54 protein-coding genes (2 of these 54 running past the window's edge) are annotated in these 56,536 nt (G+C 72.0%); 32 read left to right on the top strand and 22 right to left on the bottom strand.

All coding sequences use genetic code 11. The features are described from left to right. From FLX07_RS31520 to FLX07_RS38080, 4 genes are all read right to left on the bottom strand, one after another. Positions 1-76 carry part of the coding region annotated (locus tag FLX07_RS31520; RefSeq protein WP_142575952.1) for a hypothetical protein on the bottom strand (this coding region is incomplete at its 3' end). The annotated region extends 228 nt beyond the left edge of the window, so 76 of the 304 annotated nt are shown. A gap of 417 nt (positions 77-493) precedes the next feature. Continuing rightward, entirely contained in the window at positions 494-3,100 is a 2,607-nt protein-coding gene (locus tag FLX07_RS31510; RefSeq protein ID WP_142575335.1) for an ATP-binding protein, read from the bottom strand. Positions 3,101-3,500: 400 nt separating this feature from the next. Then, positions 3,501-4,841 carry a cellulose binding domain-containing protein gene (locus FLX07_RS31505; protein WP_244311173.1) on the bottom strand — a complete coding sequence of 447 codons (1,341 nt, stop codon included), beginning with the start codon at positions 4,839-4,841 and terminating at the stop codon, positions 3,501-3,503. A gap of 255 nt (positions 4,842-5,096) precedes the next feature. Then, complete coding sequence (locus tag FLX07_RS38080; protein ID WP_189105085.1) at positions 5,097-7,334, bottom strand: serine/threonine-protein kinase; 2,238 nt, start codon at positions 7,332-7,334, stop codon at positions 5,097-5,099. A 226-nt stretch (positions 7,335-7,560) separates the two neighbouring features. Here FLX07_RS38080 and FLX07_RS31495 point away from each other — a divergent pair, with 226 nt between their 5' ends. Further along, positions 7,561-8,217: a ThuA domain-containing protein gene (locus tag FLX07_RS31495; protein ID WP_142575334.1), complete on the top strand. Its 657-nt coding sequence runs from the start codon at positions 7,561-7,563 to the stop codon at positions 8,215-8,217. An 8-nt stretch (positions 8,218-8,225) separates the two neighbouring features. Here the strand turns inward: FLX07_RS31495 and FLX07_RS31490 are convergent, their stop codons facing one another. Both FLX07_RS31490 and FLX07_RS31485 read right to left on the bottom strand, forming a co-directional pair. Next, on the bottom strand, positions 8,226-8,909 hold the full coding sequence (locus FLX07_RS31490; protein WP_142575333.1) for a DNA alkylation repair protein: 684 nt from the start codon (positions 8,907-8,909) through the stop codon (positions 8,226-8,228). Next, entirely contained in the window at positions 8,906-9,586 is a 681-nt protein-coding gene (locus tag FLX07_RS31485) for a TetR/AcrR family transcriptional regulator (RefSeq protein WP_142575332.1), read from the bottom strand. The genes FLX07_RS31490 and FLX07_RS31485 overlap by 4 nt, the downstream gene beginning before the upstream one ends. Positions 9,587-9,672: 86 nt before the next feature. Between FLX07_RS31485 and FLX07_RS31480 the strand changes: the two genes are divergently transcribed. From FLX07_RS31480 to FLX07_RS31470, 3 genes are all read left to right on the top strand, one after another. Further along, a complete protein-coding gene (locus tag FLX07_RS31480; protein ID WP_142575331.1) occupies positions 9,673-11,049 on the top strand; it encodes an alkaline phosphatase D family protein in 1,377 nt (458 codons plus the stop codon). 96 nt (positions 11,050-11,145) lie between these two features. Then, entirely contained in the window at positions 11,146-12,630 is a 1,485-nt protein-coding gene (locus FLX07_RS31475) for a glycoside hydrolase family 3 protein (RefSeq protein WP_142575330.1), read from the top strand. A gap of 46 nt (positions 12,631-12,676) precedes the next feature. Continuing rightward, positions 12,677-13,513, top strand: a complete 837-nt coding sequence (locus FLX07_RS31470; RefSeq protein WP_142575329.1) for an ATP-grasp domain-containing protein — start codon at positions 12,677-12,679, stop codon at positions 13,511-13,513. A 5-nt stretch (positions 13,514-13,518) separates the two neighbouring features. Here the strand turns inward: FLX07_RS31470 and FLX07_RS31465 are convergent, their stop codons facing one another. The 3 genes from FLX07_RS31465 to FLX07_RS31455 form a co-directional block, all read right to left on the bottom strand. Beyond that, positions 13,519-14,010, bottom strand: coding sequence for a TIGR00725 family protein (locus FLX07_RS31465; RefSeq protein ID WP_142575328.1), 492 nt, complete (start codon positions 14,008-14,010; stop codon positions 13,519-13,521). Positions 14,011-14,019: 9 nt separating this feature from the next. Continuing rightward, positions 14,020-14,781, bottom strand: a complete 762-nt coding sequence (locus FLX07_RS31460; protein WP_142575327.1) for an SDR family oxidoreductase — start codon at positions 14,779-14,781, stop codon at positions 14,020-14,022. An 89-nt stretch (positions 14,782-14,870) separates the two neighbouring features. Continuing rightward, positions 14,871-15,404, bottom strand: coding sequence for a flavin reductase family protein (locus tag FLX07_RS31455; RefSeq protein WP_142575326.1), 534 nt, complete (start codon positions 15,402-15,404; stop codon positions 14,871-14,873). Between the two features lie 534 nt (positions 15,405-15,938). On the opposite strand from FLX07_RS31455, the gene FLX07_RS31450 reads away from it, so the two are divergent. The 3 genes from FLX07_RS31450 (at position 15,939) to FLX07_RS31440 (ending at position 18,301) form a co-directional block, all read left to right on the top strand. Further along, on the top strand, positions 15,939-16,691 hold the full coding sequence (locus tag FLX07_RS31450; RefSeq protein ID WP_142558329.1) for a GntR family transcriptional regulator: 753 nt from the start codon (positions 15,939-15,941) through the stop codon (positions 16,689-16,691). Positions 16,692-16,906: 215 nt separating this feature from the next. Beyond that, a complete protein-coding gene (locus tag FLX07_RS31445; protein ID WP_142575325.1) occupies positions 16,907-17,569 on the top strand; it encodes a GNAT family N-acetyltransferase in 663 nt (220 codons plus the stop codon). Positions 17,570-17,620: 51 nt separating this feature from the next. Next, positions 17,621-18,301, top strand: a complete 681-nt coding sequence (locus FLX07_RS31440; protein ID WP_142575324.1) for a copper homeostasis protein CutC — start codon at positions 17,621-17,623, stop codon at positions 18,299-18,301. A gap of 22 nt (positions 18,302-18,323) precedes the next feature. On the opposite strand, the gene FLX07_RS31435 is transcribed toward FLX07_RS31440, so the two are convergent. Then, a complete protein-coding gene (locus FLX07_RS31435; protein WP_142575323.1) occupies positions 18,324-19,913 on the bottom strand; it encodes an FAD-dependent oxidoreductase in 1,590 nt (529 codons plus the stop codon). A 108-nt stretch (positions 19,914-20,021) separates the two neighbouring features. Continuing rightward, positions 20,022-21,203, bottom strand: coding sequence for a DUF6986 family protein (locus FLX07_RS31430; RefSeq protein WP_142575322.1), 1,182 nt, complete (start codon positions 21,201-21,203; stop codon positions 20,022-20,024). Between the two features lie 198 nt (positions 21,204-21,401). Here FLX07_RS31430 and FLX07_RS31425 point away from each other — a divergent pair, with 198 nt between their 5' ends. Then, positions 21,402-22,046: an NYN domain-containing protein gene (locus FLX07_RS31425; protein WP_167748462.1), complete on the top strand. Its 645-nt coding sequence runs from the start codon at positions 21,402-21,404 to the stop codon at positions 22,044-22,046. Between the two features lie 12 nt (positions 22,047-22,058). Here the strand turns inward: FLX07_RS31425 and FLX07_RS31420 are convergent, their stop codons facing one another. Further along, on the bottom strand, positions 22,059-23,381 hold the full coding sequence (locus FLX07_RS31420; RefSeq protein WP_142575320.1) for an FAD-dependent oxidoreductase: 1,323 nt from the start codon (positions 23,379-23,381) through the stop codon (positions 22,059-22,061). Positions 23,382-23,605: 224 nt separating this feature from the next. On the opposite strand from FLX07_RS31420, the gene FLX07_RS37235 reads away from it, so the two are divergent. Continuing rightward, positions 23,606-24,136: a hypothetical protein gene (locus FLX07_RS37235; RefSeq protein WP_189105086.1), complete on the top strand. Its 531-nt coding sequence runs from the start codon at positions 23,606-23,608 to the stop codon at positions 24,134-24,136. 188 nt (positions 24,137-24,324) lie between these two features. Then, entirely contained in the window at positions 24,325-26,067 is a 1,743-nt protein-coding gene (locus FLX07_RS31410) for a proline--tRNA ligase (protein ID WP_189105087.1), read from the top strand. A gap of 17 nt (positions 26,068-26,084) precedes the next feature. On the opposite strand, the gene FLX07_RS31405 is transcribed toward FLX07_RS31410, so the two are convergent. Further along, entirely contained in the window at positions 26,085-26,711 is a 627-nt protein-coding gene (locus tag FLX07_RS31405) for a ferritin-like domain-containing protein (RefSeq protein WP_208762482.1), read from the bottom strand. Then, positions 26,704-27,255, bottom strand: coding sequence for a hypothetical protein (locus FLX07_RS37230; RefSeq protein WP_208762481.1), 552 nt, complete (start codon positions 27,253-27,255; stop codon positions 26,704-26,706). The genes FLX07_RS31405 and FLX07_RS37230 overlap by 8 nt, the downstream gene beginning before the upstream one ends. Positions 27,256-27,430: 175 nt before the next feature. Here FLX07_RS37230 and rimP point away from each other — a divergent pair, with 175 nt between their 5' ends. The 13 genes from rimP (at position 27,431) to dapB (ending at position 41,762) form a co-directional block, all read left to right on the top strand. Continuing rightward, positions 27,431-27,958 (top strand): ribosome maturation factor RimP, encoded by a 528-nt coding sequence (gene rimP / locus FLX07_RS31400; protein ID WP_142575318.1) that lies wholly within the window; start codon positions 27,431-27,433, stop codon positions 27,956-27,958. 22 nt (positions 27,959-27,980) lie between these two features. Continuing rightward, positions 27,981-28,970: a transcription termination factor NusA gene (gene nusA / locus FLX07_RS31395; protein WP_208762480.1), complete on the top strand. Its 990-nt coding sequence runs from the start codon at positions 27,981-27,983 to the stop codon at positions 28,968-28,970. Beyond that, a complete protein-coding gene (locus FLX07_RS31390; RefSeq protein WP_142575316.1) occupies positions 28,954-29,256 on the top strand; it encodes a YlxR family protein in 303 nt (100 codons plus the stop codon). Before nusA ends, FLX07_RS31390 begins: the two co-directional genes overlap by 17 nt. A gap of 187 nt (positions 29,257-29,443) precedes the next feature. Continuing rightward, the gene (infB, locus tag FLX07_RS31385) at positions 29,444-32,563 is read left to right on the top strand and encodes a translation initiation factor IF-2 (protein WP_142575315.1); all 3,120 of its coding nucleotides are present in this window, start codon (positions 29,444-29,446) and stop codon (positions 32,561-32,563) included. A gap of 68 nt (positions 32,564-32,631) precedes the next feature. Then, positions 32,632-32,931, top strand: coding sequence for a DUF503 domain-containing protein (locus FLX07_RS31380; protein WP_142575314.1), 300 nt, complete (start codon positions 32,632-32,634; stop codon positions 32,929-32,931). Positions 32,932-32,979: 48 nt separating this feature from the next. Next, positions 32,980-33,495: a 30S ribosome-binding factor RbfA gene (gene rbfA, locus FLX07_RS31375; protein WP_142575313.1), complete on the top strand. Its 516-nt coding sequence runs from the start codon at positions 32,980-32,982 to the stop codon at positions 33,493-33,495. Then, positions 33,492-34,505, top strand: a complete 1,014-nt coding sequence (locus tag FLX07_RS31370) for a DHH family phosphoesterase (protein WP_142575312.1) — start codon at positions 33,492-33,494, stop codon at positions 34,503-34,505. Before rbfA ends, FLX07_RS31370 begins: the two co-directional genes overlap by 4 nt. After that, complete coding sequence (gene truB / locus FLX07_RS31365) at positions 34,502-35,416, top strand: tRNA pseudouridine(55) synthase TruB (protein ID WP_142575311.1); 915 nt, start codon at positions 34,502-34,504, stop codon at positions 35,414-35,416. Before FLX07_RS31370 ends, truB begins: the two co-directional genes overlap by 4 nt. 126 nt (positions 35,417-35,542) lie before the next feature. Then, positions 35,543-36,487 (top strand): bifunctional riboflavin kinase/FAD synthetase, encoded by a 945-nt coding sequence (locus tag FLX07_RS31360; RefSeq protein ID WP_142575310.1) that lies wholly within the window; start codon positions 35,543-35,545, stop codon positions 36,485-36,487. A gap of 167 nt (positions 36,488-36,654) precedes the next feature. Further along, the gene (rpsO, locus tag FLX07_RS31355) at positions 36,655-36,924 is read left to right on the top strand and encodes a 30S ribosomal protein S15 (RefSeq protein WP_142575309.1); all 270 of its coding nucleotides are present in this window, start codon (positions 36,655-36,657) and stop codon (positions 36,922-36,924) included. Positions 36,925-37,206: 282 nt separating this feature from the next. Next, entirely contained in the window at positions 37,207-39,540 is a 2,334-nt protein-coding gene (locus tag FLX07_RS31350; protein WP_142575308.1) for a polyribonucleotide nucleotidyltransferase, read from the top strand. Further along, complete coding sequence (locus tag FLX07_RS31345) at positions 39,537-40,847, top strand: M16 family metallopeptidase (RefSeq protein WP_142575307.1); 1,311 nt, start codon at positions 39,537-39,539, stop codon at positions 40,845-40,847. Before FLX07_RS31350 ends, FLX07_RS31345 begins: the two co-directional genes overlap by 4 nt. Positions 40,848-41,021: 174 nt before the next feature. Next, complete coding sequence (gene dapB / locus FLX07_RS31340; protein ID WP_142575306.1) at positions 41,022-41,762, top strand: 4-hydroxy-tetrahydrodipicolinate reductase; 741 nt, start codon at positions 41,022-41,024, stop codon at positions 41,760-41,762. 393 nt (positions 41,763-42,155) lie between these two features. On the opposite strand, the gene FLX07_RS31335 is transcribed toward dapB, so the two are convergent. The 5 genes from FLX07_RS31335 to FLX07_RS31315 form a co-directional block, all read right to left on the bottom strand. Continuing rightward, positions 42,156-43,028 carry a 1,4-dihydroxy-2-naphthoate polyprenyltransferase gene (locus FLX07_RS31335; protein ID WP_142575305.1) on the bottom strand — a complete coding sequence of 291 codons (873 nt, stop codon included), beginning with the start codon at positions 43,026-43,028 and terminating at the stop codon, positions 42,156-42,158. Positions 43,029-43,171: 143 nt separating this feature from the next. Next, complete coding sequence (locus FLX07_RS31330) at positions 43,172-43,774, bottom strand: GNAT family N-acetyltransferase (RefSeq protein WP_142575304.1); 603 nt, start codon at positions 43,772-43,774, stop codon at positions 43,172-43,174. Positions 43,775-43,812: 38 nt separating this feature from the next. Continuing rightward, positions 43,813-44,358 carry a CGNR zinc finger domain-containing protein gene (locus tag FLX07_RS31325; RefSeq protein ID WP_142575303.1) on the bottom strand — a complete coding sequence of 182 codons (546 nt, stop codon included), beginning with the start codon at positions 44,356-44,358 and terminating at the stop codon, positions 43,813-43,815. Positions 44,359-44,470: 112 nt separating this feature from the next. Then, on the bottom strand, positions 44,471-45,223 hold the full coding sequence (locus FLX07_RS31320; RefSeq protein WP_142575302.1) for a hypothetical protein: 753 nt from the start codon (positions 45,221-45,223) through the stop codon (positions 44,471-44,473). Positions 45,224-45,286: 63 nt separating this feature from the next. Continuing rightward, on the bottom strand, positions 45,287-46,702 hold the full coding sequence (locus FLX07_RS31315; protein WP_142575301.1) for an aminotransferase-like domain-containing protein: 1,416 nt from the start codon (positions 46,700-46,702) through the stop codon (positions 45,287-45,289). On the opposite strand from FLX07_RS31315, the gene FLX07_RS31310 reads away from it, so the two are divergent. Together FLX07_RS31310 and FLX07_RS31305 are read left to right on the top strand one after the other, a co-directional pair. Beyond that, positions 46,701-47,654, top strand: coding sequence for a DMT family transporter (locus FLX07_RS31310; RefSeq protein WP_142575300.1), 954 nt, complete (start codon positions 46,701-46,703; stop codon positions 47,652-47,654). The genes FLX07_RS31315 and FLX07_RS31310 overlap by 2 nt on opposite strands. 107 nt (positions 47,655-47,761) lie before the next feature. Then, positions 47,762-48,784, top strand: coding sequence for a hypothetical protein (locus FLX07_RS31305; RefSeq protein WP_142575299.1), 1,023 nt, complete (start codon positions 47,762-47,764; stop codon positions 48,782-48,784). Between the two features lie 26 nt (positions 48,785-48,810). On the opposite strand, the gene FLX07_RS31300 is transcribed toward FLX07_RS31305, so the two are convergent. After that, positions 48,811-49,710 (bottom strand): LysR family transcriptional regulator, encoded by a 900-nt coding sequence (locus FLX07_RS31300; protein ID WP_142575298.1) that lies wholly within the window; start codon positions 49,708-49,710, stop codon positions 48,811-48,813. Between the two features lie 71 nt (positions 49,711-49,781). Between FLX07_RS31300 and FLX07_RS31295 the strand changes: the two genes are divergently transcribed. From FLX07_RS31295 to FLX07_RS31275, 5 genes are all read left to right on the top strand, one after another. Then, entirely contained in the window at positions 49,782-50,648 is an 867-nt protein-coding gene (locus FLX07_RS31295) for a 4-hydroxy-tetrahydrodipicolinate synthase family protein (protein ID WP_142575297.1), read from the top strand. Positions 50,649-50,701: 53 nt separating this feature from the next. Continuing rightward, positions 50,702-51,187 (top strand): MarR family winged helix-turn-helix transcriptional regulator, encoded by a 486-nt coding sequence (locus FLX07_RS31290; protein ID WP_142575296.1) that lies wholly within the window; start codon positions 50,702-50,704, stop codon positions 51,185-51,187. Between the two features lie 77 nt (positions 51,188-51,264). Next, the gene (locus tag FLX07_RS31285; RefSeq protein WP_142575295.1) at positions 51,265-52,710 is read left to right on the top strand and encodes an MFS transporter; all 1,446 of its coding nucleotides are present in this window, start codon (positions 51,265-51,267) and stop codon (positions 52,708-52,710) included. A 284-nt stretch (positions 52,711-52,994) separates the two neighbouring features. Next, positions 52,995-53,201 (top strand): hypothetical protein, encoded by a 207-nt coding sequence (locus FLX07_RS31280; protein WP_142575294.1) that lies wholly within the window; start codon positions 52,995-52,997, stop codon positions 53,199-53,201. Positions 53,202-53,324: 123 nt separating this feature from the next. Next, positions 53,325-53,690: a ClpX C4-type zinc finger protein gene (locus FLX07_RS31275; protein ID WP_142575293.1), complete on the top strand. Its 366-nt coding sequence runs from the start codon at positions 53,325-53,327 to the stop codon at positions 53,688-53,690. Between the two features lie 65 nt (positions 53,691-53,755). Here FLX07_RS31275 and FLX07_RS31270 read toward each other — a convergent pair whose 3' ends face one another. Next, a complete protein-coding gene (locus FLX07_RS31270) occupies positions 53,756-54,190 on the bottom strand; it encodes an ester cyclase (RefSeq protein ID WP_142575292.1) in 435 nt (144 codons plus the stop codon). A 175-nt stretch (positions 54,191-54,365) separates the two neighbouring features. Between FLX07_RS31270 and FLX07_RS31265 the strand changes: the two genes are divergently transcribed. After that, on the top strand, positions 54,366-55,340 hold the full coding sequence (locus tag FLX07_RS31265) for a GlxA family transcriptional regulator (protein ID WP_142575291.1): 975 nt from the start codon (positions 54,366-54,368) through the stop codon (positions 55,338-55,340). Continuing rightward, on the top strand, positions 55,337-55,960 hold the full coding sequence (locus tag FLX07_RS31260) for a DJ-1/PfpI family protein (protein ID WP_142575290.1): 624 nt from the start codon (positions 55,337-55,339) through the stop codon (positions 55,958-55,960). Before FLX07_RS31265 ends, FLX07_RS31260 begins: the two co-directional genes overlap by 4 nt. Here the strand turns inward: FLX07_RS31260 and FLX07_RS31255 are convergent. Further along, positions 55,953-56,536 carry the 3' portion of a DUF2306 domain-containing protein gene (locus tag FLX07_RS31255; protein WP_142575289.1) on the bottom strand. It continues 64 nt past the right edge of the window, so the window shows 584 of its 648 coding nt (coding positions 65-648); its start codon lies off the right edge, out of view; its stop codon occupies positions 55,953-55,955. The genes FLX07_RS31260 and FLX07_RS31255 overlap by 8 nt on opposite strands.

Raw genomic sequence — 56,536 nt, 5'->3', positions numbered from 1 at the left:
CCACATCGATACCCGCCAGCACCCGGGCCAGCCCGGCCCCCGGCGGCATCACCGCCAGCCCTGCGGGAATCGCCACCGGCACCCCGTCCGCCCCACACCAAGACGACCCCGCGGCAGCAGACGACGAACCCGGCCCGCACCCAGACACGCACCCAGACACGCACCCAGGAGCGCACACAGACGCAGACACAGGCCCGGACCCAGGAGCGCACACGGGTGCGGACACCGACGCGGACACGGGTGCGGATGAAGGCGCGGGCGAAGGCGCGGACACGGTGCGGGACCCCCGGGAGCGGAGACGAAGGCGACTGAACGACTCCCGGCCGCCCGGACCGGGACTTCCCTCACACAGACTCGGCTCAACACACGGCGTACGGCCACCAAGGGCCCGCCCACTAGGCTCACCTGTAACGGCTGCCCTCACCCTATCTCGAACGCACTATCGACTCCAACCCCCCACCAGCACAAACGTGGAGTCACAGCCGGTCCCGCGTCACAGTTCGCCGCGTTCGACGGCCAGGGCGAGTTCGACGCGCGACCGCAGGCCGGTCTTTGCGTAGACCCGGGTGAGATAGACCTCCACGGTCTTGCGGCTGTAGTGCAGTTCCTCCGCGATCTGAGGATTGCTCAGCCCGTCGGCGACCAGCTCGATGACGCGGCGCTCCACGGGAGTGAGACGCCCCGCCGGTTCGGGGACCATTCCGGCCTCCCGCAGGCGGCGTTCGGACAGCGCCGCCCAGGGGGCCGCGCCGAGCCGGTTGAAGATCGCGTGCGCCCGAGGGAACTGCGACGTGTCGCCGAGCATGCCGAAGGTCAGCCGGGCCTGGGCCTCCTCGAACGGCAGGCCGTCGGCGCGGGCCTGCTCCAGCGCCGCGCCCGTCCGCGCGCGATCCCGGAACGCCCAGCCCATGGCGAGGTCGGCGGCGAGCCGGGCGCGGGGGGTGCCGTTCGCCGACCGCTCGTCCAGCCGGGAGGCCGCCGTCCGGCAGCCGGCGTCGTCGCCCGCCGCTCCCGTCACCAGCACCTTGATCGCCAGGGCCCGGTGCACCACCTCGGGCACCTCGTACGCGAGGGCGTGGGCGAGTTCGCGCCGCGCGGCGGCGATGTCGCCCCGTCCGAGCGCCAGGCGCGCGCGGAGCACGCATCGCATGCCCTGCTGCAGCGCGGAGCCGGGCGGTGGGTCGGCGAGCACCCGGGCGGCCTGTTCCAGTCTGCCCTGGTCGAGCAGGATGTCCATCTCCATGTTGCGCAGCAGGGCGAGGTTCTCCAGAAGGCCTGCTTCGGCCAGCGCGCGGCCCGCGACCGCGATCTCCTCCAGTGCGCGCGCCCATTCACCGCCCATCCGCCGGATCACCGCCATGGTCCGTACGTGCTGTCCGGCGATGTCGTGCCAGCCGAGGCCGCGGTGGATCTGCTCGGCCTGGTCGAGGACCTCGACGGCACGGGAACGCAGCCCGGCGATCGCCAGCACGTGCGCCGCCGACTCCAGCGACGCGAGCCGGGCGCCCGGCGGCAGAGCGGCGGCGAAGGTGAGCAGGTCGTCGACCGCCCGCTGCGTTTCGGCCCAGTCGCCCCGTACGAGCGCGTGGATGGCCAGATAGCCGACCGTGATCGCGCGGTCCTGCGGGGGGCAGTCGGACAGGCCCTCCCAGGCCCGCCGGGCGGACTCCCGGCTGGGACGGCCCATCTCCGCGCTGACCACCGCCTGCTGCGCGAGCAGAGCCGAGGCGTCGTCGGCCTTGGGGATCTGGCGGCGGGCCACGTCGAGGGCCACCTCGTACCAGCCCATCACGTGGGCCGCGCCGACCGCGGTGTATGCGGCGCGGGTGCGCCGGCGGCCGGCGGGCAGCACGGCGAGGGCCCGCTGCGCCGAGTTGAGCGCCAGCGCGGGCCGCGACCCCTTCCAGTACGCGAGAGCCTGCCTGGCCAGCAGCTCACCGGGCTGCGGAGACAGCTCGGCGGCCTTGCCGTACCAGTGCGCGGCCGACAGCGGCGCGGTCCAGCGGGTCAGCTCGGCGGCGCGCAGCACCGCGGGCAGGGCCTCGGGGGGCGGCCCGGCCTCGGCCATGTGGGTGGCCCACTCCAGGACCCGCCTGGTCCCGGTCAGCCCCTCACGATCGAGCATGTCGGCGATGCGGCGGTGCACCTCGCGCCGGCCGGAGGCGCCGAGGTCGTCGTAGAGCGCCTCGGCCACCAGCGGGTGCGCCAGCGCGTAGCTGTCGCCGTTCCTGGCGACCACGCCGTCCCTGACCAGCGCGTCGAAGGCACGCTCGGCCTGATCCGGGTCGAGCCCGGCCAGTTCGGCGAGCGCGGGGAGATCGGCGGCCTCCCTCGTACGCGACAGCGCGGCCAGCACGCGGGCGAGGTCGCGTCCGCCCCGGTCACGCTGGAACAGCCGGCTGAGGATCGCGCCGCGCCGCGCCCCCGGATCCGTCGAGCGTACGGCGCCGCCCTGCACCAGGGCCAGCACGGCCTCCTGTGCGAACCACGGGTTGCCCCGGCTCGCGACGTGGATCCGCCGCAGGACGGTGTCGCTCGGCCTGCGGCCGAGCAGCGTGGTGACCAGCTCGGCGACCTCGGTCATGGTCAGCGGCTGGAGCCGGATCGACAGGTCCACGTCGAGCGGGGGAGGGTGGCGGGCGGTGCCGAGGATCGCGACGGCGTCGTGGCGGCGTGGCAGGGCCCGCAGCACGCTCAGCGTGTCGGCGTCGGCCAGGTGCAGGTCGTCGATGGCGAGCAGGGTGGGGCCCGGCAGTGACTCCAGCAGCCGGGCGGCCATCGCGCCGGGCGCCGCGGCGGGGTGTCCGAGCGCGGCCTGGTCGACCGCGTCGAGCAGACCGGACAGGACGTCGGCGGCCTCGCCGCCCACCGCCCCGAACGCTTCGACGAGTGGGGCGTAGGCGCGCCCGCCGTCCAGTTCGCGGGCCTGGCCGCGCAGTACGCGAAACCCCTTCAGCCGTGCCGCGGCCTCGCCGAGCAGATGGGTCTTGCCGATGCCCGCCTCGCCGAGGACGAGGACGGTCCGCGGCGTCTTCGACAGGGCCGAGACCACCCGGCCGAGCGCGCCCGCGCGGCCCTCCCCGACGGCCGGTACGTCCACGGCTGGCCGTCACTCCCTTCGCATCCGTCCCGCTGGTCTTAGGTAGGACGCGGCGGAAATGTTGAACGTTCACACGAAATGTGACGCGCTCAGAGAGTGATCGCAAGGGGATCTGTGTATCAAGATTCGAACATGGCCACGGCGGCGACGGTCGGCGTCTCCTGAGGGGCGACGATCTCGGCCGCCGTCTTGGGCGGGCCGACCGCCGCCGTGATGTCGGTCTGTTGACAGTCCACGAGGTCTTCCTGCCGACCTCCGTCCGGCGGGCCCGTTCGCGCAGCGGGGGACCGGGGCGCGGTGGCGGAGGGATCGCGGTCCACCGGCCGCGTCATCACCCCGGCCGCGTCATCACCCCGGGACGCGCCTGCGCCGGACGCGGTCACTCGATCGGCGTACGGGATCAGAAGTTCTTGCTGCGGACCGTCCAGGAGGCCCTGGCCGCCAGGCCCGAGGAGCCCAGGATGTACGACCGCGCCGTGGCGTTGCCGTTGAGAGTCATGTCCAGGAACTGGACCACAGCGGTCATGCCTTCGCTCATCTGGGCGCCGGTGATGAACCCGACGTGACCGGCCTGTGATTGCTCGGCCAGCACGGCCGGCACCTGGGCGAGGTCGTAGTTGGCCCGGGTGTTGTCATAGGCGATGTCGGAGGACCCGCCGTCCATGAACATCACCGGAGTGTGCAGCTTGGACAGCTCCGAGCGTGGATATCCGAACGAACCGTCGGCGAAGAACCCGCTGTCCAGCGAGACGACGCTCTTGACCCGCCGGTCCTGGGCGGCGACCAGCGCTTCCAGCCCCCCGCAGGAGTGGCCGGCGGCGGCGACCCTGGACAGATCGAGGCGCTGGTAGAGCGGCGAGGCGGTGCGGGCGTTCTCCCGCTCGGCCCAACTGATCCCGTCGGTCAGCAGCGACGGAATCGGGGACCCGCTCTGCACCCCGTTCGACGAGCCGTCCACTGATGCGGTGTCCACCACGACGAACCCGCGGGACGCGATGAACGTCAGCGCCTGGATCACCTCGCTCCCGTTGGTGTGCGCGCACGCCCCGTTGCCGAAGACCAGTACGGGCATGGGGCGACCGACGGCGGAGGGGTTCGTCGGCCGGAACACCGTGTAGCGGTTGGTACCGTACGCGCCCTCCCGGGTGACCGGGAAGTTGTTGTCGATGGCCGGCTGGCTCGGCGGCGTGGGACTGGCACTTGGGGAGGGACTGGCGCTTGGCGAGGGCGAAGCCGTGGGGGAGGGCGACGGCGAGGGAGTGAGGGACGGGGTGAGCGACGGGGTGGGAGATGGAGTAGGCGACGGGGAGGTGACGCCGCCGGTGCAGGTCACGCCGTTCAGGGCGAAGTCGGACGGCACCGGATTGGAGCCGTTCCAGCTCCCGTTGAACCCGAAGTCGGCACTGCCTCCGCTGGGGACGGCGTCGTTGTAGGAGGCGTTGGTGACGGTGACCTGCGAGCCGGACTGGGCGGGGGAGCCGTTCCACAGTTGTGTGATGGTCTGCCCGGCCGGGAACGACCAGGTCAGCCTCCAGCCGTTGATCGGGTCGCCGAGGTTGCGAACGCTGACGCTGGCGCCGAAGCCGCCGGGCCACTGGCTGGTCACCGTGTAGCCGACCTCGCATCCGGTCGTGGCCGCCGACGCGACGTGGGCCGCGGTCACCGTGACGCCGGCCGTCAGCAGCGCGGCGGCGGCAGCGGACAGCCTCGGCCGCCGGCGGAAAGAGCTGTCGATTCGCACGGGCTTTTCCCTCTCCGAGACAACGCGTGTTTGCCTTGACGATTCAGGACGCCGATGTCGACGGGTGGTGAGCTCCTGGAGCGCGAGTCAATCCCGGCACAAATGAGCGAGTCAAGTAACTTGATATGAAGGCTACTTCGTCTCGCGACGTAAAGGCTTTGCTGAGCAGGTGCTTCGGGGACGCGTGTGAAAGGCCGGCCGTCAGGACGGCGGTGAATATTTCACGCCTCCTGCTCGACGTCGCCGGTCAGGAAATCATTGGAGGCGCAAGCTGTCCTGGGGATCCGGACTCCGCTGTCCCCGGTCTAGCTGTTCCGAACTCTTCGGTTCAGGGCTGCGCGGTTCGGAGCTGCGCGGTTCAGGACTGCGCGGTTCGGGGCGGCGGGACTCGGGCGGCGCGGGGCTCCTCGTCGGGCTCGTCGCCGGGCTGGGGTCCTTCGCCGGACCCGGACTCTCCTTCGCGGGCCCCGAGGGCGACTCCTGCGACTTTGGGCACCGGGGGCCGGCGACCCGCACCTCGGCCTGGCGCGGCCCGCCGGGATCGGCCGGATCGGTCGTGACGCGTACCCCGAACACGGCCCTCCTGCCGCACTCCACGGCGCCGAGGCCGGCGGGCACCGTGAATGAGTAGGACGTGTGGCCCGAGAGCGTGCGAGTGTCGGACGCCGCCTCGCGGCCGTCGCGCGTGAAGACGCTGGAGACCCCGACCGGGCCCTTGCCCGAGGTCCGCACCGTCACGGCCGCCCTCTTGCCGTCCCAATCATCGATCGCCACACCCTCGACCGCGGGGGCCGGGCAGGCCGGTCCGGTCAGTTTCCGCGTGCGCGTACGGATTCCTCCCCGCGCGGCGGGGACCGTGGACACCTCGACCCGCCGGTAGACGGTGGTTCCGCAGGCAGGGGAGGGGAAAGGCTGCTGCAGCCCGATGTGGTAGGACGTCGCACCCCGCAGCCCGACCGTCTGCGAGGGCGCGGCGGCGAGCGCGTCCGGCGACGGCCCGGAGGCGAAACGCGCGGTGAGCTGGACCCGGGCTGCAGTGCTCGCCCGCACGTCGACCGTGACCGCCTGGCCGTCGAACGCCGCGATGCCGAGATCGGTCACCCGTGCCGGCGCGGGCGACGCGGTCGCCCCCATGTGGGAGGGGGTGGCGCTCCCCTGCGGCCCGGAAGGTCCCGGCGGCGCGGCCGGTCCGGTGGACACCGACGCCACCGGCGTGCCGGACAGGTCGGGCGGCGTCGTCCCGGCGTTCTCGTCCGGCCCCGCACCGGCGGGTCCTGTGGCGGCCTCCGAGGTCTCGTCCGGCACCGTCTCGTCCGGCACCGTCTCGCCGGGCACTGTCTCATTGGGCACAGTCTCGCCCGGCACCGTCTCATCGGGCGCGGCCGGCGCGGCCGTCCCGGCCGAGTCCGGGGCCGGGGGAAGCGCCGCCGGGGCGCTGTGCGGTGGCGGGGTGAGCAGGGTGTCCCGCGCGACCGGGGTCTGCCGGTTGGCCGCGACCACCGCCGCGATCACGACGGCCGACAGCACGGCGGCGCCGATGGCGAACCGGGGCGCGAAGCGCGCGAGCCGCTCGGACAACACGGTCCGGGCGAGGGACGTGGACGCCTCGACCGGCTCGGCCGGAGCGGCCAGGGGAAACGTCAGCGCCAGCAGGGTCGCGAGTTCGGCCAGGTGCCGGCGGCCCCGCTGCTCCCAGTCGGACCCGTACGCGGCGGTCGCGGCGGTCTCCAGGTCGGTGATGAACGCGCGTGCCGTGGGCGGCCGGTCCGCCGGGTTCTTGGCCATGCCGCGCGTCACCAAACCGCGCACCGAGCCCGGCACGTCCGCCGCGGGGATGGGGGCGCTGCGGTGCAGCATGCGCAGCGCCGTCAGGTCGTCGGCCCGGTACGGTCGGCGCCCGGTGAGGCACTCGTAGAAGACGCAGGTGGCGGCGTAGACGTCGGCGGCCGGGCCGGCGGGCCCGCCGTACCACTGCTCGGGGGCCATATAGGGCGGCGTGCCCGCGGAGGTCTCCGGAGAGCCGCTCGGCGTCGCGATGCCGAAGTCCGACAGCTTGCTGTTGCCGTCGGCCTGGATCAGCACGTTCTCCGGTTTGTAGTCCCGGTGGACGATGCCCGTGGCGTGCGCGGCCGACAGGCCCGCCAGCGAGCCCTTCAGCACGACCAGCGCCGCCTCCGGGCTGGTCGAGCCGTGCTCGCCGAGGATCCTGCGAAGCGAGACCCCGTCGACGAGTTCCATGACGATGGCCGCGCCGTCGCGCGCCTCGACGTACTCGTACAGGCGCACGATGTTCGGATCGTTCAGCTCCACCATGATCCGGGCCTCGTGCCGGAACCCGGCGAGGAAACGCCGATCCCGCCGCAGTTCCTCGCGCAGGTACTTGATCGCGACGTAGGCGCCGGTGGTCATGTAGGTCGCCAGCACGACGCGCCCGGCGCCACCCGCGCCGAGTTCGCGCACCTCCCGGTAGCCCGGGACCGACCAGGCGTTCATGACGCCGCCCCCTCGGATCAGGTCGTCTTCGACCAGTTCAGCCGTGCCGCATGTGGCCCTGACTCAAGGTCTCACCCGAAAGGGCGGTTGTCACCGGAGCAAAAAAGTCACCTTGCGGATGTAGTCCCGGCGCGCGTGCTCACGTGCCGGGCCGCGCGTACGGCGAGGTCGCGGGCCCACGGCTCCCGGGCGGAGCCCGGTCCGGCCGGGAGCCTAAGGTGCTCTCATGCCGCGCAATCTCATCCTGTCCGGGGGAGTGGCCCACGACTTCCCGGCCACCTCGGCCGCCCTCGCGGACGTGCTCGCCGGGATCGGCATCAAGTCGGAGATCACCGAGGACGTCGCCGGGGCCCTGGCCGAGCCCGCGCCGACCGGCCTGATCACGGTCAACGCGCTCCGATGGAGGATGGACGGCGGCGACTTCGCGGAGGAGCGGGACCGCTGGCGTTTCGAGACGCCGGACTCCGTCAGGCAGGCGTTGCTCGATCACCTCGCGAGGGGCGGCGGGCTGCTGGCCGTGCACGCCGCCACGCTCTGCTTCGACGACTGGCCCGAGTGGGCCTGGATCCTGGGCGGCGCCTGGAGGTGGGGCACGTCGTACCACCCGCCGATCGGCCCGGCGAAGGTCCGGCTCTGCGCCGGTCATCCGATCGTCGACGGCCTGACCGACTTCGAGGTGACCGACGAGGTCTACACCGACCTCGACGTCCTCCCGGACGTGGAGCCGCTGGCGTACTCCGGAGACCAGCCCCTGCTGTGGGCGAGAACCGTGGCGGGCGGCCGGGTCGTGTACGACGCGCTCGGCCACGACACCCGGTCCTACGAGAACCCGGTGCGCCGCACACTGCTGCGGCGTGCGGCGCGGTGGCTCCTCGGAGACTGACCCGCCGATTACACGTCGCCGGGGATGTTGCGCAGCGCCTCGCGGCGGCTCAGGCCGCTGATGCCCTGGTGCTTCACGTAGCGGAGCACCTCCTGCGGGTTGGTCTTCGCGTACTCCCGCAGCGCCCAGCCGATCGCCTTGCGGGCGAAGAAGTCGGTGTCCGACAGGCTCGGCTCGATGCAGGCGTAGAGCAGGTGGACGTCGGTGCGGTCCTTGAAGGAGTTCTGGCACAGGATGGCGGTGCGTCGCTTCCACAGGTCGGGGTCGTGCGCCCACTCCAGCGCCAGGCGGCGCATGCTCTCCGGATACAGCCGCAGCAGCGTGCCGATCCGGTGCACGGCGATGTCGTCCACCAGGTCCCACCACGCCCCGGTGACGATCATCTCCTCGTACATCGGGATCGTGTAGAGCGTCTGCCAGGACCGGTAGAAGCGGTGCGCGGACAGCTCGATGGCGGCGTAGCGCTCCTCGCGGTATTCCGCCTCGCGCCACAGCGCCAGCACCGCCCTGCGCCATTCTGGGGCGCTGTCCAGCCGGTGCTCGGCGAAGACCCTGCGCAGCGCGGCCCGCCGCGGCACGGCCGTCACCCCGAGGAAGGGCATCTCCGACTTCATGTACGACCGCATGCCCTCGGCGCGCGCGGGGTCGGCCAGCTCGGTCAGCGCGAGCCGTACGGCCTTGAGTAGCGTCATGACGGCCGGCTCGCCCGCTCGCCGGTCGCCAGGCCGTCGAACAGCAGCTTGACGAAGTGGTCGGCCAGGGCGTCGGTGTCGAGCCTGCCGCCGGGGCGGAACCAGCGCACGGTCACCCAGATCGTGTCGCGGATCATCCGATAGGTGAGCTTGGGATCGACGTCGGGGCGGAACTGGCCGGCGGCCTGGCCGCTCGTGATCTGCTCCAGCCACATGCGCTCGGCCTCGTCCTCGGCCCGCACCAGGTAGTCGAACCGGTCGCCGGGCAGTGAGCGCAGGTAGTTCCAGTCGTTCTGCATGACCGTGATGGCCGCCCGGTGGTCCTCCAGCGTGCCGAAGCCGATGCGCACCATCTCCGCCAGCACCGAACGGGGGTCGGCGTGCGTCCCCAGCACCGAGCGGTAGCGGTTGATCAGATCCTCGAGGAAGGTGCGCAGCACCTCGTCGACGATCGACTCCTTGGAGTCGAAGTGATGGTAGAGGCTGCCGGACAGGATCCCGGCCTCCAACGCGATCTCCCGCACGGTGGTGGCCTGGAAGCCCTTGCGCGCGAACAACTCGGCGGCGAGCTTGACGAGGTGGTCGCGCCGTTCGGACGCCGAACCGGCCGCCCCCCGCTTCGCCCTGACCGGCGCGGCCGTGCCGCCGGAGTCCTTACGCTGGTTCACGGCTCCCATTATGGCCGTCGAGCAAGAGCTTGTTCACATTCCCGCCTCGCCCGACCTCCCCGCACGGGCGGGATCGGTAAGGCAGGATCGAACCCATGGCGAAAATGGGCTATCCGTTCACCTTGGGGGTGGCTTCAGGAGAGCCGTTATCCGACGGCGTGATCCTGTGGACCCGTCTGGCCCCCGATCCGCTGCATCCGACACAGCCCGGCGGCATGCCCAACCGGGCGATGACCGTACGGTGGGAGCTCGCCGAGGACGAGGCGTTCACGAAGGTGGTCCAGTCGGGCACCGCGCCCGCGCAGCCGGACTGGGCGCACAGTGTGCACGTGCGGGTGGCCGGGCTGCGACCCGCGGCCGACTACTTCTACCGCTTCTCCATCGAGGGTCACGTCAGCCGGGTGGGCCGCACCAGGACGGCGCCCGGCCCGGATTCGACCGCCCCCATCCGGTTCTGCTTCGTCTCCTGCCAGCGCTACGAGCACGGCCACTTCACGGCGCTGCGCCACCTCGCCGCCGAGCGGCCCGACCTGGTCCTCCACCTCGGCGACTACATCTACGAGTACGGCAAGCCGAAGAACCCCAAGCCGGGCCGCTATGTGCGCCCGCTCGAGTCGACGGCCGAGTGCACGACGCTCGGCGCCTACCGCGACCGCTACGCCCGCTACAAGATGGACCCGGACCTGCAGGCCGCCCACGCCGCCGCGCCGTGGGTCGCGATCCCCGACGACCACGAGGTCCGCGACAACTGGGCGGGCGCGCTGCCCGGTGACGGCGGCAGCCCCGCCGCCTTTCTCAAGCGCAGGGCCGCCGCGTTCAAGGCGTACTACGAGCACCAGCCGCTGCGCGTCCATCCGTCGGGGTCCGCCCTGCAGAACTACCGCTGGCGACCGTGGGGCCGGGTGGCCGACTTCCTGCTCGCCGACACGAGGCAGTATCGCGAGGGGCGCGACATGCTCGGCGCCGAGCAGGAGAAGTGGCTGAAGGACCGGCTGCACGGATCGGCGGCCCGGTGGAAGGTGCTCGCGCAGGCGGTGTTCTTCTCCCAGCGGAGGTTCCCGCTCGAACCCGTCAGCGCCGACGCCTGGGACGGCTATCCCGACTCGCGCGCCCGCGTGCTCGCCGCCGCCCCCGACGGGCTGGTCGTGCTGAGCGGCGACGTGCACAGCGCGTACGCCTGCGACGTGCGCGCCGACTGGGCGGATCCGGCCTCCCGAGCCCTCGGGGTCGAGTTCGTCGGGCCGTCGGTGACGAGCGCGCCGGGCATCACCGACGCGAGCGCGATCCTCGAACTGAACCCGCACATCGCGTTCTTCGACAGCCGCCACGGCTACGTGTCCTGCGTCGCGGACATGGAGAACTTCCGCGCGGACTACCGGGCCGTGGCCTTCGTGGACCGTCCCGGCGCGCCGCTGACGACGATCGCCGGCTTCGAGGTGAAGGAGAACCGGCTCCACCGCACCGACGTGTGATCAGGAAAGGGCGACGACCCAGGCCTGTCCCCTGGCAAATAGGAAACTTTCCTATTAGATTGCGGGCATGTCTGAGCGATGCCCTGCGGGCGCAGCATGAAGCGAAGCCCTGACCTGCTCCGTCTGGCCGACGCGGTCCTGTTGCCCGGCTTCACCGGGACCACCGTCCCCGACTGGGTGCGGCGGCGGCTCGCCGGCGGGCTCGCCGGTGTGGTGCTGTTCTCCCGGAACGTCGACACCCCGGCCCAGCTCGCCGCGCTCACCTCGGCCCTGCGCGCGGACAGTCCCGAGATCCTCATCGGCATCGACGAGGAGGCCGGGGAGGTGACCAGGCTTGAGGCCCGTACAGGCAGCTCGCGGCCGGGCAACTACGCCCTGGGCGTCGTGGACGACGTGGAGCTGACCGAGCGGGTGGCCCGCGACATCGGGCGGGACCTGCGGGCGGCGGGGGTGAACATCGACTTCGCCCCGGCCGCCGACGTCAACTCCAACCCGGACAATCCGGTCATCGGTCTGCGGTCGTTCGGCGCCGATCCGCCGCTCGTCGCGCGGCACACGGCCGCCTGGATCCGCGGCCTGCAGTCCACCGGCGTGGCGGCCTGCGCCAAGCACTTCCCGGGGCACGGCGACACGTCGGTCGACTCCCACCACGGCGTCCCGCGCGTCACGGCCTCCCGAAAGGACCTGGCCGAGGTCGAGCTGGAGCCCTTCCGGGTGGCCATCGACGAGGGCGTGCGCTCGATCATGACCGGTCACCTGCTGGTCACGGCGTACGACGAGGACCTGCCGGCGACGCTCAGCCCCCGCGTCCTCACCGGCCTGCTGCGGGAGGAGCTGGGCTTCGACGGCCTGATCGTCACCGACGGCATCGAGATGGCCGCCGTCTCGGGCCGGTACGGCCTGGGCGGCGCGAGCGCGATGGCCGTGGCGGCGGGGGCCGACGCGGTCTGCGTGGGCGGGGAGAACGCCGACGAGGCGACCCACGAGCACATCCGCGACGCCGTCGCCGACGCGGTCACCGAGGGCAGGCTGCCGGAGGAGCGGCTCGCGGACGCCGCCGCGCGGGTGCGCGCCCTGACCGCCTGGCAGGCGCAGGCCCCGCCCATGGACGACCGCCGGGACGAGATCGGGATGGTCGCCGCCCGCCGGGCCGTGCGCGTGACCCGGCGCGGGGCCAGCGTGCTGCCGCTGGCCGCCGCCCCGCACGTCGTGGAGCTGTCGCCGGAGACCAACCTCGCGATCGACAGGAACATGCCGTGGGGCGCGGGGGAGCCGCTGGGCAAGCTGCTGCCCGGCACCACGGTCGCCCGGCTGCGGCAGGGCGACGTCCACAACGGCGTCGCCGGCGCGGTGCTGGGCCAGGCCGCCGACCGGCCGCTCGTCATCGTGGTGCGCGACGCTCACCGGCACCCCTGGCAGACCGACCTCCTGGAGCGCCTGCTGGCAGCCCGGCCGGACGGCGTCGTGGTCGAGATGGGGCTGCCGGGCCGTACGGACCTGGGGGCGGTGCACATCGCCACGCACGGCGCCGCGCGAGTCTGCGGCCAGGCCGCGGCGGAGGTGCTGGCCGGCCTCGCCTGACACTGCCCATAGCATTGGTCACCGCTGACATGCGGAAGGGAGCGTCATGAGGGTCGCCTACGTCACCACGGACCATCCGGCCGCCGAGCACGACGACGAGCGGGAGATCGCGCTCACCGCCTGGCTCGGGGCCGGCATCGAGGGCTCGCCGGTGAACTGGCACGACCCCCGCGTCGACTGGTCGGAGTTCGACGCGGCGGTCGTGCGGTCTCCGTGGGACTACATCGACCGCCGTGACGAGTTCGTCGCCTGGGCCCACCGGGTGGAGTCGGTGACGCGGCTGTTCAATCCCGCGCCGGTGATCGAGTGGAACACCGACAAGACCTACCTGCGCACGCTCGGCGTGCCCACCGTCCCCACGCACTGGCCCACGCAGGGCGGCGACCCCGGGACGGACCTGCCAGACTGGGACGAGTTCGTGGTCAAGCCCGCCGTCTCGGCGGGGGCCCGCGACACCGTCCGCACCGCCGACCGGGGCGCCGCCGCGGGCCACGCGGCGACGCTGCTCGCCGCGGGCCGCACGGTCATGGTGCAGCCGTACATCCCGTCCGTCGAGCAGGAGGGGGAGCTGTCGCTGCTGTATTTCGGCGGCCGGTTCAGCCACGCCGTACGGCGGCACCCGATGCTCACCGGGGTGGCGGAGACCGCGGAGAACCGCGCCACGCTGCGCGACCCGGACGACGACCAGTTCGCCCTCGCCGAGCGGGTCCTGGCCGCCGTGCCGGAGAACCTGCTGTACGCCCGGGTGGACCTGGTGCGGATGCCGGACGGTGAGCCGGTCCTGATCGAGCTGGAGCTCACCGAGCCCTACCTGTTCCTGCGGGAGGAGTTGGCCGCGCCCGACCTGTTCGCCGAGACCCTCGCCGAGATGCTCAAGGCCTGAGGTGTTCAAGGCCTGAGCGGGCGGGCCCGCTCGGCGGCGGCGAGCGCCAGCCGTACGGCCTCGGCCGGGCCGGCGGCGGCCACCGGACCGGGCACGGGACGGCCCTCGGCGTCGAGGATCCGCCAGCCCCCGAGGGTGATCACGGGCGTGCCGCCCCGCCGGGCGAGCGCCAGCTCCGAGAGCGTGCCCCAGGACCCGCCCACGACGACGACCGCGTCGGCGGCGCGCACGATCAGCACGTTGCGGGCCTCGCCGAGGCCGGTGGGGAGGGCCACGGTGAGGTCGGAGCTCGCCCCGGCGCGGTCCCGGCCGGACAGGACGCCGACCACGACGCCTCCGGCCTCCCTCGCGCCCGCCGCCGCGGCGGCCATCACCCCGCCGTACCCGCCGCACAGCACGACCACGCCGCGCCCCGCCAGCAGGCGGCCCACGTCGCGGGCCGCCTCGGCCTCCTGCGGGGTGCACTCGCCCGGCCCGCACACCGCAACCTGCCACATGCCCGTCCCCTACCCGTGGGTGGAGATCCCGCCGTCCACCGGGATCACCGCGCCGGTCAGGTACGATCCGGCCCGTGAGGCCAGGAAGATGGCCGCGCCCGCCATGTCGTCGGGCCTGCCGATGCGGCCCAGCGGGACGTTGCCCTCGATCGCGCCGCGCATCTGGGGGTCGTCGAGCGCGAAGGCCATCATCTTCGACTCGAACGGCCCGGGCGCGATCGCGTTGACCGTGATTTGCTCCCGGGCGAGCTGATGGGCGAGGTGCCGGGTCAGCATGTGGACGCCCGCCTTGGCCGCCGAATACGCGTAGTTCTCCATGAACGGCACCCGAAGCCCGTCGATCGACCCGATGTTGATCACGCGGGCCGGGTCGCCGGGCGACGCGGCGGCGCGCAGCAGCGGCAGGAAGCGGCGGGTGAGGAAGAAGACGCCCTTGACGTTGATGTTCCAGAGCTTGTCGAAGGCGTGCTCCGGATACTCCTCCAGCGGCGCGCCCCAGCTCGCCCCCGCGTTGTTGACGAGCACGTCGAGCCGGCTCTCCCGCTGCGACACCGCCTGCGCCAGCGCCTCGACGCCGTCGGGAGTGGACAGGTCCGCCTGTACGGCGTGGCAGCCCAGCTCGGCGGCCGTGGCCTCCAGCTCGTCCTTCTTCCGTGAGGAGATGTAGACGGTGGCGCCCGCGTCGAGGAACCCCCGCGCGATCATCTTCCCGATGCCCCGGGACCCGCCCGTGACGACGACCGTCTTGCCTTCCACCGAGAACAGAGTCATGCGGGCAGCATACCGACCGGTCGGTTCCGCGTCAGGCATGTCCTCGGGCATGTCCTCAAGCGTCGTCAGGCATGTCCTCAGGCATGTCCTCAGGTATGGAAGCCCCCGTACGCTCCGCGGAAGAACACCAGCGGGCCGCCGTCGTCGTGCCGGTCGAGCCCCGTGACCCGGGCGACGACGATCACGTGGTCGCCGGCCGGGTGCTCCTGGTCCACCGTGCAGTCGATCCAGGCGAGCGCGCCGTCCAGCACGGGCGCGCCGCCGGGGGACAGGGCCCACGACAGGCCGCCGAACTTGTCCCCGCCCTTCGCGGCGAGCCGATCGCACACCTGCCGCTGGTGGTCGGCGAGCACGTTGACGCACAGGGTCGTCGCGGCCTTCAGGCGCGGCCAGCTCGTGCTGGTCCGCGCGACGCAGAACGACACCAGCGGCGGATCGAGGCTCACGGAGGTGAAGGAGTTGACGGCCAGGCCGCGCGGCTCCCCGGTCTCCGGGTCGATCGCGGTGACGGCCACGACGCCGGTGGCGTACCTGCCGAGGACGTTCCTGAAGTGCTGGGGATTGACGGCCGGAATCCTCCTGGCGCCGTCATGGCCGACCCTCCGGGACACAGGGATGCCCATCGCGCACGTGCCTCCTCGGTCGCCTCCCATGGAGTCAAGGAGGGCCGGAGTCGATGCATTCCCTGTGCGGTGATTAACGGTGGCGCGTCCTGGCGGGCGTGGGGGACCCGCCAGGACGCGCTCCGCCCCGGCGCGAGACCTCGACCCCGGCGAGGGTTGGGGTCGAGGCCTCGTTCATTCGCACGGAGTCCGTGGGGATCGGCCGTTGTCGTCCGGCCGCTCCGGTGTGCGGTGGTACCGCGCGTTCGGGCACGCCACGCCATATCCGCGCAAGGCGGTCATGCCGGTGGATACCGACAGCTCTGACATGTCGTTCCCGTCGCTCTGATAGGTCTGGGCTCCGGTAGGTCTGGGCACGCGCCAGGGCGACTTCGGCGTTCTCGCACCGACCGCCCGCACGGGCCCACCTCCATTGGATGGATTTGTACCAACGTTTGGATAATGCGCGGCTGGGTGGGCTCTGGTCAAGGGGTTGTTTCCCGGTAGACCGAGATCCTCTAGATTTGTTGGAACAAAAGGGTGGATTGAGGAAAGATGGCACGATCGTCGCTCTACCAGCAGGTGGCCGCCGAGGTACGCAGGGCCATCTACGCGGGCGAACTCGCGCCGGGCGACCAGATCCCGACCGAGGCCGACCTCATGGAGGCGCACGGCGTCAGCCGCAACACCGTACGGCTGGCCCTCGGCGAGCTGGAGAACGAGGGTCTCATCCTGCGGATGCGTCGGCGTGGAACGTTCGTACGGGAGCGCCGTCCCCTCCTCATGCGCCCCCAGGACGAGTTCCTCCCGTACGACCACGAGGGGCGGCGGTTCGACACGTTCGTCCACGCGGTCCGCTCCGAGGGCCGTACGGCGGACCAGAGGATCGAGGTCTCGATCGTCGAGCCGCCCGAGGACGTGGCCACCCGTCTCGCCCTCGCCGACGGCGCCCTGGCCGTCGTACGCCGCCGGCTGCGCTTCGTGGACGGCCAGCCGTACAACACGCTGGACTCGTACTTCCCCCTGGAGATCGTGGGGGGCTCCGAGATCGCCCGGCCCGGCGACATCACGCGCGGGGCCAACAGGGTGCTGGAGGAGCTGGGCCATCTCCAGGTCCGCGTGATCGACGACCTGTCGGCCCGCATGCCGACCTCCGACGAGTCGTCACGGCTCCAGCTGGAGCCCGGCACCCCGGTCGTCGTCCACACCCGGGTCGGCTACGACGCCGACGACACGCCCGTCCGCGTCGCCGTGTCCGTGCTGCCGGCCGACAAGCATCTGATCCGATACGAGCTGGAACGTCATTGACGAGGCCCGGACGCCCCCTGGCCTGAGCGGGCGCCCCCGGCCGACGGGCCCTCCTCCGGAGGGCCGCTTCCGTGATTCCCAACCCGACCCCGGCAGGGGGCCGCGCCGCGCCCGCGCGCCCTAGCGGGACCCGCCGTCTACGGACGGACGCTTGCGGCATCCCGCCGTCACTCTCAGTGATCAAATCGCCGCCGTCGGCACGAAAGGAATCAGGCATGCCCGCGAACACCCTGGATCTTGTTACGGAACTCACGCTGCGTCGCGCCACCCCGGCCGATCTGCAGGGGGTCATCGCCCTGCTGGCGCGCACCGCCGGGTGGCTCAACGGTCTCGGCGTACGGCAGTGGCCCGCCGCGGGCTTCCCCGCCGAGCGCATCGAACCGCTGATCGGCGAGGGAGTCATGTACCTCCTGGACGCCGGCGACGAGGCCGGGCGGGGGCCGGCCGCCACGATCGCCGTGGACGGCCATGCCGACCCGGAGTTCTGGACCGCCGCCGACCGCCCTGGGGACGCGCTCTACGTCCACAAGCTCGCCGTGAGCAGGACCTACTCGGGCCGGGGCCTGGGGGAGGTGCTGCTCGACTGGGCCGCCCTGCGGGCCGCCGCCCACGACCGGCCGTACCTGCGGCTGGACTGCGCCAAGGACAACGCCCGCCTGCAGTCGTACTACCGGAAGTCGGGCTTCCGGCACGTCCGCACCGTCGACCTGCCGCACCGCGCCTCCGGCGCGCTGTTCGAGCGGGACGCCAGCGCCGCGATCCCGGCCGCGCTGTCCTATCGCCGCACGCCGGCGGTGCCGGCCCAGCGCTCGGGACATGCGGTGCAAGCCTGGAGAGTTCTTGACATCACTGCACACAACGAGTTGATCGAGTGCTGAACAGGGCGGATGCCGTGAGGCGCCGCAAAGGGACCGGATACTGTTCACATCATGACGGGATCCCTCCTTGAAGTGATCGCGCTCGACCTGCGTGACGCCGTGGCCGCCGAGGAGGGCGGAGCGGACCGCCTGGAGATCGTGTCCGACATGAGCGCGGACGGGCTCACCCCCTCGGCGGACCTCGTCGCCGCGATCGCGCGCGAGTGCGGGCTGCCGCAGATGGCCATGCTCCGCTGCAACGCCGGGTTCACCGCGACCCGGGAGGAGCTCGACCGGCTGCGCGGCCACGTCAAGGAGCTCGCCGAGGCCGGCGCGGCGGGCTTCGTCTTCGGCTTCCTGTCCGAGGACGGGTCGGTCGACAGGGAGGCGACGGAGGCGCTGATCCACGCGGTCTCGCCGCTGCCCTGGACCTTCCACCGCGCCGTGGACCGCGCCGCCGACGTGCGGGCCGCCTGGCGCGCCGTACGGCTGCTGCCGAACCTGGCGACCGTGCTCACGTCCGGTTCGCCCGAGGGCGTCGGCAGCGGCCTCGGCGTGTTACGCGCGCGGGCCGAGGCGGGGGACGCCTCGCTCGTGCTCGCCGGCGGCGGCCTGCGCGAGGAGCACGTGCCGGTCCTGCTCGACTACGGCGTCCGCGCCTTCCACGTGGGCAGCGCCGTACGGGGCTCGTGGCGCGAGCCGGTCGACCCCGACCGCGTCCGGCACTGGCGCCGCATCGTCGACCGGTTGTGACCGCCCGGCTCAGGCGGCCGGTTCAGGTACGGCGGCGGGCGACCAGGACGGCGTCGCGGATGGTGATCTCGCCGCCCTCCGGGTCCACCGCGGTGCGCGGCCGGGCCTCGGCCGCGACGACCTCCCACTCGGCCGGATCGAGCGACGCCGCGACCTCCTCGGCGGTGAACATCATCTGCGGGAAGTGCATCCGCCGGGCCTTGGTCAGCAGGTCCGACGGGTGGTGCCCGACGATCAGCAGCGTGCCTCCGGGAGCCGTCGCGGCGGCCAGCGAGGCGAACAGCGTCCGCCTGGCCTCGCCCGGCAGGTGCATGTACTGCGCCGACACCAGGTCGTAGGCGCCCTCGGGAAGGGTGTGGTCGCGCAGGTCCGCCTGCACCCACTCGGTGCGCGCCGCGACGTCCGCGCCCGCGTCGGCGGCGTGGGCGGCGGCCCGCTCCAGCGCCGTGGCGGAGATGTCGGCTCCCGTCACCCGCCAGCCCCTCGCGGCGAGCCAGACGGCGTCGGCGCCCTCGCCGCTGCCGACGTCGAGGGCCCGGCCCGGGGGCAGCTGCGCGGCCTCGGCGACGAGCTGCGGGTTCGGGCGGCCGCTCCAGACCGTCGGCCGGGAGCGGTAGCGCTCCTCCCAGGCCGCCTCCTCCAACAGCGTGCGCACCTGGGTCCGGTAGGCGTCGACGGCCGCCCGGGTCTCCTCGGCGATGAGATCCATGTTGATCGCCGCACCGGCGGCCAGGCCCGCCGCGGCGGACGCGATCACCACGGCGCGTACGTCCGTCACGTTCCCCGCCACCCAGACACCGGGCACGGCGGTCGCTCCGGTCGGGTCCGCGGCGATGCGCGTGCCCGCCACGTGACCGCCGATCTCCACCTCGACCGGCTTGAGCCCGAGCGACTCCAGCACCCCGGACCGGGCGGCGAGCGGCGCGCCGACGACGAGCGCGTCGAGTGCGACGACCTCGCCGGAGGCCAGCCGCACCCCGGTGAGCGCGTCGCCGGTCACCTCGATCCCCGTGACCGGGCCGTCGGCGACGGGGATCCGGCGCGCGGCGAGCCGTTCGGCGTCCTCCTCGGACGGTGCGGGGCAGTGGTGGGCCAGGAACACCACGTCCTCGCTCCACTGCCGCCACAGCAGGGCCTGCTCGACGGCGAGCGGCCCGGTGGCCAGCACGCCGATGCGCCGGTCGCGGACCTCCCACCCGTGGCAGTAGGGGCAGTGCAGAACGTCGCGGCCCCACCGCTCGGCCAGGCCCGGCACGTCCGGCAACTCGTCCACGGCCCCGGTCGCCACCAGCAGGCGGCGGGCCCGGACGGCGCGGCCGTCGTCCAGCGTCACGACGAAGTCGCCGCCCTCCCGCGTCGCGGATTCGGCCCGCCCGGCGACGACCTCGCCGCCGTACCCGATCACTTCCTCGCGCCCGGCCGCCCGCAACTCGGCGGGCGGCGTGCCGTCCCGGCCGAGGTAGTTGTGCATGTGCGCGGCCGGCGCGTTGCGCGGCTGCCCGGCGTCCACCACCAGCACCGATCGGCGGGCCCGCGCCAGCGCCAGGGCGCCGCTGAGCCCCGCGGCGCCACCGCCCACCACGACCACGTCGTATGTCTTGTTCTCGTCCACCCGTGCCTCCCGCGTCGGAGTCTCAGACGCCTGCTTCGGACGCCTGCTGTCGGAACAGTGCGGCACGGACGGCGGGAGTGGCAAGCAACCTTGCCGATATGGCAAACCTCAGCAGAGGGCGCGGTCGGCCCGGGCCAGTGCGGCGACCAATGTCCTGATCGTCGCCGGCTCGTCCAGCACGCCCCCCGCGGCCTCGCGCCGTTCCTGCCAGGCGCGCACCCGGTCGGCGTACTTCTCGTAGCAGGCGAGGTGGAAGGCGTACACGGTCGTGAAGCGGCTGACGAGGTGCGAGGGGTGCATGTCCCAGCCCTGGTAGAAGCCGTGCGCCAGCGAGTGCGACACCAGCGCCGAGTGCCGTCGCAGCAGGGCGTGCACGTCGGCCGCCGCGGCCGAGGCCGGGGTCGCGGCCAGTGAGCCGTCCGACAGCTCCACCCCCGTCCCCGACAGTGCCGTCTGCATGACGTGCCGCGCGTGGTCGCAGGCCGGGTGGTCGAGCCGCTGCTCGTCCGGCGGCAGCCCGAGCGCGGCCGTGTAGTCGAACACCCCGAAGTGGGCGGCCGCCAGCCGCCCGCCCAGCGAGGGCACCAGGCCGGCCGACCGCTGGAGCATGAGCACGGTCTGCGGGGCCTCCACCTGCATCTCGAAGCGCAGCGTGCCCGGGGGCAGGAGCAGCGCGCGCTCCAGCGCCTCCAGGCAGCCGGCGAACTGCCGCAGGTAGTCCTCCATCAGGACCTTGGGGAAGGTCACCGTGAACCCGTCCGGGAGCCGGCCGGTCCGCCGCACGACCCCGGACAGGAACCCGTCGAGCGTGCGGACCGAGCGCAGGGGGTCGCCGTCGGCGAACGACTTCACCCGCAGGCCCCACCTGCGGGGCAGCGTGCCCGCCTCGTGCATCGCGGCCACGGCCGCCGCCGCCGACTCGGCGTGCCGGTCCTCCTCTTCGGGGGAGCGCGGGCCGTAGCCGTCCTCGAAGTCGATCCGCAGGTCCTCGATCGGCTCGGCGTGCAGTTTCCTGCGTACGCGGTCGTGCACGGGCTGGGCCAGCTCGGGGCCGAGCTCGAACAATGCGGCCAGCTCGGTGGGGGTGAACAGGAGCCGGTGGAGGAGGTCGGTCGCGGCCTGCCGCCACTGCTGGACGATGTCCGCGGTCACCCGGTCCGCGGGCACGTAGACGGTGTGCACCGGCTGCCACGCGGGTTCCCGCACGGGAAAGCGGGCGAGCTGCTCGCGATGGGCGGCGGCGAAGTCGTCCAATAGTCCGTCAGGCACGCCGGTCAGCGTCGTCTCCATGGGGGCGATCCTCGCAGAGTCCCGCCACGGCGAGGGCAATCACGCAACGTCGCTGCATGAGGACGGAGCGTTGGCTATTCTTTTCCTCGAACAACCGATCGAACAGGTGAGCGAAAAAGAAACGGCCCCCTGTCGGGGGCCGTAGAGCCCGGGGACGTAGCCGCGGGCGCGGTGACTCCATGTTAGGAGATGATGGCGGTGCGCGACAACCGCGTTCCCCAAGTCGTGCGTGTCGGGGTCTACGTCGACGGGTTCAATCTCTACTACGGGCTGCGCTCGCTGCGGGGGCGGCGCCATCTCTGGCTCGATCTGCGGGCGCTGTCCCTGCGGCTGCTGAGGACCGGGCAGACGCTGGCCGCCGTCCGCTACTTCACCGCTCCCGTCCGGGGCGACGCCCGTGCCCTCGCCCGCCAGCAGACCTATCAGGCGGCCCTGGAGGCCCTGGGCGTCGATGTGGTGCTCGGGCGTTTCCAGGAGCAGCGGGCCTCGTGCCGGGCCTGCGGCGTCTCCTGGCGGACCTACGAGGAGAAGCAGTCCGACGTCGCCCTGGCCGCCGCGATGGTCCGCGACGTCGCGCTCGACCTGGTCGACATGGTGCTGCTGCTGTCGGCGGACTCCGACCTGTGCGCCGCCGTCGAGGCGGTGCGCCAGATGGACGCCCGGCGCGGCGGCAAGACCCGGGTCGTCACCGTCTTCCCGCCCGGCAGGCGCTCGGACGGCCTGCGTCTCGCGAGCGACGCCTGGTTTCCCCTCGGCGACGCGCTCATCCGGCAGTCGCAGCTGCCCGACCTCGTGCCCGGCCGCGACGACGCGCTCTACCACCGGCCGGCCCACTGGTCCTGACCGGGAGATCCGTCAGGACGCGCCTCCCGGCCGGGCGAGCCGGCCGCAGGCGCCCAGCATCGCGTCCCGGCCCACCAGCTTCACTCGCTCGCCCCTTCTCAGACTGCCGGCCAGCGAGGCCTCCGCGGCCTCGATCGCGAGCCAGTCCTCGTACGTCACCGGGCTCAGCCCGCGCGCGGCGAGCAGGTCGTCCAGCCGGGCGGTCGCGGTTCCCGGCACCGCTTCGGCGAGCAGCGTGCGCGCGGTCTCGGCGGCGTCGGACTTGTTGGTCCCGATCACGCCCGTCGGGCCCCGCTTGAGCCAGCCCGCGACGTACTGCCGGTCCGACGCCTTGCCCGCGACGTTCGGCACCGTCATCGACCCCGGGTCGAACGGCACCCCGGGCAGCGCCACGCTCTGGTAGCCCACCGAGCGCATCACCATGTCCGCGGGGATCGTCTCGAAGTCACCGGTCCCGACGACCCGCCCGTTCTCCAGCCGGGTCCGCTCCAGCCGCACGCCCTCGACCCGGGAGACGCCGAGGATCTCCACGGGGCGCAGCCAGAAGCGCACCTCAAGACGGCGGGGCCGGTCGGCCGGCTTGCGCTCCGACCACGACCGCAGCACGTCCACATTGCCCCTGACCTGGCGCGACAGCGGGGCCAGGTCGGCGACCGCGACCTCGTCGGGGAAGGTGAGGACGTCGGCGTTCAGCAGCTCGCCGAGCTCGCGCAGCTCCTTCAGGGTGAACTTCGCGTGCTCGGGGCCGCGCCTGCCGACCATGTGGATCCGCTTCACCTTGGAGGCGGCCAGCCGGCAGAGCACCTCCTCGGGCACGTCGGTGCCGCGCAGCTCGTCGGCCGTCTTGGCCATGATCCGCACCACGTCCACGGCGACGTTGCCGACGCCGATGACGACGACCTCCTCCGCGTCGAGGGAGAAGGCGTCCGGCGGGACGTCGGGATGGCCGCAGTACCAGTTGACGAAGTCGGTCGCCGCGACGCTGCCCGGCAGGTCCTCGCCCGGGACGCCGAGGTGCCTGTCGACCATCGCCCCCGTGCAGTAGACGACGGCGTCATAGCAGGACAGCAGGTCGTCCACCGAGAAGTCCGCGCCCAGTTCGACGCCGCCGAGGAAGCGCACTCCCGGAGTCTCCAGCACCCTTCGCAGGTAGCCGGCGATCGACTTGATCGACGTGTGGTCGGGGGCCACGCCGTACCGGACGAGCCCGTACGGAGTCGGCAGGCGTTCGAGGACGTCCACCTCGACGGGGTCGTGCGACTGTTTGACCAGCGCCTCGGCCGTGTAGATGCCGGCCGGGCCCGACCCGACGATCGCAACGCGCAGTGTCACCATGGCCTCCAGCAGCGGCGGACGCTCCCTATCGATGATTCTTTATCACCGCCGGTCCCACTGCCAGTGGAACGCCGTGCCGTGCACCGGATTGTCATCCGTCTTGTGATGGTACGCGGGGTTGCGGGGAGCAGCCGGCCGCGATCAAAGTGAAGCCCGTGGGCAGTGGGGCTAAAAGACGGGGAAACCCGCGGACGAGAAGGCCGGGCGGTGGCACCCTCCCTGACATGAGGGGACTGCGCGGGGGGCGGGACGAGCCCGGGGCCTCACCGGCCACGGCGTACGGCCCGCAGAACGGTCACGACGACGGCGACGCTCCGCCGCCGCACGGCTCGGGGCCGGACGGGCTCAGGTACGAGGCGCTGGGGCGGGTCATGGCGGCCCTGTCCGGCGAGGCGGAGACGCTGGAAGCGTGCCGCGACCTCACATGGTGGCGGGGCACCGACCGCTCCTGGCACATCGAGTGGCGCGATGGCCCGTACGCCGCCGAGGTGGCGGCGCTGCTCCTGGAATTGATCGGCGAGCCGGGGCCGGACGCCGTGCGCGCGGCGCCCGCGGGCCCGGCGACCCCGTCGACGGCGATGCTGAACGTGATGGGCGTCACCTTCGTGCTGCGGGCGATCGACCCGTTCGGGATGGAACGGTTGCGGACCAGTCGCGGCCTGTGGCGGCTGTCGGCGGCACTGGACGGCCCGGCAGGCCCGATCGGCGCGGGCGGGCGGTCCCGGCAGCACTGGGAGGAACTGCTCGGCGGCTGACGCCGGCGGGCCGATATCGGCTCGCCCGTCGTTTACGTGAGGCGGTGGGGCCCCCGGAGTCGATAGCCTTGGGAGCACATCGTCTTCGTCTCGTCTTTCCGGTCGTCTCCGAGGATCCGCGAGGAGATCCGCATCGCGCTCCCCGAGGAGGCACCGCGGGCGAGACCTCTCATGACCGAGGAGTAGCCGTGCTGCTGCGTATGTCGACCCTGTTCCTGCGCACCCTGCGTGAGGATCCGGCGGACGCGGAAGTGCCGAGCCACAAGCTGCTCGTCCGCGCCGGCTACATCCGCCGCGTCGCGCCCGGCATCTACTCCTGGCTGCCGCTCGGCAAGATCGTGCTGGAGAACGTCGCGCGGGTCGTGCGCGAGGAGATGGACCGGATGGGCGCGCAGGAGGTGCTGTTCCCCGCGCTGCTGCCCCGCGACTTCTACGAGCCCACGGGCCGCTGGACCGAGTACGGCGACACGCTGTTCCGGCTGAAGGACCGCAAGGGCGCCGACTACCTCCTCGGGCCGACCCACGAGGAGATGTTCACCGACATGGTGAAGGGGGAGTACTCCTCCTACAAGGACTATCCCGTCACGCTGTACCAGATCCAGACCAAGTACCGCGACGAGGCCCGGCCCCGGGCGGGCATCCTGCGGGGCCGCGAGTTCGTCATGAAGGACTCCTACTCCTTCGACCTCGACGACGACGGCCTGAAGCGGTCCTACGAGATGCACCGCGAGGCGTACATCCGCATCTTCGAGCGTCTCGGCATCGACTACCGGATCTGCTTCGCGATGTCGGGAGCGATGGGCGGGTCGGCCTCCGAGGAGTTCCTCGCCCCCTGCTCGACCGGTGAGGACACCTTCGTGGCCTGCCACAACTGCGGCTACGCGGCCAACGCCGAGGCCGTCGTCACGCCCGCGCCGCCCGCCGTCACCGCCACGCAGCCGCCCCTGAAGGTGCTCGACACGCCCGACACCCCGACGATCGAGTCGCTCGTCTCGTACGTCAACGAGCACCACGGCCTCGGCGTCACCGCCGCCGACACGCTGAAGAACCTCGTCGTCAAGGTCCGCACGCCGGGCTCCGACGAGATCAAGACCGTGATCATCGGCGTGCCCGGCGACCGCGAGGTCGACTTCAAGCGCCTGGAGGCGGCGCTCTCACCCGGAGTGCCGGAGATCTTCGAGGCCGAGGACTTCGCCCGCCACCCCGGCCTGGTGCGCGGCTACATCGGTCCGCAGGTGCTCAGGGACCTGGGGATCACCTACCTGGTCGACCCGCGCGTGGTGGACGGCTCGGCCTGGGTGACGGGCGCCAACGAGCCGGGCAAGCACGCCGCGCACGTGGTCGCGGGCCGCGACTTCCAGCCCGACGGCACGATCGAGGCCGCCGAGGTGCGGGCGGGCGACTCCTGCCCGCGCTGCGCGCACCCGCTGTCGATCGACCGGGGCATCGAGATCGGCCACATCTTCCAGCTCGGCCGCAAGTACGCCGACGCCGCCCAGCTCGACGCGCTAGGGCCCGACGGCAAGCCCATCCGCATCACCATGGGCTCGTACGGCGTCGGCGTGTCCCGGGCGGTGGCCGTGGTCGCCGAGCAGCGCCACGACGAGCTGGGCCTGGTGTGGCCCAGGGAGGTCGCGCCCGCCGACGTGCACATCGTCGGCACCGGCAAGGAGAACCAGATCGAGGTCGCGAGCACGCTCGCGGAGACCCTTGAGGCGCGGGGGCTGCGGGTGCTCGTGGACGACCGCCCCGGTGTGTCGCCCGGCGTCAAGTTCAAGGACTCCGAGCTGCTCGGCCTGCCCACCGTGCTGATCGTCGGCCGGGGCCTGGCCAACGGCGTGGTCGAGCTGCGCGACCGGGTCACCGGGACCAAGGAGGAGATCCCGCTGGACGAGGCCGTCGAGCGGGTGCTGGCCGCCTGCCGGGCCTGATCACCGGGCACCGGGGCCTACTGGCCGTCCGGCGCGGACGACTCCGGCTGGGCCTCCTGGCCGGGTGTGCCGGCGGGGTCCGCCGTTCCGGGGTCCGCCGTTCCGGAGGAGTCCGCCGGCGGGGACTCGGACCCCGCGGTGGGGACGGTGACGTCGACGCCGGCCTCTTCCCGGTCCATGCCCGGGAAGGGGCCGAGCTTCGGCTGCCAGCCGTACGCCCGGGTCGCGCACTCCTGCGCGGCCAGCGCGGCGATCCGCCGCAGGGCCGGGTCGCGGTCGGCGGCGAGTTCCAGGTAGGCGGTGGTCACCCGCTGCTCCACCAGCAGGGCCAGGCGCACCGCGTCGGCCGGTCCGCGCACCTCGAAGGGCAGGAGATAGGTGGGGCCGGGCTCGGCGGGCGTGCCGCCCCGCCGCGTGATGAGCGTGCGGAGCTGGTCGCGGTGTGCCCGGTGGGCGTCGAACCCCGCGGTGGCGCGCTTGAGCAGCGCGCCGCTCGTCTTCCCGCCGATCACCCCGTACGCGTACACGGCGGCGTGCTCGGCGGACAGGGCTCGTTCGAGTGCGCCGCCGGTCGGCGCCCCGGACGGCGGTGCGGCCGATGATCGGAGCGGTGATCGGGCGGGTTCGGTCGGGGTCTCAGCCACGCACCCTCCCCAGGGCGACGACGTGGACGGCCTCGCACGCGCCGATGCTCGCGAGGAGCTGGGACAGCGCCGGGGAGGCCGTGGCCATCTGCGCCGGTCGCGCCGACGCCGCGCGCCGCTCGGCGTCCCTGAGCTCCCCGACGGAGACCGCGGACGGGCTCTCCGAGGGGGACACCGAGGGAGGCGCGGAGGGGGACGCGGAAGCGGGGGCATTCGGCGGCGCGGGGCTCGCGGGGAACGTTCCCGTGCCGCTCCCCGCGGGCAGCAGCGCGCGCAGGGCCTGCAGATGGGCCGCGTGACGCTGGCGGAACGGTTCCAGCGCCGCGGCCCGGCCGGGCAGGGCGGCGGCCGCGCGCTCGTAGAGCGACACCAGGTGCTCCTTGCCCGCGATCAGCGAGGTGAGCAGCACGGTCTGCGGATCCGGAGAGGCCGGCGCGGCGGGTTTGGTCGGGGCGGAGGAGCAGCCCGCCGCGGCCAGACCGGCCGCGGCGGCGGAGCCCAGCAACGCGCGTCTCGTCACCTGTGCCCCGCCGCTGTGTCTCACGACACAGCATCGTACGGCGCGCCGCCCACTGATCATCGCCCCGTGACCGTGATGATCGGGCACGTGTCGGATCGCCGCTCGGGTGTGGCGCTGTTTCCACCTCCCGGTGTCGATAGGCTGTTGGCACATCGGGCTAGGCATACGGTCACAGCCACACGGTCATTGGGAGGTCGGCATGGGCAGCGACGCTCGACGCGGCCGCCTGGTTGAGCTGCTCGGCCCGGTGGTCGCCGCCGAGGGATTCGACCTGGAGGACGTCACGGTCACACCGGCGGGCCGGCGGCGGCTGGTGCGTGTCGTGGTGGACAGGGACGGCGGCGTGAGCCTGGACGACGTGGCCGACGTGAGCCAGTCCGTCTCCAAGCGGCTGGACGAGGAGGACGTCCTCGGCGGCAGCGCGTACGTTCTCGAGGTCACCTCTCCCGGAGTGGACAGGCCGCTCACCGAGCCGCGCCACTGGCGCCGGGCGCGCGGGCGGCTGGTGCAGGCGGAGCTGAGTGACGGCGCCTCCGCGGAGGGCCGCGTGACCGAGGCCGACGAGACCGGCGTGGAGCTGGACGGCGCGCGCCGCATCGCGTACGCCGATCTGGTGCGCGGCCGGGTGCAGGTCGAGTTCAACCGGCGCGACGCCGGGCTCGACGACGAACTTGATGAGGGCCTCGATGTCGACGAAGACATCGACGACGCCGACGACGAGGGCTAGGGGGAGCCTTGTGGACATTGACATGAGCGTCCTGCGCAGCCTTGAGCGGGAGAAGGACATCTCCTTCGACCTGGTCGTCAAGGCGATCGAGGACGCATTGCTCATCGCGTACTTCCGCACGGAGGGCGCGGCGCAGAAGGCGCGGGCCGAGCTGGACCGCGGCACGGGCCATGTGATCATTTGGGCCGCCGAGCTGGACGAGAGCGGCGAGGTCGCGCGGGAGTACGACGACACCCCGTCCAACTTCAGCCGGATCGCCGCCACCACGGCGAAGCAGGTGATCCTCCAGCAGCTCCGCGACGCCGAGGACGAAGTCAACTTCGGCGAGTTCGCCAGCCGCGAGGGCGAGCTGGTCGCGGGCGTCATCCAGCAGGGCAAGGACCCGCGGGTGGTGCTGGTCGACCTCGGCAAGATCGAGGCGATCCTGCCGCACAACGAGCAGGTCCCGGGCGAGGAGTACGCGCACGGCGAGCGCATCCGCTGCTACGTGGTGCAGGTGAAGAAGGGGCCCAAGGGGCCGTCGGTCTCCCTGTCGCGCACGCACCCCAACCTCGTGAAGAAGCTGTTCGCGCTGGAGGTGCCGGAGATCGCCGACGGCACGGTGGAGATCGCGGCCATCGCCCGCGAGGCCGGCCACCGCACCAAGATCGCGGTGAGGTCGCGCAAGCCCGGCGTCAACGCCAAGGGCGCCTGCATCGGCCCGATGGGCTCGCGCGTGCGCAACGTCATGACGGAGCTGCACGGCGAGAAGATCGACATCATCGACTGGTCGGAGGATCCGGCCGAGTTCGTCGGGAATGCCCTGTCGCCCGCGCGTGTTTCCCGTGTCGACGTGGTCGACGCCGACAACCGCACCGCGCGTGTGATCGTGCCCGACTACCAGTTGTCCCTGGCGATCGGCAAGGAGGGCCAGAACGCCCGCCTCGCCAACCGCCTGACGGGCTGGCGGATCGACATCCGGCCGGACACCGAGCAGGCACCTGCTGATCCCGCTGATGCGTCGGCAAGGTAAGCTGGAATATGGTTACCAGGCAGCCCCGCTGAGAACGTGTGTGGGCTGCCGGGTTCGCACGGTAAAGTCCGAGTTGCTCCGCCTGGTCGTGGTCGAGGGCGTGATCGTCCCCGATACGCGAGGACGGCTCCCGGGACGCGGTGCCTCGTTGCATCCGTCCCCGCGCTGTCTGGAGCTCGCAGAGCGTCGCCGGGCGTTCCCACGCGCTTTCCGCGCGGAGGGATCGCTTGACACGTCGCTCTTGCAAGCTCACGTGGAGGGGTTGACGCCGGGGCGGTCCGGGTGAATGGTTACCGCTGGCCCCCGGTATCGGCTCCGGGAACCAGGGAACGACGAAATTGTCATGTAGGACGCCGAGTTGATGGGCGGAGTCAGATTGCTATGAGCGCCTGATGAGCACGCGGCGATGAGTACGTACAGGTAGCGACGGTCCGGCGGCACTGCGAGCCTCCCGGGCCGAGTTAGGGAGTGCAGTGGCGAAGGTCCGCGTATACGAGCTCGCCAAGGAGTTCGGGGTTGAGAGCAAGGTCGTGATGGCCAAGCTCACCGAAATGGGCGAGTTCGTGAGGTCGGCGTCCTCGACGATAGAGGCGCCGGTCGTCCGTAAACTGACTGAGGCGTTCAAGGGTGACGTCTCCAGGGGCGGGGGTAAGCCCGCCCGTCCGGCGCAGCCGAAGCCTGCGCCGAGGCCGGCAGACAGCCAGGCCAACGGGGGCGCCCCACAGGCGCCCGTTTCCCAGTCCACCGGAGCGATGGCCAAGCCGGGCCCGAAGCCCGGCCCGCGGCCCGCTCCGCGTCCGGTTCCGATGCCTCACCCGCCGGTGGCACAGCCCGTGGTGCAGCCGGAGGCGGCGCGCCCCGAGGCCGCCCGTCCGCAGACGCCTCGCCCGGATGTCGCGCGTCCCGCGGCCGCCGGTCCGAGGCAGGCTGCTCCCGGTGCCGGCGCTCCCGGCGCCGGTGCGCCCAAGCCGGGCCCGAGGCCGGCCCCGGCCCCGCGCCCGAGTGGCGCACCCGCCGGTCCCGGCGCGCCCGCGGGCGGCGGTCCGCGTTCCGGCGGGCCGAAGCCGGGTCCGCGTGGCCCGCGTCCGGGCAACAACCCGTTCTCCTCGACCGCGAGCGGCATGGGCCAGCGTCCCGCGCGGCCCGGTGGCCGCGACGGCGGTCGTCCCGACCGCGGGGACCGTCCCGAGCGTGGCGACGGCGCCCCTCGCGAGCCGCGTCGTGACGGCGCGCGCGATGGGGGCATGCCGCGTCCGCCGGGCGCGCGTTCCGGCGCTCCGGGCGCAGGCGGTCCGCGTCCCGGCCCCGGCGCAGGTGGTCCGCGTCCCGGCCCGGGCATGGGCGGTCCGCGTTCCGGCGCTCCGGGCGCAGGTGGTCCGCGTCCGGGTGGTCCGCGTCCGAACCCGATGATGATGCCGCAGGGCCGTCCGGCCGCGCCGGGCGGCGGTGGCCCGCGTCCCGGCGGCGGCGGTGGCCGTCCCGGTGGTCCCGGCGGCGGTGGCCGTCCGGGTGGCGGCGGCGGTCGTCCCGGCGGCGGCTTCGGCGGTCCGCGTCCCGGTGCCACGGGCACCGGTCGCCCCGGTGGTCCCGGCGGCGGTCCCGGTGGTGGCGGCGGCGGTTTCGCCGGTCGTCCCGGTGGTGGCGGCGGCCGTGGCCGCGGTGGCGGCACGGCGGGCGCGTTCGGGCGTCCGGGTGGCCGTCCGACCCGTGGCCGCAAGTCCAAGCGCCAGAGGCGCCAGGAGTTCGACAACATGCAGGCCCCGGCGATCGGCGGCGTGCAGGTTCCGCGTGGCGGCGGCCAGACCATCCGCCTCCCGCGTGGCGCGTCCCTGTCGGACTTCGCCGACCGGATCGGCGCCAACCCCGCCTCGCTCGTGCAGATCATGCTGCACCTCGGCGAGATGGTGACGGCGACCCAGTCGGTCAACGAGGAGACGCTGCAGCTTCTCGGCGCCGAGCTGGACTACAACGTCCAGGTCGTCAGCCCGGAGGAGGAGGACCGCGAGCTCCTCGAGTCCTTCAAGATCGAGTTCGGTGAGGACGAGGGCGACGAGGCCGACCTCGCGCCGCGCCCGCCGGTCGTGACCGTCATGGGTCACGTCGACCACGGTAAGACGAAGCTGCTCGACGCGATCCGCCACACCAACGTGGTGGCCCGCGAGGCCGGCGGCATCACCCAGCACATCGGCGCCTACCAGGTGGGGACGACGCACGAGGGTGAGCAGCGGAAGATCACCTTCATCGACACCCCGGGTCACGAGGCGTTCACCGCCATGCGTGCCCGTGGTGCGCAGGCCACCGACATCGCGGTGCTGGTGGTCGCGGCCGACGACGGTGTGAAGCCGCAGACCATCGAGGCGCTGAACCACGCCCAGGCGGCGAACGTCCCGGTCGTGGTGGCGGTCAACAAGATCGACAAGGAGGGCGCGGACCCGACCAAGGTGCGGGCCCAGCTCACCGAGTACGGCCTGGTGGCCGAGGAGTTCGGCGGCTCCACCCTGTTCGTGGACATCTCCGCCAAGCAGGGCGTCGGCATCGACAACCTGCTCGAGGCCATCCTGCTGACCGCGGACGCCGAGCTCGACCTGCGGGCCAACCCGGAGATGGACGCCCAGGGCCTCGCGATCGAGGCGCACCTCGACAAGGGCCGCGGCCCGGTCGCGACCGTGCTCGTGCAGCGCGGCACGCTCCGGGTGGGCGACTCGATCGTCTGTGGTGAGGCGTTCGGCCGCGTCCGCGCCATGCTGGACGACAACGGCGAGACGGTCGACGAGGCCGACCCGTCGCGTCCGGTCCTGGTCCTCGGTCTGACGGCCGTCCCGCGCGCCGGCGACAACTTCATCGTTGTCACCGACGACCGGATGGCCCGCCAGATCGCCCAGCAGCGGGCGGCCAGGCAGCGGATCGCCGACATGGCGAAGTCCGGTCGCCGCCGCACTCTCGAGGAGCTGTTCAAGGACCTCGAGAAGGGCCAGGTCGACGAGCTCAAGCTCATCATCAAGGGTGACGTCTCCGGTTCCGTTGAGGCCCTGGAGGACGCGCTGCTCAAGATCGACGTCGGCGAGGAGGTGCGCCTGCGGGTGCTCCACCGCGCGGTCGGCGCCATCACCGAGCACGACGTCAACCTGGCGATGGGCGACGACAACGCCGTCATCATCGGCTTCAACGTGCGGCCCGAGGTGCGGGCGCGCGATCTGGCCGAGCGCGAGGGCGTGGACATCCGGTACTACTCGGTCATCTACCAGGCGATCGAGGAGATTGAAGCGGCCCTCAAGGGCATGCTCAAGCCGGAGTTCGAGGAGGTCAGGACCGGCACCGCCGAGATCCGCGAGGTCTTCAAGGTTCCCAAGATCGGCAATGTCGCCGGTTCGATCGTCCGCTCGGGCGTGATCACCCGCAACAGCAAGGCCCGGATCATCCGCGACGGCGTCGTGGTGGCCGACAACCTCACCGTCTCGTCGCTGCGTCGCTTCAAGGACGACGCGACCGAGGTCCGCGAGGGCTTCGAGTGCGGTATCGGTGTCGGCTACAGCGACATCAAGATCGAGGACGTCATCGAGACGTTCGAGATGCAGGAGAAGCCGCGCGTCTGACGCTCCGTCCCGCCGCCCCCGCCACGCGCGGGGGCGGCGGTCGGGTGTCCGTGACGTGGTGACGAACTATGTTCATCGGTGCTCTTACTCTTGACATCCTGCTGGGCGACGTCCGTTCGCTGAAGCAGAAGCGCTCGGTGGTCCGGCCGATCGTCGCCGAGATCCAGCGCAAGTATCCCGCCGTCGCCGTCGCCGAGGCGGGCCACCTCGACCTGCACCGGCGCGCCGAGATCGGCGTCGCCGTCATATCGGCGTCCGCGGCGAACTGCGATGAGGTGCTGGACGCCTGCGAACGCCTCATCGCCTACCACCCCGAGATCGAGTTGCTGTCCGCGAGGCGGCGGCTCTTCAACGACCACGAGGAATAGACGGCCGGGGCCCGCGCGTCAGCCGTACAGATACGAGGGAGCGTGAGCATGGACGCAGCGCGTGCCAGGAAGCTGGCCGATCGCATCCAGCAGGTGGTCGCGGAGATGCTGGAGCGGCGGATCAAGGATCCACGGCTGGGTTTCGTGACGGTGACAGACGCGAGGGTCACCCCGGACCTGAGCGACGCGACCGTCTACTACACGGTTTTCGGCTCCGAGGCGGAGCGCGCCGACACGGCCGCCGCCCTGGAGAGCGCGAAGGGCGTCATCCGGTCGGAGGTCGGCCGGCAGACCGGCCTGCGGCACACTCCCGGCCTCACGTTCGTGCACGACCCGCTCCCGGACAACGCCCGCCACATGAACGACCTGTTCGCGCTGGCCAGGGCGAAGGACGAGGAGATCGCCCGCCAGGCGGAGGGCGCGGAGTTCGCCGGGGAGGCCGACCCCTATCGCTTCGAGGAGGACCTCGCCGCCGAGGCGGCCGAGGTGGCCGAGGCAGCCGGGGAGGCCGAGGGGGCGGGCGAGGACGAGCCCACCGGCCAGGCCGGCCGCCCCGTCCGGTGACCACGAACGAAGCCGCCCGCGAGGCGGACTGGCGGCGCGCGACCGAACTGATCCGCTCGGCCGGCACGGTGGCGCTCGCCTGTCACGTGTCGCCGGACGGGGACGCCCTCGGCTCGATGCTCGGCCTCGGGCTGGCGCTCGCGCGCACCGGCAAGAAGGTCGTGGCGTCCTTCGGCGACCGGGTCTTCGCGGTGCCCCGGCTGCTGCGGTTCCTGCCGGGGCAGAGCCTGCTGGTTGAGCCCTCGGCCTACCCCGCCGAGCCCGACCTGATGATCACCTTCGACGCCTCCACGATGGAGCGGCTGGGCCTGCTCGCGCCGCACGCGGGCAAGGCCGGCGAACTCGTCGTGATCGACCATCACGTGTCGAACACCCGCTTCGGGACGGTCCACCTCGTGGATCCCGGTGCGGCCTCGACCACGATGGTCGTCGACGAGCTCGTCAACCGGCTCGGCCTCCCGATCGACCGGGAGGTCGCCACCTGCCTGTACGCGGGGCTGGTGACCGACACCGGCTCCTTCCGGCACTCCATCACGACCCCGGCCGCGCACGCCATGGCCGGCCGGCTGCTGGCGACGGGGCTGCGACCGGAGGAGATCGCCAGAGAACTGTGGGACCGCTCGCCGTTCGCGTACCTGCGGGTGCTCGGCACGGCGCTCGGACGGGCCACCCTGGAGCCGGACGCCGTGGGCGGCCTGGGGCTGGTGTGGACCTCCGTGACCCGCGCCGACCGCGCCGCCGAGGGCCTGCCGTACGACGAGGTGGAAGGCATGATCGACGTCGTGCGCCGGGTCGACGAGGCGGAGGTCGCGGTCGTCCTCAAGGAGGACGACGAGGGCGGCTGGAACGTCTCGACCCGGTCGAAGGGCGCCGTGGACGTGGCCCGCGCCTGCGCCGCGCTCGGCGGCGGCGGTCACTCGCGTGCCGCCGGATTCTCCTCGGCGCTGCCCGTGGCGGACACCATGGCCGCCCTGCGGCCCCTCCTCGCCCCGGAAGGGAGCCGGTCGTGAGCACGGCCCAGCCGAAAAGGACACAGCCCAGAAGGACCCCGCCGCCGAGCGGTCTGATCATCGTGGACAAGCCCGCCGACTGGACGTCGCACGACGTCGTCGGCAAGATGCGCGGCGTCGCGGGGACCCGCAAGGTCGGCCACGCGGGCACGCTCGACCCGATGGCCACCGGCGTGCTGGTGATCGGGGTGGAGAAGGCGACCCGCCTCCTCGGGCACCTCGCGCTGACCGAGAAGGTCTACGAGGCGACGATCCGCCTCGGCGTGACGACGAACACCGACGACGCCGAGGGCGAGACGCTCGCCACCACCCCCGCCGGGCACGTCGCCGACGAGCAGGTGCGCAAGGGCGTCGCCGCGCTCACCGGCGAGATCATGCAGGTGCCGCCGCAGGTGAGCGCCATCAAGGTCGACGGGCAGCGGGCCTACAAGCTTGCCCGCGCCGGCGAGGAGGTGGCCCTGGCCGCCCGGCCGGTCACGATCCACGCGTTCGAGGTCGGGGAGATCCGGCGGACACCGGAGACGGTGGACCTGGACGCCGTGATCACCTGCTCCAGCGGCACCTACATCCGGGCGCTGGCCCGCGACCTCGGCGCGTCGCTCGGCGTCGGCGGCCATCTCACCCGGCTGCGCCGCACCCGGGTCGGGCCGTACGGCATCGAGGCGGCGCGCACGATCGAGGACCTCGCCCGGGAGTGTGTGATCATGCCCATGGCCGACGCGGTGGCGGCGGCCTTCCCCCGCAGGGACGTGGGCGAGGACGAGGCGCGGCTGGTCGCGCACGGCGGGAGGCTGCGCGCGGCGGGTCTCGGGCCGGGCCCGATCGGCGTCTTCGGGCCGGACGGCGCGCTGCTCGCGCTCGCCGAGGAGCGCGGCGGGGCCGCCAGGCCTCTGGTGGTCTTCGCCTCCTGACGCCGGGGGCTGGTTCCCCGGCACCCCGGGGGGCATGGCAGTCTTGTCTACTGCGCGCTTCCCCAGGCGAGGCAACTCAGCCGCCTTGCCGAAGGCAGGGCAATCGGACACAGAAGCGAGGTCGAGGTGCAGAGCTGGCACGGGCTGGACGAGGTCCCACTGGACTGGGGCAGGTCCGTCGTCACGATCGGCGTGTTCGACGGCGTGCATCTCGGTCATCAGCGGATGGTGGCCCGCGCGGTGGAGATGGCCCGCGACCTGGGGCTGCCCGCGGTGGCCGTCACCTTCGACCCGCACCCCGACGAGGTGGTGCGGCCCGGCAGTCACCCGCCGCGGCTCACCACCACCGACCGGCGGGCCGAGTTGCTCTTCGCGCTGGGGGTGGACGCGGTGTGCGTCCTGCCGTTCACGCTGGAGTTCTCCCGGATGTCTCCGGACGAGTTCGTCCAGACGGCTCTGGTCGACCGGCTGCACGCGGCGGGGGTCGTGGTGGGGGAGAACTTCCGCTTCGGCCACAAGGCGTCGGGCGACCTGGAGACGCTGCGGACACTGGGGGAGAAGTACGACTTCCAGGCCGAGGGCGTGCCCCTGGTCAGCGACGGCGACGCCATCTCCTCCACGGTGATCCGGGAACGGCTGTCCGTGGGTGACGTGACGGGCGCGGCCGTCCTGCTGGGCCGCCCGCACCGGGTCGAGGGCGTGGTGGTACGCGGCCATCAGCGTGGCCGTGCGCTCGGTTTCCCCACCGCCAACGTCGAGTCGCCGCACCACACCGCCATCCCCGCGGAGGGCGTCTACGCGGGATGGCTGCAGTGCACCCAGAGCCCCTCGCCGTACGAGGGGGAGCGCTGGCCGGCCGCGATCTCAATCGGGACCAACCCCACGTTCGACGGGGTGGAGCGCACGGTCGAGGCGTACGCGCTGGACCGCGACGACCTGGACCTGTACGGCGCGCACGTGGCCGTGGACTTCGGCGAGCGGCTGCGCGACACGCTCAGGTTCGACTCGATCGAGGCGCTGATCGAGCAGATGCACGACGACGTGGCCCGGGCCCGGGAGCTCACGTCCTGAAGAGCTGGTGTGACACGCCGTGTCCTACGGGCTGGTAAGGTGGTATGTCAGCCATGCTCAGGTGGTGTAAACCACCCCGGCTGTCCTGTCACGGCGACTGTAGGTACGCACGGTCGTTCGCGGGATGGGAATCGTTGCGCGTGCCATTTCACCAGAACGGAGAAGCAGTGTCGCTTGACGCCGCTATCACCAAGTCCATCATCGGCGAGTACGGCACCAGCGAGGGTGACACCGGGTCGCCGGAGGTCCAGATCGCGCTTCTGAGCAAGCGGATCAGCGACCTCACCGAGCACCTGAAGACCCACAAGCACGACCACCACAGCCGTCGTGGTCTGCTCCTGCTGGTGGGCCGCCGGCGTCGGCTGCTGAAGTACCTGCAGGCCAAGGACATCACCCGCTACCGCTCGCTCATTGAGCGGCTGGGCCTTCGCCGATAAGGTGAGGAAGGAGCGGCGATTCTTCGCCGCTCCTTTTCCATAACGGGCCACAATGGCCTGAGCACAACAACTGAACAGCCGAGACCAAGTGCCCCGCGTCCGCAAGCAAGCCGCAGCGCGATCCCGCGGCGTGAGAGGGCCGGTCCTCGGTAGTGGCCCCCGGTCGGCACGGCGACAGCCGTGCGGACGGACCGGGCGCTTCGATCGAAGACCGGCACTGCACCTGAACGGGGAGCCCGGCGACGCAGGACGCGGGAGACCGACCCAAAGAGGAGGTCCCCCGTGGAGGGTGTCCACAGCACAGAGGCCGTTATCGACAACGGTCCCTTCGGCACGCGCACGATCAGGTTCGAGACCGGGCGGCTGGCCCGGCAGGCGGCGGGCAGCGCCGTCGCGTACCTGGACGACGAGACGATGATCCTGTCCGCGACCACCGCGTCCAAGCATCCCAAGGAGAACCTGGACTTCTTTCCGCTGACGGTCGACGTCGAGGAGCGGATGTACGCGGCCGGCCGCATTCCCGGCTCGTTCTTCCGCCGGGAGGGCAGGCCGTCCGAGGACGCGATCCTCACCTGCCGTCTCATCGACCGGCCGCTGCGCCCGTCGTTCGTGAAGGGCCTGCGCAACGAGATCCAGATCGTCGCGACGATCATGGCCCTGCAGCCCGAGCACCTGTACGACGTGATCGCGATCAACGCCGCGAGCATGTCCACGCAGCTCGCCGGGCTGCCGTTCTCCGGCCCGATCGGCGGCGTGCGCGTCGCGCTGATCGACGGCCAGTGGGTGGCGTTCCCGACCCACACCGAGCTGGAGCGCGCCACGTTCGACATGGTCGTCGCCGGGCGCGTCCTGGCCGACGGCGACGTCGCGATCATGATGGTCGAGGCCGAGTCGACCCGCGACACGCTCAAGCTGGTCGCCGAGGGCGCGGTCGCCCCGACCGAGGAGACCGTGGCCCAGGGCCTGGAGGCCGCCAAGCCGTTCATCAAGGTGCTCTGCGAGGCCCAGTCGAAGCTGGCCCAGGTCGCCGCGAAGCCGACCGCCGAGTATCCGATCTTCCTCGACTACCAGGACGACGTCCTGGAGGCCGTGACCGCCGCCGTCAAGAACGAGCTCGCCTCGGCGCTGACGATCGCGGGCAAGCAGGAGCGCGAGCTGGAGATCGAGCGCGCCAAGATGCTGGCGGCCGAGAAGCTGCTGCCCGACTTCGAGGGCCGTGAGAAGGAGATCGGCGCCGCGTTCCGGTCGCTCACCAAGAAGCTGATGCGCGAGCGCGTCGTCGGCGAGGGCGTCCGCATCGACGGCCGTGGCCCGAAGGACATCCGGCAGCTCAACGCCGAGGTCCACGTGGTGCCGCGGGTGCACGGGTCGGCCCTGTTCGAGCGGGGCGAGACGCAGATCCTCGGCGTCACGACCCTGAACATGCTGCGCATGGAGCAGATGATCGACACGCTCAATCCCGAGCGGACCAAGCGCTACATGCACAACTACAACTTCCCGCCGTACTCCACGGGCGAGACGGGCCGCGTCGGTTCGCCGAAGCGCCGTGAGATCGGCCACGGCGCGCTGGCCGAGCGGGCGCTGATCCCCGTGCTGCCGTCGCGCGAGGAGTTCCCGTACGCCATCCGCCAGGTGTCGGAGGCGCTCGGGTCGAACGGCTCGACCTCCATGGGGTCGGTCTGCGCATCCACGATGGCCCTGCTCGACGCGGGTGTCCCGCTCAGGGAGATGGTCGCCGGCATCGCGATGGGCCTGATCGGCGAGGGTGACACCTTCGTCACGCTGACCGACATCCTCGGCGCCGAGGACGCCATGGGCGACATGGACTTCAAGGTCGCCGGCACCAAGGACGTGATCACCGCGCTCCAGCTCGACACCAAGCTGGACGGCATCCCGGCCCACGTGCTGGCCGCGGCGCTGAAGCAGGCGAGGGGCGCCCGGCTGGCGATCCTCGACGTGATGCAGGAGGCCATCGACGCTCCGGCGGAGATGAACCCGACCGCGCCGCGCATCATCACGATCAAGGTCCCGGTCGACAAGATCGGCGAGGTCATCGGCCCCAAGGGCAAGATGATCAACCAGATCCAGGACGACACGGGCGCCGAGATCACCATCGAGGACGACGGCACGATCTACATCGGCGCCACCGACGGCCCGTCCGCCGAGGCCGCCCGTACGCTGATCAACGGCATCGCGAACCCGCACATGCCGGAGGTCGGCGAGCGTTACCTGGGCACGGTCGTCAAGATCGCCGCCTTCGGCGCGTTCGTCTCGCTGCTGCCGGGCAAGGACGGCCTGCTGCACGTCTCGCAGATCCGCAAGCTGCACGGCGGCCGCCGGATCGAGAACGTCGAGGACGTCATGAACGTCGGCGAGAAGATCCAGGTGGAGATCGCCGAGATCGACTCGCGCGGCAAGCTCTCGCTGATCCCGGTCGAGGTGGTCGAGAAGGAGGCCGCCGAGAAGGACGCCGCGGGCGAGAACGGCGAGAACGGCGAGGCCGCGTCCGCTCCGGCGGAGGCCGCCGCCGCGCCGGCCGAGGGAGACGAGCAGCCGCGGGCTCCGCGCCGCAGCCGCAGCCGGACCCGGGGCGGACGGGACGAGCGCAACTCGTGACGACCGAGACACTGTTTCCGGGTAAGGACGGTGCGGGGGTCATCCGCCGCACCGTCCTCCCCGGCGGCCTGCGGGTCGTGACGGAGACGATGCCGACCGTACGCAGTGTGGCGGTAGGCCTGTGGGTGGGCATCGGGTCGCGGGACGAGGCCCCCGAGCACATGGGGGCCACCCACTTCCTGGAGCACCTGCTCTTCAAGGGCACGCCCACGCGCGACGCCATGGAGATCTCGGCGTCCATCGAGGGCATCGGCGGTGAGATCAACGCGTTCACCGCCAAGGAGTACACCTGCTACTACGCCCGGGTGCTCGACGAGGATTTGCCGGTGGCGATCGACGTGCTCGCCGACGTGGTGACCTCCTCGCTGATCACCGAGGAGGACGTGGAGTCGGAGCGCGGCGTGATCCTTGAGGAGATCGCCATGCACGACGACGATCCCTCCGACGTGGTGCACGAGCAGTTCTCCGCCGAGCTGTACGGCGACACGCCGATCGGCCGCCCGATCCTCGGCAACGAGGAGTCGATCAACACGCTCACCCGTGACCGCATCCACGAGTACTACCAGCGGTTCTACATCCCGCCCCGCACCGTGGTGTCCGTGGCGGGCAACGTCGACCACGAGCGGGTGGTCGCGCTGGTCGCGGCGGCGTACGAACGGGCGGGCGCGCTGGGCGGCTCCGCCGCGCCGGCGCCCCCGCGCATCGGCGGCCCCGGCGTCGACGTCAGGACCGGCGTCCGCGTGGTCGACCGGCCCACCGAGCAGGCCAACCTGGTCCTCGGCATGACCGCCTTCGACCGCAACGACGACCGGCGCTTCGCCCTCGGCGTGTTGAACGCCGCGCTCGGCGGCGGGATGTCGTCGCGCCTGTTCCAGGAGATCCGGGAGAAGCGCGGCCTGGCCTACAGCGCCTACAGCTACACCTCGCAGTACGCCGACACCGGCCAGTTCGGCATCTACGTGGGCTGCCTGCCCTCGAAGGTGGACGACGTGCTGAAGATCTGCCGTGACGAGGTGGCCAGGGTCGTGGCCGAGAGGATCACCGAGGAGGAGATCGCGCGCGGCAAGGGCCAGATGCGCGGCGGACTCGTGCTCGGCCTGGAGGACACCGGCTCGCGCATGTCCAGGATCGGCAAGAGCGAGCTCGTGTACGAGCGGCTCATGACGGTCGACGAGGTGCTCGGGCGGATCGAGGCGGTCACCCCCGCGGAGATCGCCTCGGTCGCCGCGGACATCCTCAACCGGCCGCTGACGCTCGCGGTGATCGGTCCCTACAGCGACAAGGACTTCGGCTCCGCCATCGCCTGACCGTGCCTTCGACGGCCGCGCCGGTGCTATTGCGCACCGGCGCGGCCTCGTCGTTCATCCCCGTCCATCCCCTACGGCTCTCGCCGGGGCGGCGCCTCCCGCCGCACGGGACTCGGGCGCGCCGGTCCGCTCCTCGCCGTCCCGCCCCCCGCCGTCACGTATAGCCTTGGGCGCGTGATTAAGGTCGGTGTTCTGGGCGCCCGCGGGCGCGTGGGTGTGGAAGTGTGCAAGGCCGTCGCGGCGGCCGATGACCTGGAGCTCGTGGCGGAGGTCGACAAGGACGACTCGCTCGACGCGCTGACCGGGGCAGAGGTGGTGGTGGACTTCACCCACCCCGACATCGTCATGGGCAACCTCGAGTGGTGCGTCTCCCACGGCATCCACACGGTCGTGGGCACGACCGGTTTCGACGCCGGACGGCTGGAGACCGTGCGGGGCTGGCTGGCCGCCAACCCCGGCACGAATTCGCTCATCGCCCCCAACTTCGGCATCGCGGCCGTGCTGATGATGCACTTCGCCGCGCAGGCGGCCAAGCACTTCGAGTCGGTCGAGATCGTCGAACTGCACCACCCGCACAAGGCCGACGCCCCCTCGGGCACCGCCCGCCGTACGGCGGAGCTGGTGGCGCAGGCACGGCGCGAGGCCGGTCTCGGCCCCTCTCCCGACGCGACCACCACCGCGCTCGACGGCGCCAGGGGCGCGGAGGTCGACGGTGTCCACGTGCACGCCGTACGGCTCGCGGGGCTGATCGCCCATCAGGAGGTCATCCTGGGCGGTGAGGGGGAGACGCTCACGATCCGGCACGACACGATGAACCGGGCGTCGTTCACGCCGGGCGTCCTGCTGGGCGTACGCCGGGTGCAGGAGCTCGACGGCCTCACCGTGGGCCTGGAGCGCCTCCTCGACCTGCGGTAGTCCGCCCGCCGCCCGGCCTGTCGTCGCGCCGGTGTGATCGCCGTGTCAGGCGGAACACGCGGTGCCGGACAGGCGCGGGCGGCCCCTTGCCGCCCCTCGAACGGTCGGCTCAGGACCTGCTCAGGACCTGCTCAGGGTGATGAACGGGCCGCCGCCCTCGGGCGGGTAGTAACGGTCCACCTCGTGGGACTCGGCTCCCGTACCTCGTCGAGGGCCAGCGGGTCATCGGGAATGATCACATTGTGGGCGTGCCGCCAGTCCTCGATGGTGGCGTCGGTCACCGGTGCGATCCGCAGGGGTGGCATGGGAGACATGCAAACGGTACCGGCGTCGTGCGGCAAACGATTTTCGCACCGCGAGGCCGGCGAGCGGTGACGCTGCGAGAGGCATCCGTCAGAACAGGGCCAGGCCGAGGGTGAACAGTGCGCCGAAGACGAGTTGCAGGCGGCCGGTCTGCTGGAGCGTCGCGATGAGCGCCGGACCGGTCGCCCCCGCGCGGACCGTCTTGATCGGGGTCACCACGAGGGGGAGCGCCAGCACGGTCAGCGCGGCGAAGGGCCGCGCCGGCACCAGGGCGAGCGCGAACACGAACGGCAGCACCAGGGTCGCCGAGTAGGCCAGGCGCGTGCGGCTGTCACCCAGCACCACGGCCAGCGTGCGCTTGCCGGAGGGGCCGTCGGTCACGATGTCGCGCAGGTTGTTGACCACGAGGAGCGCGCAGGCGAGCAGCCCCACGGGCACGGCGGCGGCCAGCGAGAGCCAGGTCAGCCGCTCCACCTGGACGTACGTCGTCCCGGCGACGGCCACGATGCCGAAGAACACGAAGACAGAGATCTCGCCGAGCGCGCGGTAGCCGTACGGGCGGGAGCCTCCGGTGTAGAACCAGGCGGCCAGGATGGAGGCGAGGCCGACGAGCAGCAGCCACCAGGCCTGGGTGGCCACCACCAGGACGAGCCCGGCGACCGCGGCGGCGAGGAAGCAGCCGAGGGCGGCGGTGAGCACCTGCTTCGGGGCCGCGACGCCCGAGCCGACCAGCCGCAGGGGGCCCACGCGGTCCTTGTCGGTGCCCTTCACGCCGTCGCTGTAGTCGTTGGCGTAGTTGACCCCGACCTGCAGAGCCAGCGCGACGAACAGCGCGAGCAGGGCGCGCCACCAGACCGCGCCGTCCTCCGCGACGGCGGCACCGGTGCCGACGGCGACCGGGACGACGGCGGCGGGCAGCGTACGGGGGCGTGCGCCCGCTAACCATTGAGCTGGGGTGGCCACGTGACTCCCTTTTCCTACCTGTGCGTAGCCGGTAAAGGCGTACCTAGTCTGGCCAATCCCCCGTCATGTCGTGACAGCGGGGTTGGCGGAGGCGACGCCGACGGGGGCGGAAGCCGTAACGAACGGGCGGAAAGGGAGGTCACTCAGCTGATGTCGGTGGTGAGGCGGATCATCCTGATCGGGCGGCCCATGTCGAGGACACGCTCGGCCTCGTCCTCGCCCCAGCCCGTCGACTCAAGGAAGCCGAGCATCGGGTGGTTGTCGGCGAAGACCCAGGTGACGACCGTGTTGTAGCCGTCCTCGCGCAGGTGGTCGACGGTGGCGTTGAGCAGCCTGCTGCCGTGCCCGCGCCTGATGTGGTTGGGATCGACGAGCAACGTCATCAACTCGGCCGTCGTGGCCGGGTGCAGGTCGGGGTCCTCGGCGGGTCCGTGCGACGCCAGCCCCACGACCCGGTCGGACGCACGCTGCGCGGCGGTCGCGAGGATGCCGCCGGGCCCGAGCGCGGTGAACGCGTCGGTGTCGGGCACGACCCGCTCGACGGCGACGAGTAGACGATGGCGGGGCGTGGGCGGCGAGAGGATCGCCTCCTCCCACTGGCGGCGCCACATCTTCTCCGCCGCCGGCCCGGTCATCTGCTCCAGCGGGATCGGTGGCAGGAAGTCGCGATAAACCGCCTTCCACGCCCGGATCTGGGTGCTGGTCACCGCGTCGACGTCCTCGAGGCGGGCAGCTCTGACACCCATTCGGCGGGCTCCTTTCTTAGCCTGTAACACCGTACTGGTCAGGAGGGCCTCGGCGTACCTTCCGCCTGGCGTCGCGCCCGATATGCCCGGGTTTTTGTGCGGTTTCCGCAGACGCGCATGGAGCACCAGGAGCGAGACCGGTTTTTCGAGGAGTCGATGAAGGCCCATTGGCAGGTGCTCTCGGCGCAGACCTTGAGCCGTGGCCAGGTGCCGTCGGCGTGGGCGGCGGGGATCAGCGCCGCGAGCCGCGTGAGACCGCCCGCCACTCCGGACCTCACGGGTTCGAGCGCCGGCGTTCCCGCCGAGAGCGTCACGCGAACCGGCAGTCCCGTCAGCGCCGTGGCCAGCCCCGCCGGAACCTCGTACGGACCCCCGTCGTGGTTGCCGCGCAGCGCGACCCGCAGTCCTTCGCGCAGCTGGGTCGCCACTGTGAGGTCCTCGTCGGCGGCGCGGTCGTCGTCGCCGATCAGCCCCCGTTCGCGCAGCCAGACGGACAGCTCGGCCGGCGAGGCCAGCTCGTCGGCGTCTCCCTCGACGTCGTAGGTGTTCACGAAGTCGCGGAGCAGCTCCGCCGGGCCAGTCATGATCGATCACCCCTCGTGACCACTGTACGACAGTCGGAGGTCGCGAAATACCAACACCACCGAAAGCCTTTCGGTGGTGTTGTCGCACCTGCCGGAGGAACGGCGGCGGGATCTAGAGTCCGAGCCGCCGCACCGCGGTCCGCCAGTTCTTGGCGATCGCCTGCTGCGCCTTGGCGAGCGGCACCCTGCCGTGGCACACGGCCCTCCACAGCGTGAGCTCGACCGCGTCCTTCGCGGCCGGGGTCTTGTCCTTGCCCGCGTGAACCGGCTCGGGCCACAGGTTCTTGACGCTCTTGGGCGACCCGCCCAGGGACAGCGGGATGAGGTGGTCCTCCTTGTAGTGCGACGGCTTCCTGTCCGCGTAGCCGTACTGCGCGATCTGCGTGACGCGCAGCGCGTTGGTGTAGCTCGCCGGAGGCGCGGCCTTCCTGCTGTAGCCGGGGGCGCAGATCGTGGACTTGATCGTCCGCTGGGTGACGGCGGGGTTGCGCGTCCCCGGCTGGCACTTCGGGTCCGGCAACGGCAGGTACTTCTGGGAGCACTTCGGCCTCGTCGGCTTCGCGGTCGGCTTGGGCTTCGGGGCCGCGCCTCCCGAGGAGCCGGCCGGCTTCCAGCGCCAGTAGGAGCCGTCCTGCACACACCGGTAGGAGTCGCCGTCCTGCGCGGTTCCGTTCCTGCCGTGCGCCGCCGCCGGGCAGAACGCGCCGGGCGTGACGCATTCCCAGTGATCCCCGACCTGGCGGTAGCAGCCCGCCGAGGCGGAGGACGTCCCGGCGGGGGCGGCCTGGGCGGCGAACGGGACGACGAGCAGGCCGGCTGACGCGAGCACGGCGCATAACGCGATCACCAGAGAGCGGAAGCGCACGATGTCTCCTCTGCGAGGGGGTGAAGGGCGACAGAGAAGAGACGACTCAACCGGGGCAAAGGTTCACCACTGGGACCGATGTGACCCCTGGGACAGGACCGGAGCGAGGCGGCGGATGCCCTCTTCCAGTTCGGGCAGGCCGCTCGCGGCCGTGTGGGTCAGCCGCAGCCGCGGCCCCGGCGGCTCGGCCGGGTAGTAGATGCGACCCGGGCTCACCAGCACGCCCCGTGCCTGCGCCGTCTCGACCACTTCCGCCTCGTCGGTGCCGGGCGGCAACCGCACCCAGACGTGCAGGCCGCCGTGCGGCGCGAGGTGCACCTCGGCGGCGGGCGCGTGGCGGGCGAGCCCGGCCAGCAGCGTGGCCTGCCGTACGCCGATCTCCTGCCGGACGGCGCCGAGGTGACGCCGCCAGGCGGTGGAGCCCACGAACTCCATGGCCGTCTCCTGCAGGGGCCGGGCGACGAAGAACGACTCCACCACCTGGCAGGCCCGCAGCCGGTGCGCGGCCGGGCCCCGCGCGGTCAGGCCCGCCACCCGCAGACTGGGTGAAGTGATCTTGCTCAGCGACAGGATGTGGACCACGGTGCCGTGGGCGTCCATGGTCACCATGGGCGGCGGAACCGGGCCGTCGGCCAGATATCGCGCGTAGTCGTCCTCGATCACGAACGCCCCCGCCGCGCGCGCCACGGCGAGCACCTGCTCCCTGCGCTCGCGGGTCAGCGTCGCCCCCGTGGGGTTGTGCAGCGTCGGCTGGCAGTAGAACACCCGCGCCCCCGTCATCGCGAACGCCTCCGCGAGGAGGTCGGGCCGCACGCCGTCCTCGTCGAGCGGCACCGCGCTCGCGCGCAGCCCGGCGGCCCTGGCGGCCGCGAGCGCGCCCGGGTAGGTGGGGGTCTCGACGAGGATCGGTGAGCCGGGAGCCGCCAGCGCGCGGAACGCGAGGGTGAGCGCCGACTGCCCGCCGCTCACCACGAGCACGTCGTTCTGCGTCACGGCGCCGCCGGCCTCCGCGGCGAACCATCGGCGCAGCTCCGGCAGGCCGCTCAGCGGGGGAATGCTCCACGCCTCCGGCCGGCGTACGGCTCGCGCGGCCGCCGCGGCCAGCGCCTGCACCGGGCGCAGCTCCGGATTGAGATAGCCGCCCGTGAGCGGCACGACGCCGTCGGCGGGCTGGGCCAGCAGGCTCGCCGTCGCCGTGTCGTCCACGACCCGGTCGCCCAGGGCCACGGTCTGCCACGACAGGTCGGGCGCCTCCGCGACCGGCCGCCGGGCCGCCGCCACGAACACGCCCGCGCCGGGACGGGTGACGACCCGGCCCTCCGCCGCGAGCTGCGCGATCGCCCGCGAGACCGTCACCGGGCCCACGCCGTGACGGCGCATGATCTCTCTGCTGGACGGCAGCCGCTCGCCCGGACGCGACCGCTCCGTCTCCTCCCGGAGCATCGCGGCGAGACGGGCGATACTGCTATCGTCGTTCATGAAAGCTGACGATAGCGCTATTGATGTCCTTCCGATAGCGGACGTCCCCGCCGCGAACGCCCCTCGCCGCCCGGCATGGCGGGGCAGCCTCCTGGCGGGCGCGGGCGTCCTGTCGTTCTCGGGGTCGTTTCCCGCGACCGTGTTCGCGATGCGGGGGTTCGATCCGTATCTCGTCGCGATCGGGCGGGCCGCGCTCGCGGCGCTCGCCGCGGTGATCTGCCTGAAGGCCGCCGGGGCGCCGCTCCTGCCGCCTCGTGCCCATCTGCGGTCGTACGCGATGATCGTGCTGGGTGTGGTCCTCGGTTTTCCGCTGTTCAGCGGCCTCGCCCTGGACGGCGGCGCGAGCACGGCCCACTCGGCCGTCGTCATCGGCCTGCTCCCCGCCGCCACGGCCGCGTTCGCCGTGCTACGCGCGGGGGAGCGGCCGAGACCCCTGTTCTGGGCGGCCTGCGCGGCCGGCGCGCTGTCGATCACCGTGTTCACCCTGACCCGGGGGACCGGCCGCTTCGCCGGGGCCGACGTGCTGCTCGTGCTCGCCCTGCTGTCGGCCGCCGTCGGCTACACCGAGGGCGGACGCCTCGCGCGGGAGACACCCGGCTGGCGGGTCATCTCCTACGCCCTGGTGGTCGCGGCCCCGCTCACCGTTCCCGTGACGGCGGTGCTGGCGATCACCACGCCCATGGAGCCCTCGGCCGAGTCGCTGGCCGGATTCGCGTACGTCGGGCTGGTGTCGATGTTCCTCGGGTTCATCCCGTGGTACGCCGGGCTCGCGATGGGCGGGATCGCCCGTGCCGGGCAGATCCAGCTCGCCCAGCCACTGATCACGCTGGTGTGGGCCTGGCTGCTGCTGCGCGAGGAGATCGGCGTCGCGACGATCGCGGCGGCCCTGGTCGTGCTCGTGTGCGTGGCGGTCACGCAGGTCAGCCGCGGCCGGCGCGGAGTGGGCACTTGATTGCTGTGACGGAACGGCGCAGGATGAGGCTGACAGTGTTACAAAGCAGGGTTACGCAAATGGGGTAACCAGGCGAATCGATCACAAGCGCGCGGGATGGTGACGTGATGCCGGACGTCGTGGTTCCTGACGGTGGTTTCTGGCCGGCGCCCGAGATCCCGCAGCCCAACATCTACCCGATGGAGTGGCGGGTGGAGACCGAGAAGCTCGCGGCGATCTACGAGAAGTCCAAGCGGATGGTCTGGAACCCCGCCGACCTGCCGTGGAACCTGCTCGACCCCGGCGAGTTCACGGCCGAGCAGCGGCTGGGGATCATGTACTGGTTCTCCGTGCTGGCCAACTTCGACGCCTCGGGCCCGGCCGTCTTCGCCCGCGCCACCATCCAGGCGTTCGAGAAGCACGAGGAGGATCCCGTACGCAAGTGCTTCTTCTCCATCACCCGTGACGAGATGAACCACGAGGAGTGCTGCCAGCGCGCGATCGCGCGGCTGTGGCCCGGCGGCCCGCTCGACTGGCAGCCCTCCACCGACCTGGAGCGGGCGGCGCACAACAACATCGGCTGGCTGTACCACAACGGCGGGCGCTACTGGAACGGCTACAACTCGGCCGTGGGCAAGTACTCGCTCGCCGTGCTGTTCACGAGCTTCATGATGGGGGAGATGGCGGCCTCGACGCTGTTCCGGGGGATGGCCTCCGGCACCGAGCACCCCCTGTTCTCGGACATGTTCCACAAGATCGGCCGGGACGAGTCGCGGCACCTCCAGATCTGCATGACGATCCTGGAGAACGAGTGGCCCGGGCTCACCGACGACGTACGCGGCCTGATCACGCGTCAGCTGCGCGCCGGGTTCGTGTTCCTGTCGATGATTCTGTGGGAGCCGCCCGAGGGCTTCTGGGAGCTCCCGCCGTACTTCCTGCACAACCACCGTGTGCTGATGGACCACGCGCGGGAGGCTGGTCTCGGCGTGCTGTCGTACGAGGAGCAGGCCGACAACTGGCGGCTGGCGATGGCCCGCGTACGCGCGATCGTCGAGCGGTGGGGGATCGAGTTCCCCGCGATCCCGGAGCTCGACATCGACGGCGTGAACGTCGACGTCATCGACCCGGAGGACATCATCCCGGTGTTCTGAGCCTGTCGGACGCCCTGTCGGACGTCCTATCGGATGGCGGAACGCAGGGCCGCGATCAGCGCGACGACGGCGGGGTGACCGCCGGCGCCGCGCCGGAAGGCGACGCGGGTGCGGCGGTGCATCGACAGCGCGGTCAGCGTGACGCCTTCGGGCGGGTCGGCGGCTCCCAGCTCCGGCACGAGCGCCACGCCCTGCCCGACGGCGACCATCGCCAGGACCGTGGCGAAGTCGTCGATGTGGTGGCGTATGCGAGGGGAGAAACCGGCCGCCTGGCAGGCGCGCACGGTCATCGCATGGCAGAGCGTGCCGGGGGTGGAGGCGATCCAGGGCGCGTCCCGGCAGGTGAGGAGCGTGGCCGCGTCTCCCTCTCCGCTGAGGGGGTGAACGGTGGCCAGGTACATGGGTTCGTCGAGGAGGGGGACGGCGTCCAGGGCGAGGTCGGGCTCGGCCGGGACGAAGTCGTACTCGTGGACCAGGGCGACGTCGAGCTCACCGGCGCGCAGCCGCGGCGCGACCTCGACCGGATCGACCTCGTCCACCATCGGATCCAGGCCCGGGTGACTGCGGGCGAGCGCCGCCAGGGCCGAGGGGAGGATGGCGCGGGTCGCCGTGGGAAAGGCGCCGATCCGCACGGTCCCGGCCAGGCCGGTTCCGGACAGATCGGTTCTCGACGCGGCGAGTTCCGCCGCCGCCTGCTCCAGCCGTTCGAGCACGGCCTCCGCGTGCCGCACCAGCGCCACCCCGGCGGGGGTGAGCACGACCCGGCGCCCGGTGCGCTCCAGCAGGGCGACCCCCGCTTCGCGTTCCAGCGCCGTGAGCTGCTGGGAGATGGCCGAGGGGGTGAACGTCAGCGCCTCGGCCACGGCCGCGATCGTGCCCCGGTGGGCGAGCTCACGAAGCAGGCGGAGTCTGCGGACATCGAGCATCAGTTCAGCTTAATGGTTTCGACAGAAAGGCGAACTGGACCTACACGGTTGCCCGCCGGAAGGATCGCGGTATGACTCTTTCCGGCATCCACGTCCCGCTGATCACCCCGTTCGCCGCGGACGGCGAGATCGCGTTCGACGCGCTCGAAGACCTGGCCCGCGCCGCGCTCGACGACGGCGCGTCCGGGCTCGTCGCGCTCGGCACCACCGCGGAGGTCGCCACGCTGGCCGAGGAGGAACGGCGCGCGGTGATCGAGATCTGCGGCCGGGTCTGCCGCGAGCGGGGCGCCACGCTGACCGTCGGCGCGGGGTCGGCCGACACGCGGAGCACGGCCGAGGCGCTGCGCGCCCTCAAGGGGGAGGCGGACGCGGCGCTGGTGACGGTTCCGGCGTTCGTCCGCCCGTCCGAGGCCGGCGTGCTCGCCCACTTCACCGCGCTGGCCGAGCAGACCCCGGTGCCGCTGGTCGTCTACAACATCCCGTATCGGACCGGGCAGTCGGTGGGCGCGGCCACGCTGCGCCGGCTGGGCGAGCTGCCCATGGTGGCCGGGGTCAAGCACGCGGTCGGCGGCGTCGACCTCGACACGGTCGCCCTGCTCGCCGACCCGCCGGAGGGCTTCGCGGTGCTCGCCGGGGACGACCCGTTCCTGTCCGCGCTGCTCGCTCTGGGCGCATCCGGCGGCATCCTCGCCTCCGCCCACCTGCGCACCGGCGAATTCGCCGAGCTCTTCCGGGCCTGGCGGGCCGGAGAGGTCGAGCACGCCCGCGCTCTCGGCCACCGGCTGTCGCTCATGTCGGCGGCCATGTTCGCCGAGCCCAACCCGACCGTCCTGAAGGGCGTCCTGCACGCGCAGGGCCGCATCCCGACCGCCGACGTACGGCTCCCGCTCGTCCCCGCGAGCCGGGCGTCGGTCGAGGCGGCCCTGCGGATGCTCTGACGGCAGGTCCTTTGGAGATAATCCGCAATCGGACGAATTGATAGCCTGGGCGCATGACCGCCATGGCGCCCTCGCGTGACGAGCCCGACCTGTCCTTCCTGCTCGACCATGCCGGCCACGTGCTGCGAACGCAGATGGCGGCGGCCCTTGCCGAGATCGGCCTGACGGCGCGCATGCACTGCGTGCTCGTCCATGCCATGGAGGAGGAGCGCACGCAGATCCAGCTCGCCGAGCTCGGCGACATGGACAAGACCACGATGGTGGTCACCCTCGACGCGCTGGAGAAGGCCGGCCTCGCCGAGCGCCGTCCGTCCAGCATCGACCGGCGCGCCCGGATCGTCGCGGTGACTGAGCAGGGCGCGCAGGTGGCCAAGCGCAGCCAGGAGATCGTCGACAGGGTTCATCGGGCCGCCCTCGGGTCGCTGCCCGAGGAGGAGGCGGAGGTGCTCGTGCGCGCGCTCAACCGGCTGGTCACCGGCCATCTGGCCACTGCGGTGGAGGTGCCGCAGCCGGTTAGGCGGGCGCGCCACCGCACCTGATCGGTCCGTTGGGGATCGTCTACAACAAAACTATCTGTTACGGTTCTTCCTGTTCCTCATGAACAGGAGGCGACCCCATGTCGCGTATATCCCGATCTCGGTGGCTGGTGCTGGGCGTGCTGTCCGCCACGATGCTGATGACGGTGCTCGACGGCAGCATCGTGACCGTGGCCATGCCCGCCATCCAGCGGGATCTCGGCTTCGCGCCCGCCGAGCTGAGCTGGACCGTCAACGCCTACCTCATCGCGTACGGCGGACTGCTCCTGCTGGCGGGCCGGCTGGGCGACCTGATCGGCCGCCGGGCCGTGTTCCTGGCGGGCAACGCCGTCTTCGCCGCCGCCTCCCTGCTGGCCGGAGCGGCCACCGGGCCGGGGATGTTGATCGGCGCCCGGTTCCTCCAGGGCGTCGGCAGCGCCATTGCCTCGGCGGTCGTGCTCGGCATCCTGGTGACGACCTTCACGGACGCGGGGGAGCGGGCGAAGGCCATCGGCGTCTTCAGCTTCACCGGCGCCGCCGGGGCGTCGCTGGGCCAGGTGCTCGGCGGGGTCCTCACCGACATGCTGGGCTGGAACTACATCTTCCTCGTCAACGTGCCGATCGGCGTGGTCACGATCGCGCTGGCGGTCCGGGCGCTGCCGGCCGAGCGGGGGCTCGGTCTGTCGGCGGGCGCGGACGCCGTCGGCGCCCTGCTGGTCACGGTCGGTGTCATGCTGGGCATCTACGCCGTGGTTGAGATCGGCGCTGTCCAGATCGAGCGGTATGGCCTGCGCTCCCTGTGGTTCGGCGCGGTGTCGCTCGTGCTGCTGGCCGCGTTCCTCGTCCGCCAGGCGACCGCCCGGACCCCGCTCATGCCGCTGCGGATTCTCCGCTCGCGCGCCGTCGCCGGGGCCAACCTGGTGCAGGTCCTGACGCTGGGCGCGATGTTCGCCTTCCAGATCATGGTGGCGCTGTTCATGCAGCAGGTGCTCCGGTATGGCGCGCTCGGCACCGGCCTGGCCATGCTCCCGGCGGCGCTGGCCATCGCGGGGGTGTCGTTGTTCGTGTCCCCACGGCTGAGCACCCGCTTCGGCGCGCGTGCCGTGCTGCTGGGCGGCCTGGTGCTACTGATCGGCGCGATGGCCTGGCTCACCCGCGTCCCTGCCAACGCCCGCTACGTGACCGACCTGCTCCCCGTGATGGTGCTCATCATGGGAGGCGGCCTGGTGCTCCCGGCGCTGACCGCGCTCGGCATGTCCGGCGCCCGTTCCGACGACGCGGGCCTGGTCTCGGGGTTCTTCAACACGACCCAGCAGGTCGGGATGGCCGTCGGCGTCGCGCTGCTGTCCACGCTGGCCGCCTCTCGCACGGAGGGGCTGCTGGCGGGCGGGGCGAGCGAGGCGGTCGCGCTGACCGGCGGCTACCGGCTGGCCTTCACGGTCTCCCTCGTCCTGCTGGTCAGCGCCTTCGTGGCCGCGTACGTCGTCCTGCGGCGGCCCCGGGCGGGCGCGGAGCAGGCGGTGGAGCTCCAGCCCGAGCGGGTCTGAGGGGCCGCCGCCGCCCAGGGCCCTGTGACTCCAACGAAAGGGCGCCCGGCTGTCACCGGCCCCGGGCCGTGCGGCGTCCTCTCCCGTGCGACCAGTGTCCACGGAGGCGGCGATGCGTGTTCCCTCGCAGGCCATGCGCGCACCTGTGGTGCGGGTGAGGATCCGCGCCCGCCTCCGGCACTGTTCGCCCGGCCGGTGAGCGACGGTGACCGCGCCCCCGCGCGACCGGCTTCCGTACGGCGGCGCGTTCGTCGCCGGTCCCGTCCCCCGACTACGGAGCCACAGTGGATTCCCAGACCTTTCTCGTTCTCGCCGGGGCCTTCTTCGGCATCTGGCTCGTCTCCGACTACGTACGCAACTACCTGGCCAAATGCCCCAAGTGCAAGGGCAGTGGCACGCTCAAGGCCACCTGGTGGTCCGGGCGCTACCGGCCCTGCCCGCGCTGTGGACGCAAGGGAGAGGTCCCACACGCCTTCGGTCCCAAGAGCTGAGCCGGGGGAGGGCCGCTCGGGAAACGTCGCTTTCCGGATGATCCATTGTCAGGCTGCTCCTGACGCCCTAGTCTCGGGCCAGGCGTCAGGAACAGCCTGACACGTTATCCCCTTGGAGGCGACATGCCGGCTCCTTCTCTGGCGGAACAGGACATCCGCTGCTCGTTCTGCTCCAAGCCGAAGACCGACGTGGCCAAGATGATCGCCGGTGCCGGCGTCCACATCTGCAACGAATGCGTCGGGCTCTGTGCCGAGATCCTGGCGGCCCAGACCGTCGAGACGCCGGAGATCTCCTACACCGAGAGCATGACCGTCGAGCAGATCCTGGAGTTCCTTCCGCGGATCGCCGAGGTGAGCGCGCAGGTCGAGGACAACCTGCGGGTCTGGGTGCAGCGGGCGCGCGACCGGGGCGCCACCTGGGCCAGGATCGGCGCCGCGCTCGGCATGACCCGGCAGTCCGCCTGGGAGAGGTTCTCCGGCGAGGAGTGAGGCTCGCTCAAACCCAGGCTGTCGCGGGGCTGCGAGGTGGTGGCGGTCGGTCCATGCCGCGCCCGTCAGGATCCCGGCGGCGGTTCGAGGCTGATGCCGAGCTGGGAGTAGAGCTCCAGCTGGTCGTAGTAGTCCCGATCCGTAATGATCTTTCCGTGCTCGACCGCGCAGGCACAACTGCCCCGCACCGTTATGCGACGGCCCGTCGGGGCCGCCACCCGGCCGTCCGGGAGCAGGAGCGGGCCCATGTGCGTGCCGGTCATCGCGTACTCGGTGAAGGCGGGGTCCACACAGGGGGCCTTGTACCAGGCGGTGTAGCAAATGTCGGGGAAGACCTTGCAGAGGCCCTCATAGATCCAGGCGATCTGCCCACGGCCCTCCGCGACGCCGGTGGGGCCGACGTACACGGCGTCGGGCGCGTAACAGTCCAGCACGTCGTAGAGGTCGTGGCGGTTGATCGCCGTGAAGAGTCTGTCCTTGAGTTCTCGAGCGCTCGGCATCGTCCGGGCCATCTCCTCGACGCTTCGGCATCTGGCGGCGCCGGGGGGCTTCCATCCAATGTAACAAGCGCTTTGTTACCGGGTGTTTCGGCTGGGTTGACGCTCGCGTTGATGGCGTAATCTGCAATATCTGTGTCGTTGACGCCATAATGCCCTGCTCGCGAGCATGGAGGGCATGCAGCGACGCGTGGTCATCGTGGTCTTCGATGGCTTCCAGATGTTCGACCTCGCCGGTCCGGCCGACGTCTTCGCCACGGCGAACCTGCTCGCTCCGGAGCCCGGCTACCGGGTCGAGGTGGCGGCCGTGCGCGCCGGGGCCGTGCCCGCGCAGAACGGGATCACGACGCTCGCGGAGACCGCGCTGGGCGAGGTCGCGGGCCCGATCGACACGCTGCTCGTCGTGGGCGGGCTGTCCGTGCCGGAACACCTGCGCGATCGGGAGCTGATCGGGGGCGTCGCCCGGCTGGCGTCCGGAGCCCGGCGGGTCGCCTCCGTCTGCAACGGCAGCTTCCTCCTCGCGGAGGCCGGACTGCTGGGCGGCAGGCGTGCGACCACCCACTGGCTGGTGGCGGGGGAGATGGCCGTCCGCTACCCGGACGTCGAGGTGGACGCCGATCCCATCTACATCCGCGACGGGAACGTCTGGACCTCGGCCGGGGTCAGCTCGGGGGTGGATCTCGCCCTGGCGCTCGTGGCCGGCGACCACGGCCACACGCTCGCCCGGAACGTCGCCCGCGGGCTCGTGGTGTACCTGCACCGTCCGGGCGGGCAGAGCCAGTTCAGCGCCCCCATGCGGGCCGCCGTCCCGCGCGCCGAGCCGTTGCGCGAGATCCAGGCGTTCATCGACGCCAACCCGGCCGAGGACCTGAGCGTGCCCTCGCTCGCCCGCCGGGCCGGGATGAGCGAGCGGCACTTCTCCCGCGTCTTCACCGGGCAGACCGGGGTCTCGCCCGGCAGGTATGTAGAACACAGCAGGGCCGACGCCGCCCGGCGGCTGCTGGAGACCACCGGCCACTCCCTGGACAGAGTGGCCAGGGAGTCGGGACTCGGCGTTCCCGAGACCCTCTACCGGGTCTTCCGCCGCCACTGGCGCGTCTCACCCGGCGACTACCGCCGCCGGTTCCGATCGAAGGAAAGCAGCAAATCATGAACATCGCCATCCCCCTCTATCCCCGGTTCACCGCGCTCGACGCCGTCGGGCCGTACACGGTGCTCGCCTTCGCGCCGGGCTGCACGGTCACGTTCGTGGCGGCCGAGCCCGGGCCGGTGCTCGACGACCGGGGGAGCCTGAGCCTCGCGGCCACCGCGTCGTACGAGGACCTGCCCGCGCCGGACGTGGTCGTCGTGCCCGGAGGGCCCGGGACGATCGAGGCGCTGTCCGACGCGGAGCTGCTGGGCTGGATCGCGCGGGCCCACGAGCGGACGCGGTGGACGACCTCGGTGTGCAGCGGCTCGTTCCTGCTGGGCGCGGCGGGGCTGCTGAAGGGTCGCAGGGCGACGACCCACTGGGGATGGCTCGACCAGCTCGCCGGATTCGGGGCCGAGCCGGTCAGCGAGCGCGTGGTGATCGACGGCAAGGTCGTGACGGCGGCGGGTGTGTCCTCCGGCATCGACATGGCCCTGACCCTGCTGGCCGCGATGCGCGACGAGGAGACGGCGCAGGCCGTGCAGCTCGCGATCGAGTACGACCCGCGGCCGCCCTTCGCGGCCGGCAACCCCAAGACCGCCCCGGCGGGTCTGAGCGACAAGGCGATGGCCCTCATCAACTGAGCCGTCCCATCCGGCGGGCTTGGGACAGGCGTCTCCTGATGATGGTCTCGACCACGGCCAGGTTGACGATCCAGCCCAGCGTCTGGCCGATCGGGATCATCGAGGTCGCCAGCTCTCCCATCGATCCCGGGTCGGCCCCGCGGAAGGGGATCTGGACCAGCAGGAGCAGGGGAACAATGACGCGCGCGGTGACCGCGAGGAACGTCAGGGCGTAGTTGCGCATCATCCAGTTGCGGTGACTGTCGAAGTCGCGCCGGCGGGCGGCCCGATATGCGAGGCCACCGGTGATCAGCCGCAGGACGGCCGCGGTCGTGAGGCCGATCTGCGTCATGAGGCGGCCCGACCACAGCGCGACCGGGATCGTGGCCCCCGCGGACGGCAGCACCCCGGCAAGGAGATAGACCCGGCCGAGCGTCCGGTGGACCCGCCTGCGCGCCCGCATCGTGGGCATGAACTGCAGGGAGCCGAGCACGAGCGCGACCGCGGCGGTCCCGATATGGCCGACCAGAACGTAGTAGTGCAGGCTGTCGCGCACATCGAGGCGGCTGTCGTCGATATCGAGGCCCAGGTACGGAT

It is taken from the genome of Microbispora bryophytorum (assembly GCF_006874465.1).
Lineage (GTDB): Bacteria > Actinomycetota > Actinomycetes > Streptosporangiales > Streptosporangiaceae > Microbispora > Microbispora bryophytorum.
This window is presented reverse-complemented; position numbering and strand designations above follow the sequence as displayed.

What these genes read in the sequence shown, in the direction of transcription:
- FLX07_RS38080 (WP_189105085.1), bottom strand. Translation starts at nt 7,334, where the DNA reads ATGAACGCCTGGTCGGTCCCGGGCTACCGGGAGGTGCGCGAACTCGGC.
- FLX07_RS31495 (WP_142575334.1), top strand. Translation starts at nt 7,561, where the DNA reads ATGCCGCGCAATCTCATCCTGTCCGGGGGAGTGGCCCACGACTTCCCG.
- FLX07_RS31490 (WP_142575333.1), bottom strand. Translation starts at nt 8,909, where the DNA reads ATGACGCTACTCAAGGCCGTACGGCTCGCGCTGACCGAGCTGGCCGAC.
- FLX07_RS31485 (WP_142575332.1), bottom strand. Translation starts at nt 9,586, where the DNA reads ATGGGAGCCGTGAACCAGCGTAAGGACTCCGGCGGCACGGCCGCGCCG.
- FLX07_RS31480 (WP_142575331.1), top strand. Translation starts at nt 9,673, where the DNA reads ATGGCGAAAATGGGCTATCCGTTCACCTTGGGGGTGGCTTCAGGAGAG.
- FLX07_RS31475 (WP_142575330.1), top strand. Translation starts at nt 11,146, where the DNA reads ATGAAGCGAAGCCCTGACCTGCTCCGTCTGGCCGACGCGGTCCTGTTG.
- FLX07_RS31470 (WP_142575329.1), top strand. Translation starts at nt 12,677, where the DNA reads ATGAGGGTCGCCTACGTCACCACGGACCATCCGGCCGCCGAGCACGAC.
- FLX07_RS31465 (WP_142575328.1), bottom strand. Translation starts at nt 14,010, where the DNA reads ATGTGGCAGGTTGCGGTGTGCGGGCCGGGCGAGTGCACCCCGCAGGAG.
- FLX07_RS31460 (WP_142575327.1), bottom strand. Translation starts at nt 14,781, where the DNA reads ATGACTCTGTTCTCGGTGGAAGGCAAGACGGTCGTCGTCACGGGCGGG.
- FLX07_RS31455 (WP_142575326.1), bottom strand. Translation starts at nt 15,404, where the DNA reads ATGGGCATCCCTGTGTCCCGGAGGGTCGGCCATGACGGCGCCAGGAGG.
- FLX07_RS31450 (WP_142558329.1), top strand. Translation starts at nt 15,939, where the DNA reads ATGGCACGATCGTCGCTCTACCAGCAGGTGGCCGCCGAGGTACGCAGG.
- FLX07_RS31445 (WP_142575325.1), top strand. Translation starts at nt 16,907, where the DNA reads ATGCCCGCGAACACCCTGGATCTTGTTACGGAACTCACGCTGCGTCGC.
- FLX07_RS31440 (WP_142575324.1), top strand. Translation starts at nt 17,621, where the DNA reads ATGACGGGATCCCTCCTTGAAGTGATCGCGCTCGACCTGCGTGACGCC.
- FLX07_RS31430 (WP_142575322.1), bottom strand. Translation starts at nt 21,203, where the DNA reads ATGGAGACGACGCTGACCGGCGTGCCTGACGGACTATTGGACGACTTC.
- FLX07_RS31420 (WP_142575320.1), bottom strand. Translation starts at nt 23,381, where the DNA reads ATGGTGACACTGCGCGTTGCGATCGTCGGGTCGGGCCCGGCCGGCATC.
- FLX07_RS37235 (WP_189105086.1), top strand. Translation starts at nt 23,606, where the DNA reads ATGAGGGGACTGCGCGGGGGGCGGGACGAGCCCGGGGCCTCACCGGCC.
- rimP (WP_142575318.1), top strand. Translation starts at nt 27,431, where the DNA reads ATGGGCAGCGACGCTCGACGCGGCCGCCTGGTTGAGCTGCTCGGCCCG.
- nusA (WP_208762480.1), top strand. Translation starts at nt 27,981, where the DNA reads ATGAGCGTCCTGCGCAGCCTTGAGCGGGAGAAGGACATCTCCTTCGAC.
- FLX07_RS31390 (WP_142575316.1), top strand. Translation starts at nt 28,954, where the DNA reads ATGCGTCGGCAAGGTAAGCTGGAATATGGTTACCAGGCAGCCCCGCTG.
- FLX07_RS31380 (WP_142575314.1), top strand. Translation starts at nt 32,632, where the DNA reads ATGTTCATCGGTGCTCTTACTCTTGACATCCTGCTGGGCGACGTCCGT.
- rbfA (WP_142575313.1), top strand. Translation starts at nt 32,980, where the DNA reads ATGGACGCAGCGCGTGCCAGGAAGCTGGCCGATCGCATCCAGCAGGTG.
- FLX07_RS31330 (WP_142575304.1), bottom strand. Translation starts at nt 43,774, where the DNA reads ATGGGTGTCAGAGCTGCCCGCCTCGAGGACGTCGACGCGGTGACCAGC.
- FLX07_RS31325 (WP_142575303.1), bottom strand. Translation starts at nt 44,358, where the DNA reads ATGACTGGCCCGGCGGAGCTGCTCCGCGACTTCGTGAACACCTACGAC.
- FLX07_RS31310 (WP_142575300.1), top strand. Translation starts at nt 46,701, where the DNA reads ATGAAAGCTGACGATAGCGCTATTGATGTCCTTCCGATAGCGGACGTC.
- FLX07_RS31315 (WP_142575301.1), bottom strand. Translation starts at nt 46,702, where the DNA reads ATGAACGACGATAGCAGTATCGCCCGTCTCGCCGCGATGCTCCGGGAG.
- FLX07_RS31305 (WP_142575299.1), top strand. Translation starts at nt 47,762, where the DNA reads ATGCCGGACGTCGTGGTTCCTGACGGTGGTTTCTGGCCGGCGCCCGAG.
- FLX07_RS31300 (WP_142575298.1), bottom strand. Translation starts at nt 49,710, where the DNA reads ATGCTCGATGTCCGCAGACTCCGCCTGCTTCGTGAGCTCGCCCACCGG.
- FLX07_RS31295 (WP_142575297.1), top strand. Translation starts at nt 49,782, where the DNA reads ATGACTCTTTCCGGCATCCACGTCCCGCTGATCACCCCGTTCGCCGCG.
- FLX07_RS31290 (WP_142575296.1), top strand. Translation starts at nt 50,702, where the DNA reads ATGACCGCCATGGCGCCCTCGCGTGACGAGCCCGACCTGTCCTTCCTG.
- FLX07_RS31285 (WP_142575295.1), top strand. Translation starts at nt 51,265, where the DNA reads ATGTCGCGTATATCCCGATCTCGGTGGCTGGTGCTGGGCGTGCTGTCC.
- FLX07_RS31275 (WP_142575293.1), top strand. Translation starts at nt 53,325, where the DNA reads ATGCCGGCTCCTTCTCTGGCGGAACAGGACATCCGCTGCTCGTTCTGC.
- FLX07_RS31270 (WP_142575292.1), bottom strand. Translation starts at nt 54,190, where the DNA reads ATGCCGAGCGCTCGAGAACTCAAGGACAGACTCTTCACGGCGATCAAC.
- FLX07_RS31265 (WP_142575291.1), top strand. Translation starts at nt 54,366, where the DNA reads ATGCAGCGACGCGTGGTCATCGTGGTCTTCGATGGCTTCCAGATGTTC.
- FLX07_RS31260 (WP_142575290.1), top strand. Translation starts at nt 55,337, where the DNA reads ATGAACATCGCCATCCCCCTCTATCCCCGGTTCACCGCGCTCGACGCC.